Annotated in this window: 54 protein-coding genes; 28 read left to right on the top strand and 26 right to left on the bottom strand. The window is 52.8% G+C overall.

The window, feature by feature from the left end:
• Positions 1–365: 365 nt before the first annotated feature.
• Complete coding sequence (locus B3K89_RS05110) at positions 366–1,469, bottom strand: GGDEF domain-containing protein (protein WP_293896676.1); 1,104 nt, start codon at positions 1,467–1,469, stop codon at positions 366–368.
• A 92-nt stretch (positions 1,470–1,561) separates the two neighbouring features.
• On the opposite strand from B3K89_RS05110, the gene B3K89_RS05105 reads away from it, so the two are divergent.
• From B3K89_RS05105 to B3K89_RS05090, 4 genes are all read left to right on the top strand, one after another.
• Entirely contained in the window at positions 1,562–2,815 is a 1,254-nt protein-coding gene (locus B3K89_RS05105) for an RluA family pseudouridine synthase (RefSeq protein ID WP_293896679.1), read from the top strand.
• 74 nt (positions 2,816–2,889) lie between these two features.
• Entirely contained in the window at positions 2,890–3,690 is an 801-nt protein-coding gene (locus B3K89_RS05100) for an NYN domain-containing protein (protein WP_293896682.1), read from the top strand.
• 9 nt (positions 3,691–3,699) lie between these two features.
• On the top strand, positions 3,700–5,358 hold the full coding sequence (locus B3K89_RS05095; protein ID WP_293896685.1) for a GGDEF domain-containing protein: 1,659 nt from the start codon (positions 3,700–3,702) through the stop codon (positions 5,356–5,358).
• Positions 5,359–5,407: 49 nt separating this feature from the next.
• Positions 5,408–6,151, top strand: a complete 744-nt coding sequence (locus B3K89_RS05090) for a hypothetical protein (RefSeq protein WP_293896688.1) — start codon at positions 5,408–5,410, stop codon at positions 6,149–6,151.
• Between the two features lie 2 nt (positions 6,152–6,153).
• On the opposite strand, the gene pyk is transcribed toward B3K89_RS05090, so the two are convergent.
• On the bottom strand, positions 6,154–7,587 hold the full coding sequence (pyk, locus tag B3K89_RS05085) for a pyruvate kinase (RefSeq protein ID WP_293896691.1): 1,434 nt from the start codon (positions 7,585–7,587) through the stop codon (positions 6,154–6,156).
• 139 nt (positions 7,588–7,726) lie between these two features.
• Here pyk and B3K89_RS05080 point away from each other — a divergent pair, with 139 nt between their 5' ends.
• From B3K89_RS05080 to B3K89_RS05065, 4 genes are read left to right on the top strand one after another with little or no spacing between them, the layout of a single operon-like run.
• Positions 7,727–10,078, top strand: coding sequence for an efflux RND transporter permease subunit (locus B3K89_RS05080; RefSeq protein WP_293896694.1), 2,352 nt, complete (start codon positions 7,727–7,729; stop codon positions 10,076–10,078).
• Positions 10,075–10,836, top strand: a complete 762-nt coding sequence (locus B3K89_RS05075; protein WP_293896697.1) for an outer membrane lipoprotein-sorting protein — start codon at positions 10,075–10,077, stop codon at positions 10,834–10,836. Before B3K89_RS05080 ends, B3K89_RS05075 begins: the two co-directional genes overlap by 4 nt.
• A complete protein-coding gene (locus tag B3K89_RS05070; protein ID WP_293896700.1) occupies positions 10,836–12,065 on the top strand; it encodes a hypothetical protein in 1,230 nt (409 codons plus the stop codon). The genes B3K89_RS05075 and B3K89_RS05070 overlap by 1 nt, the downstream gene beginning before the upstream one ends.
• 37 nt (positions 12,066–12,102) lie before the next feature.
• Entirely contained in the window at positions 12,103–13,020 is a 918-nt protein-coding gene (locus tag B3K89_RS05065) for a helix-turn-helix domain-containing protein (RefSeq protein WP_293896703.1), read from the top strand.
• On the opposite strand, the gene B3K89_RS05060 is transcribed toward B3K89_RS05065, so the two are convergent.
• Genes B3K89_RS05060 through B3K89_RS05045 form a run of 4 tightly spaced genes read right to left on the bottom strand, consistent with a single transcriptional unit; the run spans position 13,001 to position 15,916 of the window.
• The gene (locus B3K89_RS05060) at positions 13,001–13,402 is read right to left on the bottom strand and encodes a Fur family transcriptional regulator (protein ID WP_293896706.1); all 402 of its coding nucleotides are present in this window, start codon (positions 13,400–13,402) and stop codon (positions 13,001–13,003) included. The two genes, B3K89_RS05065 and B3K89_RS05060, sit on opposite strands and share 20 nt — an antisense overlap.
• Positions 13,374–14,261 carry a metal ABC transporter permease gene (locus B3K89_RS05055; protein ID WP_293896709.1) on the bottom strand — a complete coding sequence of 296 codons (888 nt, stop codon included), beginning with the start codon at positions 14,259–14,261 and terminating at the stop codon, positions 13,374–13,376. The genes B3K89_RS05060 and B3K89_RS05055 overlap by 29 nt, the downstream gene beginning before the upstream one ends.
• Complete coding sequence (locus B3K89_RS05050) at positions 14,254–15,021, bottom strand: metal ABC transporter ATP-binding protein (RefSeq protein WP_293896712.1); 768 nt, start codon at positions 15,019–15,021, stop codon at positions 14,254–14,256. Before B3K89_RS05050 ends, B3K89_RS05055 begins: the two co-directional genes overlap by 8 nt.
• 4 nt (positions 15,022–15,025) lie before the next feature.
• Entirely contained in the window at positions 15,026–15,916 is an 891-nt protein-coding gene (locus B3K89_RS05045; protein WP_293896715.1) for a metal ABC transporter solute-binding protein, Zn/Mn family, read from the bottom strand.
• Between the two features lie 124 nt (positions 15,917–16,040).
• On the opposite strand from B3K89_RS05045, the gene B3K89_RS05040 reads away from it, so the two are divergent.
• On the top strand, positions 16,041–16,562 hold the full coding sequence (locus tag B3K89_RS05040) for a gamma carbonic anhydrase family protein (protein WP_293896718.1): 522 nt from the start codon (positions 16,041–16,043) through the stop codon (positions 16,560–16,562).
• Here B3K89_RS05040 and B3K89_RS05035 read toward each other — a convergent pair.
• Together B3K89_RS05035 and B3K89_RS05030 are read right to left on the bottom strand one after the other, a co-directional pair.
• On the bottom strand, positions 16,559–17,230 hold the full coding sequence (locus B3K89_RS05035; protein ID WP_293896721.1) for a potassium channel family protein: 672 nt from the start codon (positions 17,228–17,230) through the stop codon (positions 16,559–16,561). The two genes, B3K89_RS05040 and B3K89_RS05035, sit on opposite strands and share 4 nt — an antisense overlap.
• Positions 17,231–17,248: 18 nt before the next feature.
• On the bottom strand, positions 17,249–18,547 hold the full coding sequence (locus B3K89_RS05030; RefSeq protein WP_293896724.1) for a TrkH family potassium uptake protein: 1,299 nt from the start codon (positions 18,545–18,547) through the stop codon (positions 17,249–17,251).
• Between the two features lie 149 nt (positions 18,548–18,696).
• On the opposite strand from B3K89_RS05030, the gene B3K89_RS05025 reads away from it, so the two are divergent.
• The 9 genes from B3K89_RS05025 (at position 18,697) to B3K89_RS04985 (ending at position 26,769) form a co-directional block, all read left to right on the top strand.
• The gene (locus B3K89_RS05025; protein WP_293896727.1) at positions 18,697–19,209 is read left to right on the top strand and encodes a ferritin; all 513 of its coding nucleotides are present in this window, start codon (positions 18,697–18,699) and stop codon (positions 19,207–19,209) included.
• A 74-nt stretch (positions 19,210–19,283) separates the two neighbouring features.
• Entirely contained in the window at positions 19,284–20,120 is an 837-nt protein-coding gene (locus B3K89_RS05020) for a pirin family protein (RefSeq protein WP_293896730.1), read from the top strand.
• Positions 20,121–20,242: 122 nt separating this feature from the next.
• The gene (locus B3K89_RS05015; RefSeq protein ID WP_293896732.1) at positions 20,243–20,665 is read left to right on the top strand and encodes a GntR family transcriptional regulator; all 423 of its coding nucleotides are present in this window, start codon (positions 20,243–20,245) and stop codon (positions 20,663–20,665) included.
• The gene (locus B3K89_RS05010) at positions 20,662–21,768 is read left to right on the top strand and encodes a slipin family protein (RefSeq protein WP_293896735.1); all 1,107 of its coding nucleotides are present in this window, start codon (positions 20,662–20,664) and stop codon (positions 21,766–21,768) included. The genes B3K89_RS05015 and B3K89_RS05010 overlap by 4 nt, the downstream gene beginning before the upstream one ends.
• The gene (locus B3K89_RS05005; RefSeq protein ID WP_293896737.1) at positions 21,765–22,445 is read left to right on the top strand and encodes an ABC transporter ATP-binding protein; all 681 of its coding nucleotides are present in this window, start codon (positions 21,765–21,767) and stop codon (positions 22,443–22,445) included. Before B3K89_RS05010 ends, B3K89_RS05005 begins: the two co-directional genes overlap by 4 nt.
• Positions 22,445–23,701: an ABC transporter permease gene (locus B3K89_RS05000; RefSeq protein ID WP_293896739.1), complete on the top strand. Its 1,257-nt coding sequence runs from the start codon at positions 22,445–22,447 to the stop codon at positions 23,699–23,701. The genes B3K89_RS05005 and B3K89_RS05000 overlap by 1 nt, the downstream gene beginning before the upstream one ends.
• An 11-nt stretch (positions 23,702–23,712) precedes the next feature.
• The gene (locus B3K89_RS04995) at positions 23,713–24,948 is read left to right on the top strand and encodes an ABC transporter permease (protein WP_293896741.1); all 1,236 of its coding nucleotides are present in this window, start codon (positions 23,713–23,715) and stop codon (positions 24,946–24,948) included.
• Positions 24,941–25,687, top strand: a complete 747-nt coding sequence (locus B3K89_RS04990) for an outer membrane lipoprotein-sorting protein (RefSeq protein WP_293896743.1) — start codon at positions 24,941–24,943, stop codon at positions 25,685–25,687. Before B3K89_RS04995 ends, B3K89_RS04990 begins: the two co-directional genes overlap by 8 nt.
• Positions 25,681–26,769, top strand: coding sequence for a hypothetical protein (locus tag B3K89_RS04985; protein WP_293896744.1), 1,089 nt, complete (start codon positions 25,681–25,683; stop codon positions 26,767–26,769). Before B3K89_RS04990 ends, B3K89_RS04985 begins: the two co-directional genes overlap by 7 nt.
• Here B3K89_RS04985 and B3K89_RS04980 read toward each other — a convergent pair.
• Complete coding sequence (locus tag B3K89_RS04980) at positions 26,766–27,449, bottom strand: ATP-binding protein (RefSeq protein WP_293896745.1); 684 nt, start codon at positions 27,447–27,449, stop codon at positions 26,766–26,768. The two genes, B3K89_RS04985 and B3K89_RS04980, sit on opposite strands and share 4 nt — an antisense overlap.
• Before the next feature lie 87 nt (positions 27,450–27,536).
• Between B3K89_RS04980 and B3K89_RS04975 the strand changes: the two genes are divergently transcribed.
• Both B3K89_RS04975 and B3K89_RS04970 read left to right on the top strand, forming a co-directional pair.
• Entirely contained in the window at positions 27,537–28,199 is a 663-nt protein-coding gene (locus tag B3K89_RS04975) for a Crp/Fnr family transcriptional regulator (protein ID WP_293896746.1), read from the top strand.
• Positions 28,200–28,601 carry a hypothetical protein gene (locus B3K89_RS04970; protein WP_293896747.1) on the top strand — a complete coding sequence of 134 codons (402 nt, stop codon included), beginning with the start codon at positions 28,200–28,202 and terminating at the stop codon, positions 28,599–28,601.
• Here B3K89_RS04970 and B3K89_RS04965 read toward each other — a convergent pair.
• Positions 28,563–29,054 (bottom strand): hypothetical protein, encoded by a 492-nt coding sequence (locus B3K89_RS04965; RefSeq protein ID WP_293896748.1) that lies wholly within the window; start codon positions 29,052–29,054, stop codon positions 28,563–28,565. The genes B3K89_RS04970 and B3K89_RS04965 overlap by 39 nt on opposite strands.
• A 94-nt stretch (positions 29,055–29,148) precedes the next feature.
• On the opposite strand from B3K89_RS04965, the gene B3K89_RS04960 reads away from it, so the two are divergent.
• Positions 29,149–29,952 carry a ZIP family metal transporter gene (locus B3K89_RS04960; protein WP_293896749.1) on the top strand — a complete coding sequence of 268 codons (804 nt, stop codon included), beginning with the start codon at positions 29,149–29,151 and terminating at the stop codon, positions 29,950–29,952.
• Here the strand turns inward: B3K89_RS04960 and B3K89_RS04955 are convergent.
• Both B3K89_RS04955 and B3K89_RS04950 read right to left on the bottom strand, forming a co-directional pair.
• Entirely contained in the window at positions 29,949–31,196 is a 1,248-nt protein-coding gene (locus B3K89_RS04955; RefSeq protein ID WP_293896750.1) for a YihY/virulence factor BrkB family protein, read from the bottom strand. The genes B3K89_RS04960 and B3K89_RS04955 overlap by 4 nt on opposite strands.
• Positions 31,193–32,119 (bottom strand): alpha/beta hydrolase, encoded by a 927-nt coding sequence (locus tag B3K89_RS04950; protein WP_293896751.1) that lies wholly within the window; start codon positions 32,117–32,119, stop codon positions 31,193–31,195. Before B3K89_RS04950 ends, B3K89_RS04955 begins: the two co-directional genes overlap by 4 nt.
• Before the next feature lie 121 nt (positions 32,120–32,240).
• On the opposite strand from B3K89_RS04950, the gene B3K89_RS04945 reads away from it, so the two are divergent.
• On the top strand, positions 32,241–32,771 hold the full coding sequence (locus B3K89_RS04945) for a metallophosphoesterase family protein (protein ID WP_293896752.1): 531 nt from the start codon (positions 32,241–32,243) through the stop codon (positions 32,769–32,771).
• On the opposite strand, the gene B3K89_RS04940 is transcribed toward B3K89_RS04945, so the two are convergent.
• Complete coding sequence (locus B3K89_RS04940; RefSeq protein ID WP_345907147.1) at positions 32,710–34,506, bottom strand: aldehyde ferredoxin oxidoreductase N-terminal domain-containing protein; 1,797 nt, start codon at positions 34,504–34,506, stop codon at positions 32,710–32,712. The two genes, B3K89_RS04945 and B3K89_RS04940, sit on opposite strands and share 62 nt — an antisense overlap.
• Positions 34,507–34,641: 135 nt before the next feature.
• Here B3K89_RS04940 and B3K89_RS04935 point away from each other — a divergent pair, with 135 nt between their 5' ends.
• Positions 34,642–36,327 carry a nucleoside kinase gene (locus B3K89_RS04935; protein ID WP_345907146.1) on the top strand — a complete coding sequence of 562 codons (1,686 nt, stop codon included), beginning with the start codon at positions 34,642–34,644 and terminating at the stop codon, positions 36,325–36,327.
• A 13-nt stretch (positions 36,328–36,340) separates the two neighbouring features.
• Positions 36,341–37,837, top strand: coding sequence for a tagaturonate epimerase family protein (locus tag B3K89_RS04930; RefSeq protein WP_345907145.1), 1,497 nt, complete (start codon positions 36,341–36,343; stop codon positions 37,835–37,837).
• Between the two features lie 33 nt (positions 37,838–37,870).
• On the opposite strand, the gene B3K89_RS04925 is transcribed toward B3K89_RS04930, so the two are convergent.
• The 12 genes from B3K89_RS04925 to B3K89_RS04870 all read right to left on the bottom strand — a co-directional run bounded on the left by B3K89_RS04925 (position 37,871) and on the right by B3K89_RS04870 (position 49,332).
• The gene (locus tag B3K89_RS04925; RefSeq protein WP_293896759.1) at positions 37,871–38,479 is read right to left on the bottom strand and encodes an iron-sulfur cluster assembly scaffold protein; all 609 of its coding nucleotides are present in this window, start codon (positions 38,477–38,479) and stop codon (positions 37,871–37,873) included.
• Positions 38,476–39,636, bottom strand: coding sequence for a cysteine desulfurase family protein (locus tag B3K89_RS04920; RefSeq protein ID WP_293896760.1), 1,161 nt, complete (start codon positions 39,634–39,636; stop codon positions 38,476–38,478). The genes B3K89_RS04925 and B3K89_RS04920 overlap by 4 nt, the downstream gene beginning before the upstream one ends.
• A 59-nt stretch (positions 39,637–39,695) precedes the next feature.
• Positions 39,696–40,049: a hypothetical protein gene (locus B3K89_RS04915; RefSeq protein ID WP_293896762.1), complete on the bottom strand. Its 354-nt coding sequence runs from the start codon at positions 40,047–40,049 to the stop codon at positions 39,696–39,698.
• Positions 40,042–40,842 (bottom strand): 5'/3'-nucleotidase SurE, encoded by an 801-nt coding sequence (gene surE, locus B3K89_RS04910; RefSeq protein ID WP_293896764.1) that lies wholly within the window; start codon positions 40,840–40,842, stop codon positions 40,042–40,044. The genes B3K89_RS04915 and surE overlap by 8 nt, the downstream gene beginning before the upstream one ends.
• Complete coding sequence (locus B3K89_RS04905) at positions 40,839–42,008, bottom strand: galactokinase (RefSeq protein ID WP_293896766.1); 1,170 nt, start codon at positions 42,006–42,008, stop codon at positions 40,839–40,841. The genes surE and B3K89_RS04905 overlap by 4 nt, the downstream gene beginning before the upstream one ends.
• 176 nt (positions 42,009–42,184) lie before the next feature.
• Positions 42,185–42,388: a 50S ribosomal protein L31 gene (gene rpmE / locus B3K89_RS04900; protein WP_293896768.1), complete on the bottom strand. Its 204-nt coding sequence runs from the start codon at positions 42,386–42,388 to the stop codon at positions 42,185–42,187.
• A 70-nt stretch (positions 42,389–42,458) separates the two neighbouring features.
• On the bottom strand, positions 42,459–44,333 hold the full coding sequence (gene rho, locus B3K89_RS04895; protein WP_293896770.1) for a transcription termination factor Rho: 1,875 nt from the start codon (positions 44,331–44,333) through the stop codon (positions 42,459–42,461).
• A 142-nt stretch (positions 44,334–44,475) separates the two neighbouring features.
• Positions 44,476–45,741 carry a nicotinamide-nucleotide amidohydrolase family protein gene (locus B3K89_RS04890; RefSeq protein WP_293896772.1) on the bottom strand — a complete coding sequence of 422 codons (1,266 nt, stop codon included), beginning with the start codon at positions 45,739–45,741 and terminating at the stop codon, positions 44,476–44,478.
• Positions 45,738–47,402 carry an apolipoprotein N-acyltransferase gene (lnt, locus tag B3K89_RS04885; RefSeq protein WP_293896774.1) on the bottom strand — a complete coding sequence of 555 codons (1,665 nt, stop codon included), beginning with the start codon at positions 47,400–47,402 and terminating at the stop codon, positions 45,738–45,740. Before lnt ends, B3K89_RS04890 begins: the two co-directional genes overlap by 4 nt.
• Before the next feature lie 32 nt (positions 47,403–47,434).
• Entirely contained in the window at positions 47,435–47,755 is a 321-nt protein-coding gene (locus B3K89_RS04880; RefSeq protein ID WP_293896776.1) for an HU family DNA-binding protein, read from the bottom strand.
• 74 nt (positions 47,756–47,829) lie between these two features.
• On the bottom strand, positions 47,830–48,111 hold the full coding sequence (gene rpsT / locus B3K89_RS04875; RefSeq protein ID WP_293896778.1) for a 30S ribosomal protein S20: 282 nt from the start codon (positions 48,109–48,111) through the stop codon (positions 47,830–47,832).
• A 126-nt stretch (positions 48,112–48,237) separates the two neighbouring features.
• On the bottom strand, positions 48,238–49,332 hold the full coding sequence (locus B3K89_RS04870) for a PSP1 domain-containing protein (protein ID WP_293896780.1): 1,095 nt from the start codon (positions 49,330–49,332) through the stop codon (positions 48,238–48,240).
• Positions 49,333–49,519: 187 nt separating this feature from the next.
• Here B3K89_RS04870 and B3K89_RS04865 point away from each other — a divergent pair, with 187 nt between their 5' ends.
• From B3K89_RS04865 to B3K89_RS04850, 4 genes are all read left to right on the top strand, one after another.
• On the top strand, positions 49,520–50,305 hold the full coding sequence (locus tag B3K89_RS04865) for a TatD family hydrolase (protein ID WP_293896782.1): 786 nt from the start codon (positions 49,520–49,522) through the stop codon (positions 50,303–50,305).
• Complete coding sequence (gene dusB, locus B3K89_RS04860; protein ID WP_293896784.1) at positions 50,302–51,300, top strand: tRNA dihydrouridine synthase DusB; 999 nt, start codon at positions 50,302–50,304, stop codon at positions 51,298–51,300. The genes B3K89_RS04865 and dusB overlap by 4 nt, the downstream gene beginning before the upstream one ends.
• Before the next feature lie 50 nt (positions 51,301–51,350).
• Positions 51,351–52,607 carry a phosphoribosylamine--glycine ligase gene (purD, locus tag B3K89_RS04855; protein WP_293896786.1) on the top strand — a complete coding sequence of 419 codons (1,257 nt, stop codon included), beginning with the start codon at positions 51,351–51,353 and terminating at the stop codon, positions 52,605–52,607.
• Between the two features lie 122 nt (positions 52,608–52,729).
• Positions 52,730–54,658, top strand: coding sequence for a putative bifunctional diguanylate cyclase/phosphodiesterase (locus B3K89_RS04850; RefSeq protein WP_293896788.1), 1,929 nt, complete (start codon positions 52,730–52,732; stop codon positions 54,656–54,658).
• Between the two features lie 277 nt (positions 54,659–54,935).
• On the opposite strand, the gene B3K89_RS04845 is transcribed toward B3K89_RS04850, so the two are convergent.
• The gene (locus tag B3K89_RS04845) at positions 54,936–56,630 is read right to left on the bottom strand and encodes a hypothetical protein (RefSeq protein ID WP_293896790.1); all 1,695 of its coding nucleotides are present in this window, start codon (positions 56,628–56,630) and stop codon (positions 54,936–54,938) included.
• Positions 56,631–56,778 lie beyond the last annotated feature (148 nt).

The raw sequence follows: 56,778 nt of genomic DNA, 5'->3' as shown, positions 1-56,778 counted from the left end.
GCTTTCGGTGAGGGCCCATGCCTATAAGAGGCAGATGAATCCGGCTAGCTTGGCCGAGATTCGAGCATCATCAGGAACAAGCCGTTGGGGACCCAGTAGCAACTCCCCTCCAGCCTCTGGTGGGGCTTGGTCATAGTAGTGAAGTCCATACCTATCAAGGTATTTCCTTCCGGTCCGAGGGGGAGAGGAGGAAACGCAATTCCCCCCGAACCGTTTCGCCGCACGGGTTAAGATGCCATCAGATTGCAAACCATCGAATCCCATTACATTGTGCAGCCCGTGCCACTCAAGCGTTCCCAAGGGTATGGAGTCTACCGGATGCTCTCCCTGCCTCTTGGTAAATGCGGGGGGCATAGTGCACACACTCATCCATGGGCCGACCTCCGTTTCATCGCCTCCTTGTTGCGGTACATGGCATTGTCCGCAGCTATGTAGGTATTGAACAAGTTGCCGATGCACGACTCACACCACGAAGCACCGGAGGCCAGGGAGAGCTTGATCGTCCTGCCTGAATTTGCCAGTTCTGTTTGTACATCCAAAAGTGCAAGAGCCCGTTCGATTTCCTTTCCCTCGATTTTGGAACTGATGACTGCAAACTCGTCACCGCCGACGCGGTAGGTTTTGCCAAGACCCCTGAAACACTGCTCGATCAAGGAGCCGGCATTCACCAACAACTCGTCGCCGGCTTTATGCCCCCAGGTATCATTGGCTTTCTTCAGATAGTTGACATCAAGGACGACAATCGAAGTACCATCCCGGCTGGTTCGCTGCAAATCCAGAATATCCCGCATGAACATGGTACGGTTTCTGAGACCGGTCAGGGTATCGATCGAATAGCGTTGCTCCAAGAAAAAGAGGTAAAAAAGCAGAAGAGAAAGAGCGATGCCCGGCCAGAGGGTGAGCACCCAAGGGAATAACAATTGAAAAAGAAAGCCGATAATCGGTGTGATAAGAATGCACATGAGCAGCAAACGGTCCGAACTTTCATACCGTCGCAGCGATTGTATCAGGTGGAGAATGCTCAGCCCATAGTAGAAGAACGTGATCACGGTGGTGACAAAAAAGAACGGACCGCGGCGATAGATGTTCTGCCCATCAACGAAAAAGAACCATCCCGTCCAATAGCTTGCAAGGCTGAACATTGAATTGAGAATGAGGGGAACCACCAAAACAGGGCTATACTTGTGAAAGCTTGAGTAGCCGATGAAATGCAATAAGAAGAAGCAGACAACCGGGGAAAGGGAAAACCCCAGCACGTTGGTCGCCCGGTGGTACAAAATCTGGCTGACAACGCCCACATCATCCACCTGATAGGCAAACAGCTCGGTTCCAAGCAAGACAAGCAGGGAGAATGCGGAGAGAATGTACCACCGATTACGGGGATTGATCTGTACGCTTCTGCTGGCCAAGGCTATGGCGAAGAGCATCATGACGACGGATAGCATGTCCAATTCCAACGTTGCTTGCATAGCGTTACCCTTGGTTTGTATGATGACACAGCCATTTCCCTTTGGCTAGGGGAAAGGTTGCAACAGCGGCTGTACTTGCGTACTATAGCCGTATGCATCCACCGCTTCCCCAGTACCCGGCAAAGATTCACGCCCTCTACCTGCAGCACTTGCTTGCAGAAAAACACGCCGTTGATTTTGAAAGTGAGTGCAGCTTCAGCACCGACCGGTTTTTCCAAAAGGGCGGCGGTATTATGTTCGGCGTGTTGACGGCCCGCGACAGGGAAGGGAACGATGTATTGCTCAAAGCATTCTCCGGAAGTCTCGGTGGAAAGCGCAACCTCCCCGGTTGGGCTGCACACCTGGTCGACGACCAGGACTACGCGGCCTACATGCAGCAGTACGACCACAGAATCAAGGAGCTGGCAGGTTCGCCGGAGCAAGCCGCCCTCTCACACGAAGCCCTTTCCCGCTACTACAGCCTGTACAGCCTTTCCACCATCGACGGAGAGCGCATCCCTCTCACTGCATGCTTTCCTCCTGACGGCATTCCTACCGGAAGCGGCGATTGCTGCACGATCAAGTTGCTCCATGCAGCACTCTCCCAAGGACTGCATCCAGTCAGCATGGCTGAATTCTTTTTCGGCTGCAGTGCCAATCGCGAGCATCTGGCCTTTTACGGGCCGTGCGACCAAAAATGCAAACCCATATTGGAGCATATGCTCGGCCTGGATATAGTCTATAGAGACCAACACATCGCCGTGGTCAACAAGCAAGCGGGACTCTTATCGGTTCCCGGACGGACACAAGACAAGATCGACTCGGTGGAGAGCCGGATCCGAGTCCTTTTCCCTGACGCCCCGTTGCAATGTGCAACCCACCGCCTCGACATGGATACATCCGGTCTTCTCGTAATCGCCCTGAACAAGGAAGCCCACCGAAGGATGCACAGCCTGTTCCGTGAACAACAGGTAAAAAAGCGCTATGTCGCCCTCTTGGAAGGTGTACTGAAAGAGGAGAGTGGAACCATCACCCTCCCGTTTCGTGCCGATATCAACAACCGGCCCCACCAGATATACGATGAGATCCATGGCAAATGGGGAACCACGTTGTACAAGCGTCTTTGTGTCGAGCGCACCCGCGAGGGCAGGTTGGTCACCCGCGTACAATTCGAGCCGCTGACAGGCAGGACCCATCAGCTCAGGCTCCACAGTTCCCATCCCAAGGGATTGGGAAGGCCCATTGTAGGAGACCGGCTCTATGGCAGCGGCATGCAGGACCGCCTGTACCTGCATGCCCAAATGATCAGCTTTGTGCATCCGATTACCGCCGAACCGATGACCTTTTGTACGGATATTCCTTTTTAGGCAGCACGTAGTTCTTGCATCGTACTTTCTTGAGCGCCAAAGCTGGTGTATAGTAGGCAGACAGGGGGCGACACATGCGCAGAAAAAACAATGCCATTTACATCGATCTTGAGAACATCCCTTCCGGCCTCGATTTGAAGATGCTCTTCGAGGAGCTCACCCTCAAACATAATGACAGCCCAGAAGAAGAAAATATATTCGTCATCAAGATGGCTTGCGGCAACTCAAAGTCCATCAAGAAATTGGAAAAACAGCTTGCCGAGTATAACTTCACCATCCGCGACACCCCTTCAATCACCACCAATTACAAGAACAGGGCCGATTTGATCATCAGCCTTGAAGCGCTGGAGACCATCATCATCAACACCCCGGTGATCGACCGGTATGTCTTCATTACCAGCGACAGTGATTTCACGGTGATCATGGAAGCATTGCGAAAGTATGGGAAGGAAGTATATCTGGTGACAAAGGAAGCGGTGAGCGACAAGCCGATTTTCAACAACTGCTGTGATGAGATCCTGATCATTGAATCCTTCATGCCGAAGCCCAAGACTGAAGAGCCGAAAGGCACCCAGAAGGAAAAGGTCAAGAAGGTTGAGAAACCCGATTCGGAGCATACCAAGAAAATAGATCTTCAAGTCGAGGATTTGATGAAAAAAGTGATCGATTCCTTCGACCCCGATGCCTGGCAGCTTGTCAGCTATGTGGGCGTCAAATTCCATCAGATGGACAAGAGCCGTATGATCGAGCGCAGCAGTTACCGAAGCCTCGGCAATCTGCTGTCCAAGCTGGAACAGGATAAATTCATTGAGCGCAAGCTCAACGAGAAAGGGCATCCCGAAATCCGAAAGGCATCCCAGGCTGCGCATGCATAGGAGCATATGATGAAGGCTGCCACTGCTGAACGTCACATGCAACGCATCTTGTTGTCTTTGGTCGTAGTCATGTTTTGCATGGCCTGTTACTTTGACTCGTTTTTGTCCATACCCGCTTTGGACAATGAGCCGGTTATCGAATGGGAAGGTCCTTGGACCATCTATGAGAATGACAAGCCTATCGCCAGAAACGTCAAGCTTCCCTACTCCATCGAGGGAAATCTCTTGGGCAAAACCTTCACTGCAACATATCGCCTACCCGCCTCATTTCCCAACCATAACACCGCCATTGCAGTCAATACGAGCATGAGCGGCCTCACCGTATCGGTCGATGGAAGTGTCATTTACCGGTATGAGGGCCCGAAACAAGGGTGGGCCCGCCCGGTATATGGGGGGTCGACACCCCATTTCATCCGTCTTGACGATGCCCATCAGGGGAAAACCCTTTCGTTGACGTTCGAATACACCTCCAACAATGCATTTGCCGGCCATATCCATGAAGTACGTGCCGGCAGCAAGGCCTCTCTCATTCTATCCGAGTTCAAGGAGTGGCCATCCCTCTTCTTCGGTTTCTCTCTGCTGCTGCTGGGGACACTCATCGCCATCTTCTCCTTTGCCGTCCAGTCCATGGAGGAGCGAAAGAGCTTCTTTTACTTGGGGATGGTCCTGCTCGCCCTTGGTGGGTGGGTGTTCAGCCAGACTCCGAGCAAGTTCCTGCTCTGGCGCAACCCTGCCCTTCCCATGAATCTCAGCTTCGCCGCCCTGTACTTGCTTCCGAGCTTCCTGACCAATTACGTCAGCTACTCCTATCCGGTCCACCGGAGGATCAAGCACTTCAGGCGCTTTTCGATGCTCTTTTTGCTCATGTATCTCATCGGAGGCGTGCTTCAAGTTACAGGTATCGCCCAGTACACCGACCTGTTGCTCTTTTCTGGCTTGGCCCTGGTCCTCTTCTTGATCAGCCTGTTTGCCTGCCTCTGCTACGAGTACGCCAAGGGGAACAGACGGCTCAGCTCATTTTTGCTCGCCTTCGTCTGTTTGCTTGCATCAATCTTGGCGGAAGTAGCGCTGCTTGCCATGAACATCCAGCTCGACAGCGCCGTCATCCTTCACTTCGGGATGGCGCTTTCAGCAGTCATCCTGTTCTGGCACAGCGTCACCCTGGTCAGATTGAAAACCCAACAGTTGAGCAAGGAGCAACTGTTGCAGCAGCTTGCATACACCGATACACTGACAGGAGTCGGTAACAGGGCATCCTACGACCGCGAGGTTGAGAGACTATCCAACCAACAACGGGTCGAAGTGCTGGGTATCCTGATGATGGATATCAACAACCTCAAAAAAATCAACGACACCCAAGGCCACAAGGCCGGGGATACTGTACTAAGGGACTTCGGCCAACGGATCACCCGGCTTCTGCCGGCCTCGGCAACCATCTTTCGGTACGGTGGTGATGAGTTCATCGCCCTCATTCCCAAAGTCGATGAGGACCAGGTTTCAAAGTTGGCCGATGCAGTACTTACTTTTTTTACTTCTTCCGGCAAGGTCACGTATGAAGTTGCCGTCGGCTATGATATTTTCATTCCCAAGAAGAAGGAGAAATTTGTGCAGGTCGTAAACCGGGCCGATGCGGCCATGTATCGATGCAAGAGTGCAATGAAGATGTGATTCTTGACCAACGCCGAGTAATTCGGCACCCTTGGCACAGGAGAATTGTATGAAAAGATTCCTTGCTGTTCCCTTGATTCTCATTGCTTTTTCGGCTTCTCTCGCTGCAAACACCACCATTGCAGGAATTTCGGGGTATATTGTCATTCCCAGCGCCGAAGTGACACCCAGCACCATTGCCAGTGCGGTAACCACTTCCTATAGCGCCACACTCGGCAGCAACGGAGCCGTACACATTCCCGCCCTCCAATTGGCGTTCAAAGACACCTTTGAGACTAGCCTTGCCGTTGATATCGCCGATAACACCGACATCCTGCTCAATGCAAAATGGCTGTTCAGCAAGAAAGGCACCACCAATTTTGCCGCAGGGCTCTTGGGCCAATGGAGCAGTGTATCGAAGGATGATGAAGTTGCAGCGCAGATATACTTTGCTTCTACCTTCGACAGCTCCATCATGGACTATCCATCCAAGACCACACTCTTGGTTGGGTACTCGCTGATGAAGGGCATGAACAGCGACATCAACTTCGCCCTCGCCTTCCAGACTCCCCTCCTGGCGAAAACATTCAAGAACAAAGTCGATTTCCTCTTGGATTTCGGCAACGTAAGCTACAGCGCAACCCCATCGGCCGGCAATGCTGAAAACCGGGGACTGGTCAATGTAGGAATACGGCTGCTGCCCATCGAGTTCCTCAAGTCGATCTTCATCGCCGTGGACATTCGCGCCTTGGATCTCTTCGACCACGAGGGAAGGGCTTTGAGTCTGGGAGCTTCCATCTCCTTCAGGCCTTAGGTCTACTCAATCTCCACCACCTTGATCATATTGGTCTTGCCCGAGCTGCCGACCGGAACTCCTGCGGTTATCACCAGGGACTGGCCTTTCTCAACCAAGCCATGCTCCTGAACATACAAAGGAGCATAGGCCAGCAGTTTGTCCACTGAGTCCTGCCCCTCGATGAGGATGGGAGTGACACCCCAGGAAAGAGCAAGGTATTGCACAACCTCCTTAAGCGGGGAGAAGGCGATGATCGGCACCGATGGACGGAACTTTGCTATCAGGCGGGCTGTAGAACCTGATTGGGTGAAGCAGGCGATGTAGGAGGCCCCGATGGAGAGGGCCAGCTCGCGGGTGGCAAGACCCACGGCTTCGGTCGTCGATTGCTTGCGCTGTGGGTCGAGGGTGCTGATCTGGTTGAATACCTGTCTGCGGAAAGCGCTGCTGCGCTCAGCGAGCCTTGCAATTCGGGCCATGGTGGTTACCGCTTGCAGAGGATACTCCCCTGCTGCAGTCTCGCCGCTGAGCATCACGGCACTGGTACCGTCCAGCACTGCATTGGCGACGTCGTTGGTCTCGGCCCGGGTGGGTCGGGGATTGTGCATCATCGACTCCAGCATCTGAGTGGCTGTGATCACCGGTACACCGGCGTCTATGCAGCTTCGGATGATGGATTTCTGAATCAGGGGAACCTCCTCTGCAGGCACCTCCACCCCCAGGTCCCCCCGGGCGATCATGATGGCGCTGGACTCACTGATGATGTCGACAAGGTTTTCCACCGCCTCGGGCTTCTCAATCTTGCTGATGATGGGAATGGTCCTGCCGTACACCGCTTCCATATGAGCCTTCAGGGCACGCACATCATCGCCGCTACGGACAAAGGAGATGGCTACATAGTCGAGATTGTTGGCAAAGGCGAAGGCAAGATCGGTCTCATCCTTCTTGGTGAAGGAGCTGAGATGTTTCAGCGGAACCTGGGGCAGGTTCACTCCCTTGCGGGGCAGCAAGGTTCCATCTTCCAACATCCTGCAATGGATGTCATGCCCGTCTATATGCTCCACCACCAGGCTTACCAGACCATCGTTGATGAGAATCCGCTGGCCGATTAGAATCTCCTCATGCAGGTTCGGATAGTCTATGCTGATGCGCCTTCGATTTCCCACACAAGATTCGGTGGTGATTATCAGCTCTTCCCCCCTCTTGAGGGTATAGGAGGGCTCTTCCAACTGACCCAGTCGGATTTTCGGCCCCTGCAGGTCCATCAGGATGGAGACCGGGAACCCCAGTTCCTCGCTGGCTTTGCGAACAGCATCGTGACGCTTCTGCTGCTCTCCATGCGAGCCATGGCTGAAGTTCAGCCTGATGACACTGCACCCGGCTGCAAGAATTTCCTTTATCATCTCATAGCTCTCACTAGCCGGCCCAAGTGTGGCAACTATCTTGGTATAGTTCATATCGTTCCCCCTGCTGCAATCATCATAGATGCATCAATCTTTGTAAAGCGGTTGCAAATCATCATCTCACCCCAAAAGGTGAGACAAAATGCTCTGTGCAGGTGATTGCGCACATACGTAAATCCAATACAGTGAAGGTATGGAACGCCAACGAAGTCGCGATCTGCTCATTGTCACTGTCTTCATCGTTGCAGCCGCTGTCAGCCTATTGGGTATTGGAAGGCTGAAGGTTGACTCCTCGACCGATGCCTTCATCCCCGCCAAGGCCCCGGTGGTGGAAACAAACAACCGAATCGAGGAACAATTCGGATCCCTCGACGCCCTTGTCGTCAGCCTGTATGACGAGGGGGGCATCATCAACAAAGAAAACCTTGCTGTCATCGACTCCCTTACCCGGAAGATTGAAACGCTGGACGGAGTCAAACAGGCCAGTTCCATCACCAACCTCAAGCACCTCAAGCCCTCGGAGGATGGAGTGGATGTGGTTCCCCTCTTTGAAGAAAGCATAAACGAGCTCGAAGAACATATCACAAGCTGGCCGGGTTTCTATGAAGGGACTTTTCTCAGTGAGGACCGAAGCAGTGCATCGATTCTCATCCAAACCCAACTCGACTACAACCAAGCAGAGCTGCTTGGCTCGCTTCGTGCCATCCTTGCCCCGCTTGACGGCCTGCAAGGGTCCATCCTGGGGCTTCCGGTGGTAACCGAGCAAATACGAATCAGCCTGCTTGCAGACCTCGCCTTCCTGGTACCAATCGTAGCAGCTTTGATCATGTTGGTCCTCTACCTCTTCCTCAGAAGTTTCAAGGCCACCCTTTTATGCCTTGTCCCCCTGATTTTCAGCAGCTCGCTGGCCTTGGGGATCATGAGCATCGCCGGCATTACCTTCACCATGGCGACCATGTTGGTGCCGGTGTTGCTGCTCATCGTCGGCAGCGCCTACACCATTCACATATTCAGCCACTTCTTCGAAGAGTATGAAAAGGTGGGTGTCGATGCCGCCCTTGCAAACGTGGTCAAGAAGAACACCTATCCGATCCTGAGCGCAGCCGCAACGACAGCCTTTGGCTTTCTGGCCCAACTCTCCAGCCCGCTGCTGCCGTTTCGAACCTTCGGCCTGCTCAGCTTCATCGGGGTGGCAATCTGTGCTGCAAGCTCCTTGCTCCTGCTTCCTGCACTGATCCGACTGGTCTATAAGAACCCTGTGCGTAGGCAAGTGCGCAAGCAGGCGACCAGAAGAGGATTGTGGGCAGGAGTGGGAAACACCATCGCAAACCGCTACGGGAAAGCTGTTCTGATCGCCTCCCTGCTGATTCTCGGCATCGTCCTGCCGCTCTCCTACAGCCAACTTGAGGAAGGAACGAACATCCTTGCCTTCTTCAAGGATTCGTCCACCTTGGTGCAGGACACCCGCTCATACAACCAGAGGATGCAGGGGAGCTTCTCCCTTTCTGTCATGCTCAAACCATCCGAAGCCGTCCTGCTTCCCGGCACGCTCCACATTGTTGAAGAAGCGATCACTGTTTTGGAAAAAGAGAACCAGGTGGGAGGGATTCAGTCGATCCTGCCGTTTGTGAAGCGGATGAATCAACTGCTCGGACCGGGTGAAGATGCCAGGGAATCGAATGCAATGGAACCAGAGCCGGTGTTCGATTTTTTCTCAGACACATCGTATGAAATGGCAACAGAGCAGCTGTACGAGCCATCGGTTGAACTGGCAGGAGGTATGGGAAAGTATGAAATTCCTCTGAACCCCGCTGAGTATGGCTTGGAGACCGAAGAGCAGCTTGCATCTCTCATTGCACAATACCTTTTGCTCTACAGTTCATCGCTGGACGCCTTCATCAATGACCCGCTTGAGCCGGATGCCTTGCTCATCACCATCCTGCTCAAGGATTCGGACACCAAGACACTGAGGCACATCACCGCCCTGATCCCCACCCTCTTTCCCCAAAGCTGGTCGGTGGAGATCGGAGGGGGAGAGGCGGTAAGCCTTGCCCTCACCGACTTGGTTACCAAAAGCCAAGTCATCTCCCTCTTCAGCTCGCTGTTGGCAGTATGGCTCTTGGTCCTCTTCACCTTCAAGTCGGCAAAACTGGCCACCCTCAGCCTCATTCCCTGTCTCTTCGCCCTCGCCTCGGTCTTCTCTGTCATGGCAATCTTCCATATCAAGCTGGACATCATTACCAGCCTGCTTGCGGCGCTGTGCATCGGAGTCGGGGTGGACTATGCCATTCACCTGATCGCTGCATTCCAACGAAACGACCAGGATGTGGCGTCTGTCATGCAGACCACCGGCAAAGCCATCCTGGCAAATGCGGCCTCGGTCGCCTTGGGTTTCTCCGGCCTGCTCTTCAGCCGCTTTGTTCCCATCGTCAACATGGGACTGCTCTTTTCAATCGCCATGCTCAGCGCAGCACTCTCCGCCCTGCTGATCCTTGGAGCGATCAAGATTCATTACAGCCCATGCATAACCAGGAGGCCTTCATGAAACGTACGATCACCACCCTGATACTCCTTCTCCTTGCTTCCAGCCTTGTCTGGGCGGCCATGCCGGCCGACCAAGTCATGGCCAAGGTGATGGAAGTCCAAACCTCTGATTCATCCGCCCTCGATTTGAAACTCACCCTCATCGAACCAAACGGCCAGATGCGTGAACGCAGGATCCAGACCCTCAGCCAAACCAAGAATGGACTGACATCCTCGCTGACAGTCTTTCTCTCCCCTGAAAATGTACGGAACACCCGCTTCCTCTCCATCGAGCAGGAAGGAGGGACAAACGAGCAGTGGATCTACCTGCCTGCCTTGAAGCGAAGCCGGCGCATCGGCTCCTCCGAGGAAGGAGGTTCGTTCATGGGCAGCGACTTCTCGTATGCCGACATGGCTTCGACCACCTATGACGAGAAGGAGGCGGAGCATCTGCTCTTGGCTGAGGACCAGACCAGCTGGCGAATACAGTCCACGCCGTTTGAGCAGAAGACGTATGGGAAAACCATTACGGTGGTCCAGAAGGCGACGTACCTGCCTCTGCGTGTCGAGTTCTACGACCTCGATGGAAACACCCTTGTCAAGACACTGGTCACAGAAGAGACCGGGACAGCCAATGGAAAACCCATAACAAAAATCCTGACCATGAAAACAGAGGCCGGCGGACATGCCACCCGCCTTGAGATATTGCAGGCCCGTTTCGATGCACCGCTGAGCAGTGGATACTTCACCTTGAAATTCTTGGAAACCGGGAGGCTCTAATGAAACGCATGCTCCTTGTACTCTTGACCTGTCTTCTCTTGATGCCGCTGTCCGGCTTCGACCTGTTCTTCGAGGAAGAACCAAGCAGAATCACCTCCTTTACCGCCGAGGCTGCCGGAGGGCTCTATCGGGATGAGCAGTTTCTTTCCCGGACTACGCTGTCCTTATCCTTGGAGCAGAACCACCAGCGCTATGGTGCAATAGCCCATCTCGCCTATGATGCATCGACGAACCGCCTGAAGACGGGTGAACTTTCGGTCTCTCTCCTTGTCGGGAACCTGACGGTCAAGGGAGGACTGTTCACCCATCCCTGGGGAAGCGCCTTTACAGCCCATGTTGTCGATGTGCTCTCCTCCCGCGACCTCACAGACGGCTTTGTGGACGACCTTGAGGCGATGAAGCGGCCATCTGCGATGGTGCTGCTCTCCTCCTACGGTAAGAACAGTTCATGGGACCTGGCTTTCAAGCCGGGCTTCCAGAGCTCCCATCTGGTCACAGAGGGACGATACAATCTCACCCCTGCCTCCTTTGCAAGTGCAGTGATAACGCAGCAGGACACGACAAGCCTCTCTTCCTGGGAGGCAGGAGGACGGTATCGCACAGCGCTGGGTAAGCTGGATGTGGGCCTCTTGTACTTCAACGGCCATCACCCGGAGCCTGGATTTTCCATCACTTCATTCGCACCGCTCGCTGTTGACCTGGTCTATACCCGCCACCAACTCTTCGGATTGGAAAGCAGCCTGCTATTCGACCCCTTCACCCTTGCCCTGGAAGGGGGGTTCTTCCTCAGCGAGGATGCAGAGGGGACTGACGGCAGCCTTTACAACAGCAGATTCGCCTACCTGGCCGAACTTTCCTACACCCACCCCGAGAGTTCAGCCTTCCTTGCCCTCGCCTACCAAGGCAGGTATGTCCTGGATTTCAACACCACCAACCCCGTCGATGTAGACTACCTTGCATCCTTTAACGGCAAGGCGTATGAGAACACCCTCTTGCTGGTCGTAGAGTACCCGTTTTTACAACAACGACTCACAACCAGGGCCGCCCTCACCTACCACATCGAGAGCGAAGGCTACGCCCTGCTGGCCGGCCTTTCCTATACACTGCAGGATAATCTGACTGTATTTCTCAAGACTACGATGTATGGGGCGCTCGGCAACAAGAGCAGCATCTATGCAAGCTGGGATGACAATGATTCGGTCGTGGTCGGCATGAAGGCATGGTTCTAGGGCCCTGTGTGTGATAGGATTGCCATAGAGGGCCTCTATGGTAATTCTATCCGATATCCTGCTCTTCCTTACGACAGCCTTGGTAGTCTCGATCACGTGTTTGTGCATATTGCTTCGGGTGCGTATGAGCGATGCATTCACCGGCTCGTTTCTCACCCTGCTCGCCCCCTTGAGCCTTCAGATGTGCCTGACGCTCCTGACTACCTACCTCAGCAGGGTTTTGGACGAAGCAAGGCTCCTTTCACGCTCCTATGAAATCTATGCCTTGGGGGCGACCCTGCTTTCGATAGTGCTTACCACCTTCATCCTTTTCATGCTCAGCCGATACCTGATCAAGCTGATCAGGGCAACCGAGAAGCAGAAGCATCTGGGCAATCGCATCCTCACCTTCCTGATCCTTCTCTTTCTCATCCTCAGTCTGTGGGTGGTTTTTGCAAAGAGCGGAGGCGACTGGGTCAAGGCATTGGATGACACCATGCGGTATCACTTCTTCAGTGCAAGCATGTTCCTGGTCATTCACGGCATATTGGGGTGCATATACGCAAAAAAGGCAACAACTTGGGAGGAAGAGCGGCTTCTCAAGGGCATATGCTACACCTTCCTGCCCCTGTTCTTCCTCTTTCCCCTGGACATGCTGTTCTTCAGGCAGGTGGCTTTCAAGCTGGTCTATCTGAGTTTTGCCGTGCTCTCCGTCTACCTGTACTACTTCATCAGCCGACGCTATTTCCTCACCTATGAGATGACCGGATCCATCACTGCATCGAAAGCAAAACAGTTGGGAGTTTCAGAGCGGGAGGCAGAAATCATCAGCCTCTTGGTGGAGGGCTTGAGCAATCAGGAGATAGCCAAGAAACTCTTCATCTCCCCCAATACCGTAAAAACCCACATCAAGAACATTTATGCGAAACTCGGGGTGAGCAACCGCCTGCAGCTCTTCAATTCGCTGAAGCAGTAGCACTCTTGCAAGCCTTGCACAGACCTGTCAAAAAGAAGGTGTGGTCGCAGATGGTGAAACCATACGCTTGTTCCCAGCGTGAAAGCTGTTCATCATACTGGCAATCCCCCAAATCGATGAACCGATGGCAACTCTGGCAGTGAAACCAGTGATGGTGCTCTCCATTCTCCCTGCTTCGATAACTGTAGTATCGCTCGGTTCCATGATCGGTGCAGTGGAGGATGAATGAGTCGGCCATCCCCTGTTCCTCAAGATAGTGAAGGTTCCGATAGACGGTGGCCTGATCGAATCGAATCGAAGGTTGCTGGATAAGATGGGAAGCCGAGACCGGCTCTTTGGACGTTTTCAATACTTCAAGCAGGGCTTTTCTCGCCTTTGTCATGGCTCTTCCTCCGTTTTGTAATCAAGTTGCCTGCGGCCCTTCCCAAAAAGAAGGCTCCAGCGATGACCACCACCATGGCTCCCACCGGGACATCGACGACCCAACCAAGCACCAATCCTGAAAAGGAGAAGAACCATGCGTAGAGAGTGGCCCCTGCCATCATCGAAGCCAGGTTCTTCGCTGTATAGCCTGCGGTTCCCGCCGGAAGGGTCAGCATGGCGATTACCATGACAATCCCTACAAAGGTCTGCAAAAGGACGACTGCAATTGCGGTAACCGAGAGAATCATCAGGAAAACGGCGCGGGTTGGGATACCCCGGACCTGAGCGAACTCCTCATCGAAAGCCGAGGCCTCAATTTGCGGATAAAAGCGCCAAGCAAGGAAAACCACCACAACGTCCAGCAAAAACAGCAGCACAAGGTCCTGACTGGAGATTAAGAGGATGTTGCCGAACAGGTAGCTTGAAGGGTCGGTGTATCCGGGAGTCTTTGCCATGAAGAGCACCCCGATGCTCATGCCGATCGCCCAAATGGCTTGGATGACGGTGTCCTCGCGCTGTTTTGACTTCAACGAGACGGTTCCGATGATCAGTGCAGAGAGCAGGGCGAACACAATCGCCCCCACCATCGGACTGAGGCCCGGAACCTTGCCGGTTGCACTGAGGTACAAGGCGATGCCGATGCCCCCGAGCACCGCATGGCTGATCGCCCCGGCAAGGCCGGCAATGCGTTTGACAGTGACCACCGAACCGAGCACCCCGAAAAGAACAGAGGAGAGCAATCCTGCAAAAAAGGCGTTCCGGACAAAGGGAAAGTCAGGAGAGGCCAACGCACCAAAGAAGCCGACCAGGTTATCCATTGAGGGCCTCCTTCCGGCACTGGTCGCCCGAAAGCTGGACATCATGACGGACGCGCTTGGTTCCATCCTCATAGTCTTCCAGTGCATGCTGCACCACCGTACGCCCCATCCTGCCCTCCTTGTGGGCGTCAATGCAGAAAACCCGGTCGGTGAGGTCTGAAACCTGGCGCATGTCGTGGGTGACGATGAGAATCGTGGTCTCCCCCTTGAGGTTCGCCAACGTGGCATACAGGCGTCTCTCGCTCTCCTTGTCCATGTTGGCGGCCGGCTCATCCAGAATGAGCATGCTCGGTTTGGCGCACAAAGCCCTGGCAACCAGGACCCTGCGCCGCTGTCCGCCGCTGAGGTCGCTGTAGGGACGCGAAGCCAGATGAGCAAGCTCCACCTGCTGGAGAGCCCATGAGGCTTGCTGCAACTCCTGCTTTCGCTGCCCTCGCTTCACCGATTCAACCAACCCCATCCTGACCACCTCCTCCACCGTGATGGGGAAGGTGGGATCGTAGGAGGCGTGCTGGGGAACGTAGCCGATGAGGCTGCTGCTCTTTTTCGGGCTTTGGCCAAGCAGGCTTATGGTTCCCGACTGCGGCTGCTCCAGACCAAGAATGAGCTTGAGCAACGTCGTCTTGCCTGAACCGTTGGGGCCGACAAGAGCGATGAACTCCCCGGTATGGAAGTGAAAACTCACATCCTCAAGGACTTGTAAAGCAGGATACGAGAAGGAGACCGAAGTAAACTGCAGTGCAATGGATTGCTCTGTCATGGCCCTACCGCACCATCATCAGTGCATCAGCCATTGTCTTGATGCTCTCCATCCAATTGTAAGCCAAAGGGTCAAGGCTTACCACGACGGCACCAACAGCATCAGCCACAGTTTTTGCACTGGCTACGGGAAACTGCTTTTGTACAAAGATGACCTTGGGACGCTCTGCCTTTGCCTTTTCTATCAAGGCGGCGAGGGCTTTGGCGGTAGGTTCCTTCCCTCCGGTTTCCACCGCTTCCTGCTTGATGGAGAAGGCGTCGAAGAAATAGCCGAAGGAGTTGTGGTAGACAAAGACGGTGGTGCCTGCAAGCGGCTTGAGCTGCTCGCTCAGCGATGCAAAAAGCTCATCGATGTCCGAAAGCAGGCTTTGATAGCGGCTCTCGATCAAGGGCTTTGCATCGGAACCCAAAGTTGCAATGAGAGCATCCTTGGTATTGGCCAAGAGCACCTTGCTTTGATCGTACCCCAGCCAGGTATGACGGTCGATGTTCATATCGTGTTCGTCATGGCCTTCCTCCTCGTGCTCGTGTTCCTCAAGCAACCTGAATTGCATGCCCTCTGTACCATCGACGATCCGAAGACCGGGGTAGAGGCCGGTTACCTTGTCACGGAGAGCAAACTCAAAATCGGTACCGCTGAGAATCCAAAGTTCGGCTTCGGCAAGTCGGGCCATCTGTGACGGGGATGGTTCGTAGGAGTGGGGGTTCTGCCCCTCTCCGACCAGGGTGACGACATCGACCAGATCGTGGGCAAGCTGGTCGACAAAATAGGCGTGCGGCAGAATGCTTACCACCACAACCGGCTTGGAACGTATATTGGTTGTCTCTTTGGCTCCGCTGCCGAACACAAGAGCGGATGAAAGAGCCAGGAAAACTACGAGAATGCGAGTACGCATGGCACCTCCTCATACAGTAGGCATACTATAGTGAAATACTCTCATATTTGCAAGTCATTCGCAAATATTTTTCTCTATACAGAATTCCCCGAATATGGTTCAATCGAAATACAGGAGTGCTTGCATGATAGCCGGACACAACAAAATACAGCCAACCATAGGACAGCAGTGCTATATCGCACCTACAGCGGACCTCATCGGGGATGTGCATCTGCAGGATGGAGCATCCGTCTGGTTCCATGCCACCCTCAGAGCCGATGTGAATCGCATCACTGTCGGGGAACAGACAAACATCCAGGACAACTGTGTGTTGCATGTCACCAAGGCCCAAGGCTTGGTGGTGGGAAAGCAGTGCACAGTCGGCCATGGAGCCATACTCCATGCCTGTACGATTGAGGACGAATGCCTGATCGGCATGGGTTCCATCGTGCTGGACGGAAGCCATATCGGCAGACAGAGCCTTGTCGGAGCCGGTTCGGTGGTGCCTCCGAATAAAAGCTATCCACCAGGCAGCCTCATTCTTGGTTCTCCTGCCAAAGTCGTCCGTCAGCTTACCCCCGAAGAGCTGCTGCACATGCGGGAGAATACTCAGGAGTATTGGCGGTTCGGGCTTGACTTGTGTGAGGGCAGGCAGACAATCGGCTAAAGTTCGTTCGCTTGTTCAAATTTCTTGATCGCCTCATTCGAGCCACCCACCACCAATATGTCACCTTGTAAAAGTTTCAAGTCAGGGCCGATGTCACTGATGGCTTTCTTGTTGCGTATGACTACGATGATATTGAGGTGATAGCGCCTCCTCAGGTTCAACTGGGCAACACTTTGGTTGACGAATGAAGAGGCAAGGGAGATATTGGCGATGGAAAAATCCTCACAAAGTTCCAAAAAGTCCAAGGTGCCTGTACTGACCAACGAGTGAGCGAGCCTGGTTCCCATCTCCACCTCGGGAAAGACAGCTTCCGCCCCGATGCGCTCAAGCACCTTTCCATGGTTGGTGCTGGTCGCCTTGGCGATGACTCTGGGGATGCCCAGCTCCACCAAGCTCATGGTGACAAGAATATTGGACTCGATGTCCTTTCCAATGCAGACGATGGCGGTATGGCAGTGGGATATACCCGACTCCTCCAATACTTCGGCGGTGATTGATTTGACAGGATAGATGTTCTCGATTTGGTCCTTGACCGCATCCAGCTTCTCCGCCTCGATCTCCAAGACTATCACATGCTTGCCCGCCTCGGTCAAAGCAAGGGCCAAGGAAAGGCCGAAGCGGCCCAGTCCTATGATTCCAAAGGCATTCGGATCAAACTCTTTTTTCATACACTATTGCTCCTTGCATCAACCGATGAATATTTGTTCCTCAATATATCCGAGATGTGAACTCTTCGCCTTGAGGCTGGTGGCGATGGTTATGGGGCCCACCCTTCCTGCAAACATAATCACCACCAGCACCACTTTCGAGAGCGTGGAGAGTGATGGTGTGATACCGCAGGACAAGCCGACGGTGGCAAAGGCGGAGACTGTCTCAAACAACACCGCCACAAAGTCGAAGGCGTCTTGTTCAATCAACAACAGGGACAGGCTGCCAAGCAGAACCAACAAGAAGGAGAGCAACAATACTTGAAAGGCCTTCAGGATGCTCTCGCCGCTCACCTTGCGCTTGAATGCCGCACTTTCGCGGCGGAACATCAAAGAGCCCAGGCTGAGCAGCAGGGCAAAGGTCGTGGTGGTTTTGATACCTCCGCCGGTTGACCCCGGAGAAGCTCCGATGAACATAAGCAGCATTGCGAAGAGCAAGCCGGCTTGGGAGAAGGAGGAAATATCCACCGTGTTGAAGCCGGCGGTTCTGGTAGTCACACTCTGAAAGAAAGCGGCAAGCGGGGTGAGCTTTTCTACGGCCACGAAGAAGAGAAATCCCAAGGTGATGAGCGTGCCATTCATCAAAAGTACGATTCTGCTGTGCATGCTCAGATTCGACCATTTTCTGTTTCTGGCTATATCGGCCAGCACGAAGAACCCGGTTCCTCCGAGTATGATGAGAACAGCGGTGGTCAGGTTCATTACAACATTGCCCTGATATGCACTCAGACTTTGGTAGCCACCCATCAAGTCGAAGCCTGCATTGTTGAATGCACTGATGGTATTGAAGAGAGCATGCCCGAAAGCGTCCAAGGGGGAGTAGGTTTGCACAAACACGAAGTATTCCACCACCGTCCCCAGTCCCTGAATCAAAAAGGAAGAGATCAAGACTGCACGGACGATACTCAGAGTCCCCTTCATTGAGGAAAGGTTATATGCTTCCTTGATGAACAGTCGCTGGGACAGGTTGACGTTCATGCCCAAAAGAAGACTGAAGGAGATGACGATGGATGCGAAGCCCAAGCCCCCCAGGAGAATCAAAAAGGCAATGACAGTCCTGCCGAACAGGGAAAAGGTAAGGGCGACATCGACGGTCACCAAGCCGGTGACACAAACTGCGCTTGCAGAAATGAACAGGGCATCGACGTAGGCAAGGCTGATACCCCGGTTATGGGCGATAGGCAGACTCAACAGCAGTGAGCCTAAGAGAATTATTGTCAAGAAGCCGATGAGCAGCACATGATTCGGCTCCAAGCGCTTGCCCTTTGATTTTTTCATGGAGAGAAGTTTACCGCATCCCTTTTCCCTCATGCAACTCCCCCTCCTACGATTGTCCAACTCCCCCTCCTACGATTGTCGTTGTCGATACTCAGTCTTACTTGTATACTATTCTTACATCTCAAACCGGGATGCAAGGAGAAACACCCATGCTGGCAAATACCATTGCAAAATTAATCACTGAACAAATCAACAAAGAGTTCTACTCTGCATATCTCTATCTGGATATGGCAAACTACTATGCGGGAAAAGGCCTGCTGGGCTATGAAAACTGGTTCAAGGTCCAGGCCCAGGAGGAGATGAACCATGCCATGCTCATGCGCCAATACCTGCAGAACAACGGCCATGGAGTAACACTCGGTGCGCTTGCAGACCCATCCAAGACCTACCCCGATCTCAAGGCGCCGCTTGTAGAGGCCCTGAAGCATGAGGAGTTCATAACGGAATCGATCAATACCATCTATGAGGAAGCTGTCAAGGTTAAGGATTTCAGGACGCAGCAGTTCCTCGACTGGTTCATCAAGGAGCAGGGTGAAGAGGAGATGAACGCTCAACAGAACATCCAAAAGTTCGAAGTCTTCGGCTCCGACGCCCGCGGTCTGTACCTGCTCAACCAGGAGCTCGCGGCCAGGACCTTTACGCCCCCCTCTCTTGTACTGTAAAGCAGTGTGTACGGACCTACCCGCCCTTACAAGCAGGCGGGTAGTCTGTTCTTGGAGAACATAAAGGAGTGTCCATGCACGTAAAACCCATAAAACGCATCACAGGAGGAGCCGTACAGTATGACGGAGCTGGTGTGAAACTGGTCCGGGTAATCGGCTATCACGATGTCCAGGAGTTCGATCCCTTCCTCATGCTGGACGCTTTCGACTCCGCCGACCCGAAGGACTATCTGGCAGGGTTTCCCTGGCACCCCCACCGTGGCATAGAAACGGTCACCTACCTTATCGAAGGGGAGATCGAGCACGGGGACAGCATGGGCAACAAGGGCTCGATCAACGATGGATGCTGCCAGTGGATGACCGGCGGCAGCGGCATCATCCATCAGGAGATGCCCCAGGCCAGCAAGCTGATGCTCGGCACCCAGCTGTGGATCAATCTTCCCAAGAAGGACAAAATGGCAGACCCTGCCTACCGTGACATCCGTGAACATCAGATTCCCGTCGTTAAGGCACAAGGTTCTGAAGTCAGGATCATCAGCGGTTTTTATGAGAGCACGTCAGGACCACTGCAGGGTGACTATGTAAAGACCCTCTATTTGGATATCAAGCTCGAACCGAATGCGACATGGAATCTTTCGCTCAATCCTGAGAACACCCTTTTCATCTACATCGTTCGTGGTTCGGTACATACCGGCGACCAAGAGGTTCCGTACCATAGGGCGGTACTTTTTGGAGAAGGGGACACCCTCTCGATGAAGGCGGGATCGGAGGGGGCGCGCATCTTCCTCTACAGTGCCAAACCACTTGGAGAGCCGATCGCATGGGCAGGCCCTATTGTCATGAACACCCGTGAGGAGCTCGCCCTCGCCCAGCGCGAACTGCGCGAAGGGACATTCATCAAGCACAAATAAAGTTCAGTCCTTCCTGTATTTCAGCTGCCCTTATGTGGGTGGCTGATTTTTTATAGACACAAAGAAGCTTTTGTTGACATTGTACTAATACACCAGTACAATAGTACAAGAAGGAGCACACGGTGGCTAAGCTGAAAGAAGAACCTAAGTTGGAGTTCAGCCTGGATATGAAGAGCGGAGTCCCGTTCTACAAGCAGATAATCTTCCAGGTGGAGATGGCCATTGCCGACGGCAGGCTGGAACAAGGTGCACAGTTGCCCACTGTCCGAAGCCTTGCCGTTGATTTGAGCATCAATCCGAATACGGTCGCCCGTGCGTATGCTGAAATGGAGATACGGAACATCGTAGTCACCCAGCAGGGGTCGGGAACCTTCATCAGCGACAAGAAAGTCACACTTGATGCAATTGAACGCGAACGCATCCTCTCCCAAATCACCAAGGAGTATCTTACCAAGGCTTCAAGCTACGGCTTCACCCTGGCGGAAATCCAGCAAATTATAGAAGACATAGGCGCCGAAGCACAGAAAAAAGAGGGAACAGTATGAACCTGTATCAGAAAAAAATTGAACGAATCAAAAACATGAAGGGGTTTGTCCTCAAGCGGGACTTCAGCTATGGATCGATCTCGTTTGTATGCTTGGCCGTATTTTTGGCCCTCGGGGCGGTTGTACAGCTGCTCGTCTACCCATACACCCAGCTGGATGCAATCGTGTCGGTAAGCACGGCAACCTTTGTCGCAGCCTTGGTTGTAACCATTTTTCCTCTCTGGGCGGTAGTGATGGCTCTCATTCTCATGCTGTGGGTTGGTGTCGTGGGAGGCCTCTCCCTTTATCTCTATCCCATCACGCTGCTGTCCACCCTTGGACTGCTGCTCTCCGCCTCATTCCAGCTGGTCTATCACTGGGACAAGGTCCTGATCCTGCGGTTGGGCAAGTTCCACAAGGTACACGGTCCCGGTCTGATCTTCCTCATTCCGGTGGTTGACCGTATTGCTGAATTCATCGATATGCGCATTCGGGCAACCGATTTCAGTGCAGAAAAGACCCTTACCAAGGATACGGTGCCGGTGCATGTCGACGCCCTCTCCTTTTGGATGATCTGGGATGCAAAACGGGCGATTCTTGAAGTGGAGGACTACACAGAAGCGGTGATTCTTTCGGCTCAGACGGCCCTTCGTGATTCGATCGGAAAGCATCCGCTCTCCAGTCTGCTCAGTGAACGCGAGGAACTGGGTCGGGAAATCCAGCAAGCCCTCGATGCAAAGACCAATCCTTGGGGTGTCTCGATTCTCTCGGTCGAAATCACCGACATCATCATTCCCAAGGAACTGGAGGACTCGTTGAGCAAGCAGGCTCAGGCAGAACGGGAGAAAGAGTCACGCATCATCCTTGGGGCTGCAGAGGTGGAGATTGCAAAGAAATTCACCGAGGCTTCGGCACAATATGCCAACGACCCGATAGCCTTGCAGCTGCGCTCGATGAATATGGTGTATGAGGGCATCCGGCAGAACAACTCCATGATGCTGATGCCCGCCTCCATTCTCGACCATATGGACTTCGGTGCCGTCATGGGTACGGCCGCCATGCAGAAGGTGGAAGAACTTAAGAACAAACAGGCAAAACCTGTTGAGGAAGATACCAAGAAATGATCAAGGTCGAAAAGGTAAGCCGTAATTATAAAACAGGTGAAAGCATTGTTCGTGCACTGAAGCAGGTCTCGTTGGAAATTCAGGACGGGGAGTTTCTCTCCATTGCAGGCCCATCTGGTTCAGGCAAGACCACCCTGCTTAATCTCATCGGCTGCATCGATGCCATTGATGACGGTGAGATCAGCATCAACGGACAGAAGGTGAGCACCATGAACAAGGAAGAGAAAACCACCTTCAGGAGACAGAACCTCGGCTTCATCTTTCAGACGTATAATCTCATTCCTGTTCTCTCCGCCTATGAGAATGTCTCCTTCGTCCTCTCCCTTCTTGATGTTCCTGAAGCAGAGGTGAAGCAGCGCACCTATGAGATCCTCAAGGATGTAGGGCTGGAAGGAATGGAGAATCGTCGACCAGCGAGGCTCAGCGGGGGCCAACAGCAGAGAATCGCCATCGCCCGCGCCCTGGTAAAGAGACCGCAGATCATCCTGGCCGATGAGCCGACAGCCAATCTCGACTCCAAGACCGGAGAAGAAATTCTCAAGCTGATGAAACGGATGAACGAGAAGTTCGGCACGACCTTCATCTTCTCCACCCATGACAAGATGGTCATGGAGTATGCCCGTCGTCTGGTGCAGCTGCATGACGGCTCCATCGTAAGCGATGAAAGGAGGCAGTGATGAAATTCATCCTGCAGCTGGCGGCAAAGAACCTGATGCGATACAAACGCAGGACGGCCATAACTGCTGTCGCCATCGCTTTTGGGTTGATGATGTATGTATTCGTCGACTCTCTGCTTGTTGGAGCTGAGCTTGAGTCGATGCGCAATCTTCGCTGGTATGAGACCGCATCGCTGAGGGTCTACGATACCGCATATTGGGAAGACCGATACTTCCTCCCTCTCGATGCGTCGATTGAGAAAGCCCAAGAGATTCTCGACCTGCTCAAGGCTGAGGGCATTGCCGCCACCGAGCGCACCCTGTTTGCCGCCGACATGATCCTCTACCAGGAGGACTTCGGAGAGGACGGAAATGTGAGCGTCCAAGTGACCGCCATCAATCCTGATACCGACTTCGAGGTGTATCGCTTTGAGGATACGCTGGTCGAAGGCCGGTTCCTGGAGAGCGGGGAGATGGACGGCATTGTCCTGGGCAGCTGGTTTGCCGAGGATATCGGGGCGAAGGTAGGCTACTGGGTCACCTTGGTCACCCGCGGCAAGGGCGGTTTCTATGAGGCTTTCGATATGGAGGTTGTCGGTATCATCAACTGCCCCAACCCCAATGTGAATCGTTCATTGGTGATGATGGATATCCAGGCCGCCGACCTCTACCTCGCCATGGAAGGTTCGGTCTCGAGCATCGATATCCTTCTGCCTGAAAAAAGCGATCTCAATGCAATAGTCGGCACCTTGCAACCGAAGCTTCAAGCCATCGATGCGAACCTGGCCGTCTACACATGGGAAGACCTTGCCCGCGACTATCTGGCGATCCTGGGGGCCAAGCAAGGCGGCACCGGCATGATCCTCTTCCTCGTCTTCATCATCGCGGCAGTCGGTGTTTCCAATACGATGTTGATGGCCATGTATGAACGGATGCGCGAGCTGGGCATGATGCGCGCCCTGGGCATGCGTGACCGGCACATCCTGTTGGCCTTCCTTTTTGAGGCGGGCGGCATCGGGCTGCTCGGTTCGGTGGTCGGCATTCTGTTGGGTTGCCTTGCCAACCTGTACTTGGTGAATGTAGGGTTCGACTTCGGGTTTATGTTCAGGGATATGGATATCGGATTCAGAATCCAGAACGTCATGCGGGGCGCTTGGAGCATGCCTACCCTCATCAAGGCGTTTGCCAGCGGCATCGTCCTCTCCATGCTGGTTGCATTTTTCCCCATCCGAAGGGCATTGAAGCTGGACATCCCCACCTGCCTGCATCATCAATAGGAGATTTGGCAATGACGACTAAACTCCCTGCTGTGGCATTTCGCAATATCTTTCGCAATCTTCGCCGTTCCTCACTCTCTGCAATCGCCATTGCGGTATCGGCCATGGCCATCATGGCGCTGCTCGCACTGTTTGAATGCATGGAAGCGGATATGGAGACAAACCTGACCTCCTACTATACCGGCGAGGTACGAATCCGGCACGAGTCGTTCGAGAAGTATGAGCGGTACAACCCTCTGCATCTCAGCCTTGATGTGGATGCTGTGCTGCCGCTTGCAAAATCCGTCGAAGGTGTTGAAGCGGCGACCAGCCGAATCAACTTCCCGGCAAATCTTTATCTCGATGGGAAAAACAACGGTGCACTCGGCGTCGGCGTCGATTTTGCAACTGAAGCAGCCTTCATTGACTTTCCTTCCCTGGTGAGTGAAGGAAGGCTTCCCCAAAAGGGGAAAAATGAGCTGCTTATCGGAGCCATCCTGGCTCACGACCTTCAGCTTGAACTGGGTGACAAAATCACCGTGTTGACCTCCACAGCCCTGCGGGGATCGAACGCCATGACGTTTGAGATTGTAGGAATAGCATCGTTTCCTGTCGGCGGCTTGAGCTCGAAAACCCTCTACATCCCCTTGGACAGGGCGCAGTACATGCTGCGCATGGAAGGCCAAACCCAGGAGATCCTCCTGCAGGTAGCCGATGGGTACAAGGAAGCAGACGTCGCCCAAGCAGTGAAGGAGTTGCTTGAGGCAGAGCTTGGGCTGGGAACCGAGACCAAGGCATGGAAGGATTTGAACATGATGTATTCCTTCCTTTCCATCGCCAAGTTCATCTACTACGTCATGGCCGGTGTATTCTTTGTACTTGGCAGCACCGTCATCATCAATACCACCATGATGGTAATTTATGAGCGGATGCGGGAGATAGGAACCCTTGCGGCCTTAGGCATGCAGGGCAAGGAGCTTACCCGGCTCTTTCTGCTGGAAGGGTCGTTCATCAGCATGGCAGGCTCCACGGTTGGAACCATCGCCGGACTCATCATCATCGCAGTCCTGGGTAAAGTCGGACTCAATTTCACCGAGGCAATGAGCGGGGTGGATATGGAAATCTCCTCCATTCTCTACCCGCAGGTCAACTGGTGGATTGCTCTCTTTGTTTGGTTCTATGCCATTCTCACTGCCACGCTTTCAACGCTCATTCCCTCTCGAAGAGCATCAAAAATCCAGATTGTGGAGGCCCTGCGCTATGTCTAACCGTACTCGTGTCATCACAGCCACCCTGCTTTGCCTGCTCTGCATTCCACTCAATCTGAGTGCCATTACGGCAGATGAAATCATCAAAACCATGGATGGGATGCAAACCTTCGACACCTCCTATTCAACCGGGTCCATTACCACAACCGACCGCTTCGGTGCCAAGGTGAGCACCTTCAAGGCATGGACACAGGGCTCCAGCGACTCGCTGATAGAGTTCACCAGTGTTGCCGAACGCGGCCAGAAGATCCTCCGGACCAAGGGCAGCCTCTACCTCTTCTACCCCGATTCCGAGGAATTGATCAGATTGCAGGGAGCAGCGCTGAGGCAGTCGGTACTCGGCTCGGACCTCTCCTATGAGGATATGACCGAAGAGAAGAATACCCTGGACGATTATACCGTCCGCCTCGATGGCAGCCAGATCGTCAACGGACACGACTGCCATGTCCTGACCTTGACTGCCAAAACGCGTCAGGTCGCCTACCCCATCCAAAAAATCTGGGTGGACAAAGAGACATACCTGGTGTGGAAAGCTGCCTATTCCACCGCCCAAGGCAGACTGCTCAAGGAGATGGAGGTCCTGGATACCATCGTAGTCGATGGGCGCACCTTGCCCAAAGAGACCAAGATCGAAGACAAGATGAAGCGTGACAGCTCCACTGTCATGGCCTTGGATACATTGGAGGTAAACATCCCGCTCAACCGAAAAATCTTTACCTTGGAGAACCTGACATGGTAGGAAAACAACTGCTTTTTGCATCCATCCTTATCAGCTGTTCCCTCTTCGTCATCGGGGCGGCCCAGAATCCTGTGGTGGAGATGAATCTTATATCCTTAACAGCCTATCAGCTGGATTCACAAGATCTCATGCAGGGCATGGGAATGGATCTGAAAGTTTCTCTTCCCTCTGAAAACTCAGGCAATGTACGGGGAGAAGTTGCTCTAAGAACCACCTATAATTCCTTGGTGCCGACTCCCATCGCGTCTGTTGACGATATCATTTACAAAGCATATCTGCGCGCCCGATTCCCTTCCTTCCGCCTTACAGCGGGCAAGACCCGCCTCAGTTGGGGCGATGGCATGCTGTTCAATGCAGGAGACATCCTCTACGGCAGCTCTTCGGTTTCGGTGGATCTCACCCAGGCAGAGCTGCGTTCCAAGACCGACTGGATGGTAAGTATCAACTACCCGATGGGCTTCTTCAGCTTTGTCGAGGCGGTTGTGCTTCCCCCCATGACAGAAAAAGCAGAGGATATGGGCATGGGTCTACGCTTCTATACCAATGCAGGGGAGACAAAAATAGAGGGGGGCTACCTTACCAAGGATGAAAGCGGCCGAGTGCACAAGTTCTCTGCAAGTCTGCAGGGAAATATCGGCCCCGACTGGTATTTTGCCTCCTCGATTGCCATCAATCAGGCCAACCCCAACGCCTCCGACATCCAGGAATCATGGATGATCAGCGGCGGGCTGTTTCATATGCAGTATCTCAGCGGAGATAGAAATGTGTCCCTTCGACTTGAAATACTCAGCCGACCGTTCGGCACGTGGAAGTTTGCAAGTCAGAGCGAAGAGTCCTGTGCATTGCTGCTCTACCCCGAGCTCGTCTACAGCCCCACCGGCTCGCTCTCCTACAGCCTCAGGGCGATACTCTCCCCGCTTGATCTCAGCACCCTGGTTACTGCAGGAGCATCCTGGTCGGTGTTTGAAGGCTTCAGCCTGATCGCAAACATAGCCGCCCCCTTTGGAGAGAGCGGCGATTTGTTCAACTGGGATGAATCAAGTGCGGCGGCTTTGACCTTGGGAGCCTCCTGGATCTACTAGCGCAGGATTTCCCCTTCGGTGGAGATGGTCACCACTGCAAGGGGAATGATCTTGCCGCTGGCGTCGATGGCACGCTTGACCGCCCCATCCAGACCTCCACAGCAGGGGACTTCCATCCTCGCCACGGTGATGCTTCGAATATCGTGATTGGAAAATATCTGGGTGAGCTGGCGGGCATAGTCGCCTTCATCGAGCTTGGGACAACCGATGAGTGTGACACGGCTACGGATGAAGGTATTGTGAAAGTCTCCGTGCGCATACGCAGCGCAGTCGGCGGCGATGAGCAGGTCGCAGTTGTTGAAGAACGCTGCATTGGGGGCGGCAAGCTTGATCTGCACCGGCCACTGCCTCAGTTGACTTGCAGCAGGTGCGTGAGCACCATCCCTCCGGCTCTCCTTCATCACCTTGATTTGGCTGCCGGGACAGCTGAATACAGGCTTGTCGGTTTGCATGAACGCTTCAACCGCCTCATGATTGAAGGCAGGAGCCTCGCGTTCTTCAAAACTGATGGCTCCGGTGGGACATACCGGCAGGCAGTTGCCCAATCCATCGCAGTAATCCTCGCGCAGCAAAACCGCCTTGCCGTTGACCAGGCCGATGGCTCCTTCCTGACAGGCGCTGACACACAAGCCGCAACCGTTGCACTTCTCTTCATCTATGGTAATCATTTGTCTGATCATACTATCCTCCATTGTCTCGAATCGAGGGCTATGGTACCATGGGGCTCAGGTTTATTATGTTGTTTTTACAACAGAAAAGGAAATCCTATGGATGTAGTACAGATTCTAGAGCGATCAGTATTGTTTACCCGGATCCAGCCTGGGAACGTCGAGGACCTGCTCTCCTGCCTGAAAGCAAGAACCTCTACGTTTCCCAAGGATTACACCATCATCGACGAGGGAGAGTACACCGACGAGATGGGAATCATCCTATCAGGATCGGCAAACATCGTCCGCCACGATTTCTGGGGCAACCGGACGGTGGTTGCCAACCTCGGCGTTGCAGACAGCTTTGCTGAAACCATAGCGTGCACCCAGCTGCCCAGCGAGGTGGTCGTCATTACTTGTGAACCGACCATCGTTCTCTTTTTGAACATCCACCAGGTCATCACCACCTGCCGAAAAGGCTGTGTCCATCATCAGTCCTTGATTGAGAACATGGTCAAGCTGTTATCGCAGAAGAACCTTGAACTGATGAAGAAGATGAATCACATCACCAAGCGAAGCACCCGGGAAAAGCTGCTGTCGTACCTCTCCGAGGAGGCAAAAAAACGGAAAAGCAGAACCTTCTCGATTCCTTTCGACCGCCAGCAGCTTGCCGACTACCTCTGCGTCGAACGCAGCGCCATGTCCAGCGAACTCTCAAAAATGCGCAGTGAAGGTTTGCTGGAGTATCAGAAGAGTACCTTCACCCTATACGAGGAGGAGTAGATGAAACGGTTCCTATTGCTTGCAACTCTAGTGGCTTTGATGCTGTTTACGTCCTGCACAAGCACATCCCATCGGCCCAAGCCCCTTGCCGTCGAGGTGGCCAAGGAAGTGGATTCCCCACTGCTTGTGCTCTCGATCAATGAGAACGACCTGTACCAGGCTGGCTACAAAAACGGGGACTGGGTGCTTATCGAGCTTGACGGGATGCTGATAAAGGCATTGCTAGCCGGCAGTGCCTCACAACAAACCACCACCTTGGTAGCGGGTCCGACAAGCTCGTTTCTCTACACTCCCACCGCAATCAGGCAGGGAAGCTCAGGCCTTCTGATCCCCTACCGACCGCAGCAAGAGAGAGCACAATCGTCAGTGAGTTTTTCGGGCAGCTTTGTCTTCACCCTGTAGCTGGATCGGCTCGGACAGGATGTCAAACGTATCGCACACGGTTTCCAGCAGGAATATCCTGACACTCTGCATGTCCAGGCCACCCTCATAGGGGCCGAGGTCCTCACGAACGTCGTTGGTGTACACATAGCCGCGCAACTCGGAGAAATACCCTTTGGTGCTGTAATCCTCCTGCAACTCACGCAGTGAACAGCCCAGCTTGTAGGAGAGGGAACGCAGGTCTTCCTGCTCCAAAGAGACGGCAAGAATTACCTGTTTGCCGCGCTTGACGATCAGAGAGTAGGGAATATTCACCAAATCTTCCCCGCTCCTGCAGGCAGGGTTCTTGAGTATGGTACACACAAGCGTACCGCACTTCCATATTTCATCTGCAAGAATGCCATCGGTCTCATCGGGAAACGAATGCCAGATGAGCGGGTCTATTGCAGCTTGGTTGACAGGGTCTAACAACATAGGAACCTCCAAATCCACAGTAGCCTGTCATCTTGCTTCTAGGCAAGAGGTTTCCCATCTTGACCGTTCAACTGAGGCTCCGTATTGTAATGTCATGAGCAACAATCCAATCTTTCTGGCCTTTTTGGCGACGATGGGCACGTGGGCCATGACGGCCCTGGGTTCGGCCTTTGTGTTCTTCTTCAAGACAATCCAAAAGCATGTGATGAACACCCTGCTGGGTTTCGCCAGCGGCATCATGATCGCTGCCTCGTTCTGGTCGCTGCTTGCCCCGGCGATCGAGCTTTCCCAGGGCGGCCCGGTTCCAGCCTACCTGGTAGCGACAATCGGCTTTCTTCTCGGCGGCCTCTTTCTCTACGCAGCCGATCATCTGCTGCCCCATGCCCACATCGGCTCGAAGAGGGGTGAAGAGGAAGGCATCCCGACCCACCTTCGCAGGTCCATCCTGTTGGTCCTCTCCATCACGTTGCACAACTTTCCCGAAGGCTTGGCCGTCGGGGTTGCCATCGGTTCGGCCGCCCTTGGCGGAGGGGACATGAGTGCGGCACTGGCGGTTGCCATCGGCATCGGACTGCAGAACCTGCCCGAAGGGGCTGCTGTTTCCATCCCGCTGCGCAGGGAAGGCCTGAGCAGGACAAAGAGTTTTTTCTACGGCCAAGCATCCGGTATCGTGGAACCCATTGCGGGTGTCTTGGGAGCCCTTCTGGTAACCCGGATGACGCCCGTTCTTCCCTATGCACTCGCCTTTGCAGCAGGAGCGATGATCTATGTAGTGGTCGAGGAGCTGATCCCGGAAGCACAAGCGACCTCGGACGACCACAAAGGAACCCACTACGCCACCTTGGGAACCATGGTTGGCTTTGCGGTCATGATGATTTTGGATGTAGCCTTGGGCTAGATGCGCTGCAAGAGGTTCTCGATGGTCAGCGACCCCAGGCTGGCAATACCCCGGTCCTGAACCTGCAAGGCAACAGCCTCTCCGGCGGTATCGTGCTCCACCTCGTCGATGGTTTCCAGTCCATACAGGCCTACCACCAAATCCTGCAGGCGCAGGCTTTCCAGCGGTTGCTTGGGAATAAAGCTTGTATGACTGTTGTTCGTCGGGGTGATGAAATTCAGCTGGGTCAGCAACGCCAAAAAACCTTGGAGCCTGTTGTAGGGAATGGCAAGACGGTCGAGCATCTCCCTAACCGAGGTTGCACCCCTGCCGTCGCGGAAGTTGCTGCCGATGAGCATCATGATGTTGGTGCCCTCGGAGAGCTGCAGGGCCGGGCTTTGCGGAAGGCCGATGAAGCTGGATGCATCGGGCCTGAACTGGTGCACATAGGCAAGCTCAACGCTGAAGAAGACCGTTGCCCAAAAAACATAACAGAAGAACAAGAATAAAAAGACCGCCGCAAACGAACCGTAGATGACAGAGAAGTTGGTGGCCATCGAGGTAAGGAGGGTGGTGAATTTGCTGAATATGCTGATGAACAGCACCCCTGCAAGACTGCCGAGGAACGCGGCATCGAACCGCACTTTCGTATTGGGTACAAAATAGATGAGAAGAAAGAGGATGAGGGCGACGATGATCGATGGGGCAAGCGTCCTCAGCACACTCGACCAGCGACCGATGGTGACACCCACCAAGTCGAGATACCATGTGGCCAGCACCGACTGCACGCTCACATAGGCAGCCAAAAGCAGGCTCGCTACAATGAGAAAGGTAACATAGCCTGCGAAGCGTTTGAGAGTATTGCGACTGCGCGAGGACCGATAAATCTGGTTGATCACCGACCACACCTTGTTGATGAGCAGGACCATGGTGATCAGAAAGGAGACCAGCCCCACCACGCCCAGGCTCGTCGCATTGCGGGTGTAACGGTCCAAGAGAACCATTAAATCCCCTCCTGCCTGTGGTCCGACAAGGTCGGAAATCCACTGGGACAGGACGGCTGTCAGCGGTTCAAGCACCCCCAGGGTCTTGAAAAACGTAAATATGAAGGTTAGGGCGGGAATGATGGCAAGGAGGGTTGAATACACCAAACCGGAGGCTGAATTGAGAATATTGTCTTTCATCGCCTGCCTGAAGACGATGGCGATGAACTTGCCCAATCGTTTGAGGTTCTGTTGCATCACGCTCCAATGCGTTGTTTTCATAGCCTTTGCTTCATCCAATTGTAGAGATACTCCTTGGTCGATTGGCGGTTTGTCTCTTGAAGCAACTCATGTCGTGCCTCAGGAATCAGGGTAAGCGTGATGTCTGAGATGTTGCAGTCACGATACAGCTCATATACCTTGCGAACTCCCTTGCCATACCCTCCTACCGGGTCTTCCGTTCCACTGATGATGAGCAAAGGCAAATCGACGGGTAGTTTCCTGGCTAAAACCCGGTTATTGGCCATCTCTATTCCATCAAGCAGGTCCTCAAAGAACTTGGAAGTGCAGACAAAACCGCACAAGGGATCCTCTATATAGGCTGCAACCTGTTCCTTATCCCGGGAAAGCCAATCGAAGGGTGTTTGGGCATTGGGTATTTTTTTGTTGTAGGAGCCGAAACTCATTTTATCAAGCAGGGCATCAGGATGCTTGGAGCCATGCTTGGAAACATGGGAGCGGGCGATCAGTTTTCCCACCTTGCCCAACAAGCCTTGCGAGGAACCGGTACCCATGATGATCACCCCGTCGAAGAGGTCGGAGTGTTCAACCATCAAAGAGCGTGCAAGAAAGGAGCCCATGCTGTGACCAAGCAAAAAGAGGGGTTTCTTGGGGAACTCTGAAAGAATGACATTGCACAGCTCGTAGGCGTCCTCCACCACGCGCCTCCACCCTTCCCGTTCTGCAAAATATCCCAGTGTTTCCCCATCGCGCTGACCGGTCAAGCCATGACCACGGTGATCGGGAGCATAAACGGCAATACCCTTGGAGTTGAGAAACAGCGCAAAGCGCTGATACCGAAGACTGTGTTCGGCCATTCCATGCAAAATCAGGAGCACTCCCTCGATCTGCCTCTCCTCAGGAATCCATACACGGTACTGTATCGTCTTGCCGTCGCTGCAAACCAACCCCCTGATTGTAGTCATAGGCCCCTCCCCGTCTTGTTTATTTTTATATAATTCTCGTATCATGATAACAATATTGTGTACACACCACAAGGACCAAATTTACTCTGTTTGGGAAAATATTGCAGGAGAAAGCGAACTCATGCTTCCGACTTTGATTGTAGCCAGTGATGTTCATGGATCGACGGTTGCGCTGCACCGACTCTTGCAACACGCCAAGGTCCATCGAGCACAGCAAATTCTCATAGCCGGAGACATCTGTCCTCCCTCATCACCTGCTTTCAAGCAGCTGCTGAGTCAACCTGTCGAGTTCATATTGGTCCGGGGAAATTGTGACAGTTCGTATGACTTCAGCTCTGCCGGCATCAACCTCCCTCCCTTGGTGCAACGGCTGCAATGGGGGAAGTACCCGGTGGTAATGACGCATGGAGACAGGTTCCCCTCACCCTATGGATTGGATATGGAACGGGGCGACATCTTCATTTCAGGACATACCCACGCCCCCCGCCTGATGCTGGGCGAAGACGGAATCCTGCACATAAACCCAGGCTCCACCACCTTTCCAAGAACGGCGTCGGGCCCCACCTATGCCTTGTTCTTTGAAGAAGGAATCAGCATCCGCAGCTTTGACGACGATCGTCCGCTGCCTTCGTTGCAATACTACTTCTTGTGACGGAGGAGGCTCTCATAAGCGTCCAAAAGCCGGGCGAGCGGAACAACCTGCGCCCTTCGGTAATTGCTCTTTCCATTAAGNNATTAACCAGAAGCTGGTCCGGCAGTCGTCCCTTCTGCTTGTGCCCGTCAAGCAACAGAGTGTTGATCTCCTGCTGCAACGCTTCAGCTTTCTTCCCGAAAGCCGCCATCTGCTCGGTATGGATCTCATACCCCTCCCCCAGCGAAGCAAAAGCAGCCAAGGTTGAGAAATTCTTGTGCCTGAACTTCCAGTAGGGAAAGTGGAAAATTGGATGTGCAAACGTGGGCAGCAGCATCAAGGGAGAGAGCCCGACACATTCCAAGGCGGAGGATACTTGCTGGACATAGAGAGCCCAAGAGGCAAGGGCCCGTTCATTTCCCCTGCGATACCGGTTTCCCCAAAGCAGCTCACCAAGTACCAACCGCTCATCGCCAAGCGATGCAAGCAAAGCCTGTACGGGAAGTGCACGATAATCGAAAGGAGGAAGCGGCAGGTTGTCGACCATGAAAGCATGTTCGGCTCCGCCATGGATGGTGACCAGTTCCTCCATGCTCCTTCCAAGCTGTTCGCCGGTCCCCCGCTGATACGCCATTGCATCCAGAAGCCTGAGATAGAGCATTGCCGATGAACGTTGCATATCGGGCAAGAAACCCAAAAGACCATCCATGCGGCTCTTTCTCGCCCACGAGAGAACCGCTCCGGCGCTTATCGGATCGAGTCCGTTCTCCAGACAGCGGGTAGCCAGCTGCTGCACACTGCGACTGTCAAAAAGCTCGAGATTCGATCCCAAGGCCATGGCGCTATGCAGGTCCATCGAGGACTTCTCCTCACAGACAGGACCAGAGAGAACCTCGGGACGCCCCTCTTTTTCAGCCGAGCGCGGGCAGAGTCCCCACAGCCGGCCATCGATGCGCATCGAATAGTTGTCAATGGCGGCCCAACCATGATGGTTCGCCTTTGCAAGGAGTGCCAAAGACCCTTGTTTTGCTACCGTTCGGCAGATTCGTCTCTTGCTCATCGCCTTCAGCGAGGATTGGACCAGCAGTCCGAACCGATGAGGATCATAGGACTCCCTTCCCGCTGTGGTCGTATCGAGAGAAAAAAACTTGATGTTCTTCAAACCGAACACCAAGGCAGCGCCGCCGCATCGAATGTTCTGGTTGTCTACGACAAGAGAGGCATGGGCAACCTGGTGCTCGCCTGCCGGACCGATACAGACCACATGCTTGGAGGCAGCCCGCTTGGCAACCTCAACGGTGGTCAGGTTGTGGAATTCCTCGGCTGCAGCAAAGCTCACCCCTCCATCATGGATCCTGAAGCTCATGAGTCTGCGAGCACGACCGGTGATGACCAGTGCACAATAGCCGGCACCCGCGATTGCACCCGCAAGCTGAGAAGAAGCACTTGCGACGGCAATTTTTCCTGTCAGCGGACTTTTCGTGACAATGGTGCAGGAGGTTGGACAGGGCATGGACAGGTCGGCAGCCGCTCCGGGTGCAAAGACAACCGGATTGCCGCTCTCATAGTATTTATCCCCTAGTTCTGCAACGACTGCAAATCGTTTCCATAGCTGAAGGGCAAGCAATCTTCCCCCAAGGTATGCCTTGGCATCAGCTTCAGACAACGGAATAACTTCACATGATTCCGATGCGATATCTATATGCAATACCGAGCGTTGCCGATACGGGAACGCCAATGTACGCTTCTTTTTCATATACAAAGGGTACCTACCTCACACGTTGCTGTCAATCAAAATCCGGGTGTTTTTACTGGAGTGACAAGTATAGCATGAATTTACAAAAATTGCTTTCCCCTTGCCGCTGGTATCTCAAGCCTGTATTATTTACCCATGAAACAGATTCAAGTGACGATCCATGGCCAAACCCTCTCCTTGCCGATCGGCTCTACCGTTGAGGATGTATTGCTCAAAGCCCAAGTCAAGGAAACCTGCAGGCATCCGGTCTACGAAGACAATCCCTTTGTAGGAGCGCTGGTCAACCACGAGTTGCACTCCTGTTCCCGGTCATTGGTTGCCGACTGCACGGTGGAACCGGTTCGCTTGTTCGGTGATATGGGCAAGCGTATCTACCGCCACTCGATTTGCTATCTTTTGTGTGCCGCTGTTTCCATGCTCTATCCGGCACGCCGCCTGGTGATCGGGCATTCACTGGGTGACGGCTACTATTTCAGCTTCGATGACGAGTTGACACTCAGCCGAAACGACATCCTTGCCATCGAACAGGCGATGCGTACATTGGTTGAGCAGAATCTGGACATCGAGGAGATCACACTGACGTATGAGAACGCCCTCACCTATTTCGAGCAGAATCATTTCGACCAGACTGCAGCGCTCCTTTCGACCCGCAATGAGCCGAAGGTGAACCTCTACCGCCTCAGCGGGTACCTGGACATCTCCTATGAACCCCTGCTCAGCAAGACGGGGTTGATGAGGGTCTGGGAACTCAAGCCGTATCAGGAGCGCGGCATGCTGCTGCGCTATCCCAGGTCGCACAACATCAAGGCCCTTGATCCGTTTGTAGACAACCCCCTGCTCTTCTCGGTCTTCAAGGAGTACAAGGCGTGGGGGAGCATTTTGGGCGTCCAGTCGCTGGGCCAGCTGAACCAGATGGGCAACCAGAACACCGTGGAATCGTTCATCAGGCTGGCGGAAGCCCTGCAGCAAAAGAAAATCGCCAGCATTGCCGACCAGATCAATCTGCACAGCAGTGTCAAAGCGGTTCTTATAGCAGGTCCTTCCTCTTCTGGAAAAACCACCTTTGCCCACAAGCTGGGAATCCAGTTGCAGGTATTGGGTAAAAAAACCATAAAGATTTCACTGGACAGTTACTATCTTCCACCCAGCCAGGCCCCTAAGGACGAATTCAACAAGCCCGACCTGGAGGCTCTCGAGGCCCTCGATGTTGCAAAATTCCAAGCGGACATTGCAAGCCTGTTCAGAGGCGAGGCGGTACATTTGTGCAAGTTCGATTTCAAAACCGCAACCCGCAGTTATGAAGCAGAACCGGTACAGATGGACAAGCGGACAATCCTGATCATTGAAGGCATCCATGGGATGAATCCCCAACTCACTGCGTCACTTGAGAGCGATTTGCTCTTCAGGGTATACATCTCAGCCCTTACCCAGCTGAACCTCGACGACCACAATCGAATCAGTACAACCGACAATCGAATCATTCGACGCCTGATCAGGGACAACCGCACCCGGGGGACGAATGCTGAGACCACCCTCAACATGTGGCCGTCGGTGCAGCGAGGCGAAGACCGCTACATTTTCCCGTATCAGAACAATGCAGATGTACTGATCAACAGTGCCCTCGATTATGAGTTGGGGGTGCTGACCACCTATGCCCAACCATTGCTGAAAATGGTCAAGCCTTCGGCAGGTGCAGCCTATGAGACGGCTCGCAGGCTGCTCAGGTTCCTGGAGCATGTAAATCCCATCCCCGACACGTTAGTGCCACCGGACTCCCTGCTCAGGGAGTTCATCGGCGGCAGCGAGTTTGACGTCATTTGACGAAGGAGCATGTATGGAACTCTACGATTCCAGACAAATTGATACCCACGCGTTGGAGACGAGACTGGGAAAGCCGGTCAAGCTGTATGAAAAGTCGGTTACCAGCCTCGGTGAGTGCATCATTGCAATGATCCGCTGTGATACAACCAAATACATAGTCGCCCATGGCAGTGGGCCGGTCTTCGATGAGTTGGCAGGCGAAGCTGGACAAATGATCAAGATTTGTCCTGCCGACCATGCAAACCGCCTTGTCCTGAACAAATACCTGCCGTACACCGCCCCGGTGGCCAATACAACCAAGCGGCCGTCGCTGGGCTTGGGCGACCGGCTCGGCCAAGCGACAGCCGGTCATATCCAAGCCTTGCAGGGCACGAATGTGTTCCCCTTCTTCGCACAGCAGTCGATCAGGGAGCTCAACTTCACCGGCCGCAGCTTTGATGATGTCATCGATGCCGCCGCCTACGCAGTTTTCCAAGAGGGCTATACGACCGGTTACGGTGCCGACGGCGATCACCTGAAGAGGTGTGAGGATATTGAGAAATCACTTTCCCAAGGTGCTACGATGATCACCCTCGACTCCTCCGAACAAATAGACAACTTGATCCAATCCTTGGACGAAGAGGCACTTCTCGGACGTTATCAACAGCTGGACCATGAGATACGGGAACGGTTCGAGAAGCTGTATCAGGAGCAGTTGTTCACCATAGGAGAAGAGGTGATCAAACTCGACCGCATGCATCTGATGCAGGACGTACTGACCTATCACAAGGCCTTGGATTTCATTCAGATGGTCTATGAGAACTATATCCGCACCTCATCCAAGCCGATTGATTTCGAGATCTCCATCGACGAAACCGATACCCCGACCAATCCCAAAAGCCACTTGTTCATCGCCTTGGAGCTGAAGAGAAGGCAGGTCGCTGTCTCCACCCTGGCACCCCGTTTCATCGGAGAGTTCCAGAAAGGAATCGACTATATCGGGGACTTGGAAGAGTTTAGCGCAGACCTTGCCCAGCATGCAGCCATCGCCAACCACTTCGGCTACCGGCTGAGCATCCACTCCGGCAGTGACAAGTTCAGCATTTTCCCCATACTGGCGAAGACCATCAAGGGGAGCTTCCATGTCAAGACCGCCGGGACAAACTGGCTCGAGGCGGTCAGGCTGGTCGCCTTGAAGGACCCCGGCCTGTACCGCAGGATGCACGCCCATGCCCTGAAGCGGTTTGCCGATGCAAAAAAATTCTACCATGTAACCACCAAGCTCGACCGCATCAATGCTTTAGAGGAGGTGCAAGACAGCGAGCTTTGGCGCTATCTGGAGGATGACAATGCACGTCAGCTTCTCCATATCACCTACGGCTACCTGCTAAAGGACACAAACGAGCAGGGTGGCAGACTGCTTGGTGATGAGCTGTTCAATTTGCTTGCACGGGAGGAACAGGAATATCAGTCGCTGCTGGCCAAACATATAGGCAAGCATCTTTCCTTGTTGGGATTCTCCAAGCAATGACAGGTGAGGCGGCCTTTCGGCCGCCTCATCTCCTTACACGTTGTAGATGTGCTTGTACTCGTCGAAGAGTTCGCTCACCGCCTGCTTGCATTTCCCGCAGACCGTACCATACTCGGTGATTTCCTGCAGTTGCTCCAGGGTCTTTGCCTGCTTGGTTTTCACCAGGTCCTCTATCTGGACATCAGTGACATTCTTGCATTCACAGATAGTCTTGGCTACATGCTTCTTGAAGGGGTTCTCCCTCCCCTGTTTTGCCAGATAATCATCAATGGCGGCACGCAAGGCTTTATCACCAAGCACCGAGCAGTGGAACTTGTGTTCCGGCAACCCTCCCAAGGCTTCGGTGATCGCGGCAGGAGTGAGGTGGTAGGCTTGCTCAAGGGTGAGGCCGATGGCCATTTCACTCATCATGGAGGTACTTGCAATGGCAGAGGCACAGCCATAGGTGAGCCATCTGAGGTCTGCAATCTTGTCATCCTTGACCTTGATCAAGACTTCCATCTGGTCCCCGCACGCCAGCGATCCGACATTCCCGATACCATCAGCATCAAACTGCTCGTCCTCCCTGAGGGTATTCCTGGGATTCATAAAATGGTCCTTCACCACCGGGGTGTAGACCCATTGGCTCATAAAATTGGTCATCGTGTTGACATCTCCCTTAAACGCTTGATAATCGGCGGCAGCTTCTCCAGGACATAGGCAACGTCCTGTTCGGTGTTATAACGGCCGAAACTGAACCGGATGGAGCCGTGGGCAAGCTCGATATCCACCCCGGAGGCCAAAAGTACATAACTGGGTTCAAGCGACCCGCTTGCACACGCACTCCCGGTGGAAACCATAATTCCTTCCATATCGAGATAGAGCAGGATGGACTCCCCTTCTGCATGAGGGAAGGAGACGTCAAGGGTGCCGGGCAGGCAGTGTTCCTGATTCCCGTTGACCACCACGTTGCTGATACGCTGCAGAATCCCGAGTCTCAGCATCTCCCTGAGCTTCCAGAGCTTCTCCTGCTCTTCTTTCTGATCACGCTGGGCGATGGAGGCAGCCACTCCCATGCCGACGATGGACGGGGTGTTATACGTCCCCGCCCGCTTTCCACCTTCCTGGTGTCCGCCATGCACCAAAGGCGTATAGGGAGCCTTGGCCTTGACGGCCAATGCACCCACACCTTTGGGTCCATAGAATTTATGGGAGGAGAGGCTGAGGTAATCGACTCCCAGTTCCCGCATCGAAACAGGTATTTTCCCGATGGCCTGGGTGGCATCGGTATGTACATATGCTCCAACTTGGTGGGCGAGCCCGGCAATTTCCGCAACCGGTTGGATGGTCCCGATCTCATTGTTCCCCAGCATCACCGAAACCAAGGCGACATCCTCGCCAAGAAGGCTCTTCATAGCATCCATGTTCACCATTCCCGTATGGTCGACCGGACATTCATCAACTTTGTAGCCGTGTTGTTTCAGGTATTTGACCGTCTCGATGATCGATGGGTGCTCGATGGTGGTGGTTACCATTCGATTGCGCTTCGAACCGATGTCGATGCGCTCCTTAAAGATATTGAATACGGTATTGTTTGCTTCGCTTGCCCCGCTGGTGAAGACGATCCAGGAAGGCTCGGCATCGATGAGGGAAGCAAGCGATTGCCTGCTCTGTTCGATGGCTAGAGCTGCCTGACGTCCTGCCATGTGCATGCTGGAAGCATTCCCGTAAAGCATATTTGCCTGATGTACTGCTTCGATGACATCTTCATGCATCGCAGTAGTCGCATTATTATCCAAATAGATCATGTGCTGTTCCATAATAAAACCTCATATACAACATAGTGAAGCATGACCCAAAGGGTCAATGTGCACCCATTTCACACGTGAAATGTATTGTACAGAGGTTCGTCGGAGTCTTCGGAGGGGCAAGTCTTGCTATGAATGAAGCGGATGAAGCGCCGCTTGGCAAATCGCAGATGATTCTTTCGGGCCCACGCCACATAGCCGCAGCTTTCGGGCAGGTAGGAAGCGAACATCGCCTTGAGCCGGGTCATCTTCCGACAGCGGGTGCAACGGACAAACCGCTGGGCATATACCTTGCACTGCTTGGTCGCCGGGTCGAAAAATTCACACCAAGAATCCAGGTCTATGACAAGGTTGCGGCCGTATACAGCCTTCTCATGGCAACAGAGCCCGCACTTGGTGCATTTCTCCTCCCAACACTTACCCACAATCGACCTCCCGGCTCATCTCATCGAGGACCAGTTGCACCTTCTGGTGCACCGGAGGAAGAATGGAAAGGGCGGTTACGCTGATATATCCATCGCGTACAGCCTGAAAGTCCGTAAATTGGGTGTCGCACCGTTGTATCGGCTGCACTCCCCCCTTGAGGGAGAGCACCACCGAAGTTCCGAAGCGAACGGATGCAGAGTCAAAATACCGATGCTCCTGTTCACGCTTGGTCTCAACCGCATCATGGTATTCCAGGTAGCTGAGCACGCCGCTCTTCCACTTGCCGTTCCCGTCACCGGGAACATTGATATTGATGATGCACTCGCTGCTGGTAAGCGGATGGAACTGCTGTAGGTGTTCCACCACAAAGGCGGCGGTTCGGGTGAAGGGGAATGAGCCGTCTTTGCTCCTACTGCAACTGACGGCCATCGAACGCAGCCCTGTCAAGGCTGCTTCGCGTGCAGCACCCACTGTCCCGGAATAGAGAATGTCGGTGGAGATATTGTAGCCATGATTGATGCCGCTGATCACCAAGTCGGGTGTCATGGGGAAAATCCTGCCTTTGGAGGCGTAGAGGATGCAATCGGCGGGGGTCCCGCTGCAGTGATATCGGTTCTCTGCATACTCGGTGATGACAATCTCACCGCGAAGCGTCATGGAATGGCTGCTGGCACTACGCTCCGTTGAGGGTGCACATATCCAGACATCGTGTCCTGCCTGCACCAAAGCGTCGGACAGCGCAGCCAGTCCTTCACTCTGATACCCATCATCATTTGTCAGCAGTATTTTCATCTATGCTCAGGCAGCACAACTTTTGCAGCTTCATGCCCGCCATAGATATACCAACGGGGATGAAAACCAAAGATATGCTCGTAGTCCTCCAGACGGCTAATATAGCTTGGAAGTGCCTGTTTACTCAAGAGGACCATGATGTTGCCGGAAAAACCATTGGATATCTGGACCGATCCGAGGCATCCATTGAGTTCTGAAGCACGTTTTGTAAGCCAGTCGACCTCAGGACAGGTAACCTCGAGCAGGTCTCTCAATCCCGCCTGAACCCGGTTCATCAGCTTGCCGTACTGGGGGGCGTCCTTGGAGGTCAACAGGGAGGCTGCATCATTTGCCAGATGAGACTCCATCAGTACATATTCGCAGATATGGCGGGCTTCCTCGTCAAGGGGAACGATGCGTGCAGAGAGCTCGCTTTCAGGAAAGTCCCGCAAGAAACCACCGCTCTTCAGTTCCTTGAGCTTGGCGAAGGCACGCTCGATGGCGCGTCTTTTACTGTTGATTTCCTCACGCATCGCGTTCGGAGAAATCTTGCTGTCCACCACGATGGCGACATACTCGTCATTCTCCTCGGTAAAGGGAAAGGGAATTTCCTTATACGTTACATGCTGCAAGTCGTAGAAGAGCACCTTGGAAGGCTTTCCGTTGAGCATCGTCAAGAGATCGCTGATCTTGCAAGCTTCATTATTGAAAGCGGTACAGGCTTGGTAGGCGATTCTGATCATGGATGTCATTCCGAGATTCAGGCCCAGCAAGGCATCCAGGGCGATGACGGTTCCCAATGAGCAAGCGGTGCTGACCATTTGGTTGTCACTGTACAATAGGCTTCCTTCCACGGTGATGTTCAAGCCGGTAAAGGAGACCCCCTCATTGCCAAGAACTGCGACGACACCCTTCAGATAGTTGCCCCACCGATCCTCCTTGCGGTACTTTATGGTACCCAAGGAGAAGCGTTTTCGGTCATTGAGGGTTGCATTGGTAAGTCTCACCAGCTGGTCGTCGCGAAGTGAGACCGATACAAACAGTGTCGAGGCATCGGTACCGACGAGCGACCACCCCTTGCATGCATCCGCATAGCTACCCAGCAGGGTACAAGTACCCGGCACTTGAGCTATTACGAGAGGAGTCTCTCCGTACTCTTTGTTATGTTGCTTGATGACGTTATCCATGCCCCAACCTAATTTTTATGCGTCAATTTTAGGATACTTGTCAGCATAATGCAACAAAAAACCTATTTTAGTATAACCTGCCGACTCAGCATTTCTCAATCCCTTCGATAGATGCACGAATTGTGTTGCTAATACCTTAAAAAAGCCACCATTGCTGGTGGCTTTCTGGTACATGCTTATTTTTCCAAACCGTAGCGCTTCTTGAAACGCTCGATGCGTCCAGCGGTGTCAACCATTTTCTGGGTACCGGTGAAGAAGGGGTGGCAAGCAGAGCAAATTTCCAGCTCCAAGCTCTTGGAAGTCGTCTTTGTCTTGATCACGTTGCCGCAGGAGCAACGAATCTCAGTCAATTCGTAGCGGGGGTGAATTCCGTCTTTCATGTTCAAATTCCTCCAGGAATATATAATCTGCTGGCTGTACGCAGCAGACTGGTGTCACATTTTCTTGGTCCTAATAGCCTGCGGAGTTCGTAGGAATCCCGGTGTTAATAGAGCGTAAGAACGCCTCATTATCCTTTGTCTTCCGTATTTTGTCAATGAGGAACGGAGTCATCTCCTGGTCGTCCATATCATTGACTGCATTGCGGGTGAGCCAGATTCTGGCAGCCTCATCAGGAGGCAGCAAAAGGTCTTCACGCCTGGTTCCGCTTTTCTTGATGTTGATGGCAGGCCAGAGCCGCTTGTCGGCAAGCCGGCGGTCGAGAATGATCTCATTGTTGCCGGTACCCTTGAACTCCTCGAAAATGACTTCGTCCATCCTTGAGCCGGTTTCGATCAAACCGGTTGCAATAATGGTAAGGCTCCCGCCGAACTCGATGTTTCGAGCTGCACCAAAGAAGCGCTTGGGTTTGTGCAGGGCATTGGAGTCGACACCACCGCTGAGGATTTTTCCACTCGCAGGTACCGTCTGGTTGTATGCACGGGCGAGACGGGTGATGGAGTCGAGAAGAATCACGACATCCTTCTTGTGCTCGACAAGCCGCTTGGCTTTCTCTATGACCATCTCGGCAACCTGGACGTGGCGGCTTGCCTGCTCGTCGAAGGTGGAGGCGATAACCTCACCGTTGACGTGACGCCGCATGTCGGTCACTTCTTCAGGCCGTTCATCAACCAAAAGGACCATCAGAACGACTTCCGGATGATTGGTACTGATGGAGTTGGCGATTTTCTGAAGCAGGACGGTCTTGCCTGTTCTCGGGGGGGCGACGATCAAGGAGCGCTGGCCTTTACCGATGGGACAGAACATATCGATGATGCGAACCGACATATCCTCTTCAGCTGTCTCCAGTTTCAATCTCTGATCAGGGAAAAGCGGAGTCAGACTATCAAAAGGAACACGCATTTTTGCCACAATCGGCTCATCGCCGTTGACTTTGAGAATCTTGAGAATTGCAAAGAAGCGTTCATTCTCACGCGGGGTGCGCACCTGTCCATACACTACATCACCGGTTTTCAAATACAGGCTCTTGATCTGGGCGGGAGAGACATATACGTCCTCCTGTCCTGAGAGGTAGCTGTTGGCGGGGGAACGAAGGAATCCGAATCCGTCGGGAAGAATCTCAAGGGTACCGGTACCCACGATCACCCCACCGCTGGAACTGTGAATCCTAAGAATCTCGGCAACAATCTCCTGCTTGCGCAAATCAAGAATGGTATCCGGATTCAATCCCTTCTCGATGCCTACTTTGCGCAGTTCATCAATGGACATATTGGTATAGTGTTCAAGCTGGAGGACCGGCGCCTCGGGGTGTTCCTCGATATTCAAGTCAAAAGAAGGTTCTTCATTTTGATTCTGGCGCATGGGACGGTTGGGGCCGAAGCTCTGGCTCTTTTGGAAAGAGCTCTTGGGATGGCGGCTTTGCTGGTTGCGGTTACTGCTTTTGTTGTATTGAGGATTCTTTCGGTATTGATTCTGGTTCTGGTTTTGAGGCTTCTGCTCACTCTGGCTCGGTTTCTGGGACGGCTGAGCCTCTTGCTGGACTTCACCCTGGGGTTGCTGCACTACAGATGAAGCTTCCTCATTCACCGGCTGTTTCGTCTGTTCAACGTCAAAGTCGAGCTGGGGTTGCTGGTCGTCCTGCACCTGAGGATTGTCATCCTTCAGCTTGACGCCGGCCTTCTTGGGTCTGCCCCTTCGATTTTTCTGCTCCGGTGACCCACTCGTTTCTTCTTGTTGTTCGGCACTCTGATCAGCAGCATATTCTGATGCTTTTGCAGCCACAGGGCTTTTTTTACGGGTGATACGTCGTACCGGTTTCTTGCCCTTTTCGGGCTCGGAAGGTACAGACAACGCTGCTTCAGTTTGCACTAATTCTTCGGAAGACATAGGATAAACTCCAACGGAACAGGGATTTACACGTACCTAAAAGGTACATCGACAACCCAACTCCTAAACTGTGATACAGGATGTAAGAATATGCGGGATTATAATTAACGATATATACGGATAACTTCCCGCGATTGGTACTCTAAATATATTGCCACTTCTTCACAGTGTCAAGCAAGCAAGCTCCTTTGATGTACTGACTTGCAAGAATCAAGGCAACCACGGAGGCCTTTCTTCTGATAGAATCACGACCATAGGAAGTGAGTTGCACCTTCACTGCTGCACTCGAGCGATGTTTGGAGGCAAAACCAAACCATACGGTTCCCACCGGTTTCTCGTTGCTGCCGCCATCGGGGCCGGCTATGCCGCTGACAGACAACGCCCAGTCAGTATGTGAACGGTTGAGCATACCCTGTGCCATCTCCAACACACAGGCCTCACTGACGGCCCCATGAGCCTGCAATGTTTCGCTACGCACCCCGAGCATGGCGATTTTCGCCTCATTTGCGTACGTGACCGCCCCACCATAGAACCAGGCTGAGCTTCCACTCTGGTCGGTGAGCAACTTTGCGACAAACCCCGATGTACAACTTTCAGCACAGCTGATCGTCTCACCCCTGGCTACAAGCAAATCCGTCAAGAGCTGGGCGGGCATGACATCGCCGTCCACCAACAATGACGGCCCGACCAAGGCCTGGAGGCGTTTGGCCATCTCAAGACGCTCCTCCTCATCGCCTCCCACCAGATACAGGCTGATTTTGAGGTCCTGGAACCGGGTGCCCCACTGCAGGCCGTTGAAGGTAACCTGTCTGCACAATTCCTCCAGTTTTGCTTCAGGAATCAGGAAGGTGGAGTATTCAGTACGTGAAAAGTCATCATGGCCGATCAGCTGGGCCAGGTAGGGCAATACCTGGTCGAAAAACATGGGATCCATCTCCCTGGGAGGCCCGGGCATGGCAATACAGACAATCTCGCGCTCCCCATCTGGGATGATACCCCTGAAGCCGGCTGCCGTTCCATACGGATTGGGTATGGCGGTGAACCCCTGGGGAATCATGGTCTGCTGTTCGTTGGCCCCCCAAATCCTCTCACCGATGCGTGCATACAATGCATCAAAGGTTGCTTGGTCACGTACCAAGGGCACCTGTGCCATGTGGGCGACAATGCTGCGCGTAAGATCGTCGCTGGTGGGACCGAGCCCGCCGGTGAGAATGACAATGTCACAGGTGTCGATGCACTCCTTGAGCACTTCCTCGATGGTTCCATCGTCGGGAACCAGGACCATGCGGTCGACCCGGTAGCCGAGCTGTGTCAGCTGGCTGGCAAGGACCTGGCAGTGTTTGTCCGCAATGACACCGCGGGTCAACTCAGTCCCGATGATAAAGAGTGCTGCACTGATATAGGTCATGTTCTGTTCTGCCTTCTCTCTCGTATGAAGTGTATGAGGTGATACAGGGCTCCCAAGCCAAGCAACAAGAACGACAGGTAGATGGCCAAAAAGGCGAACCAGTCGATATGCCGGGTGTAGAAGGTGAGACCATGACTTTCACCGGTGAATACCGGAACATCATAGATATGCCAACCTACCTTGAAGGGCTCCATTGGGTCGATGATTTTTCCGGTTACATCGATGACGCAGGTCATGCCGCTGTTCGTACCACGAACGGTGGTGCGTCGATTCTCGATGGAACGGAACACAGCAAGCCCAAGATGCTGCATCTCGGCCGAGACGGCCTTCGACCAGCCATCGTTGGTCATGTTGACGATGACATCGGCCCCATTTGCCACAAATTCGGCATTCAGATAGCCGAAGACGTCCTCGAAGCAGATCGGGGTGGAGAATTTTATCCCTTCCTCGGTTTCGAACACCACGCTTTCATACCCCTTTTCCCACCAGTTGTAGTCATTGGCCAACAACAGGTTGTAGAGCAATGGCAGCTGTTTCTCATAGGGGAAGTGTTCGGTGAACGGAACAAGGTGTTGTTTTCGATAGGTATTCTTGATCTTGCCATCCTCAAAGAAAATGACCGTGTTGTAATCCTTGCGGTTCCAACTGCCGTCTGCAAGCAGGGCGGGCTGGGAAGGGTCGTCGATGACGCCCTCGGGGTTGCCGGTCACCAGAGGCACGGGCAGGGATTTGCCGAAGGCGACGAACTCCTCGACCAAGGCCGAGGTCGCAGGGTCGGAGGGGTAATTCTCATGCCATGCAACCGAAGGGACGAATGCGGTCTCAGACCACAGGATGATGTCGGGATCGGCCTGCAGGGCCTCAAGGCTCATGCGACGCAGATTGTTGAAGTTGTTCTTATAGGTTGTGTACCCGCCCTTCCAGGTATCGGCGCTGTGTTGGATGGTTGCAACCCTCCAGGTCTTTTCAGGCTCCTGGGATCTCCAATAGGAGATGCTGGCAAAGCCATAGGCAAGGATTGCAATCAGAACAACTGCATAGCCAATCAAAAAAACCAGATGCTGCTTCAGATACGAAGCGAAACCATCCAACCGATTGCGATGCTTCTCGAACAGGATGAATGCCAAAAAGGTTTGAGGAAGAACCATCATGAACGTGACACCCCAGACACCGGTGAACTCGGCAATCTGGATGAAGGGAAGGTATTGGTAAGCTGCACTACCAAGGGTCCCGTAGGGGTAGCCTGCAAACCAATCCTGGCTGATGTATGAGTAGGCTACCCAAATGATGCCTTCCACGATATAGCCATACTTCTTGAACAGCTTCTGGGCAGCCTTCAATGCAGGAAACAAGACAGCCATCTCACCGCCCTTGATGATGGGAACGATCAGGATGGCGAGCGGATGGAAGGTCTTCAGCCAGTAATTGAAGAAGAGATAGAACATGAAGCCATACAAGAACCCATACACAGGCGTAAGTTTCCAGCTTGTGTTGCGAATCACCGCAAACACAGGAATCAAGGCGAAGAACCCAATAAAACCGAACCCGTTGACCGATATGAGGCCGGGAAAGGCCAATGAGTAAAGAAACGCCGCTGCCAATAACACAAGAACCTCAGAACATACCGTTCCGAGGTTCCGTCTGGGATGCAAATCAACCAAGAGATGTTCTCCTATTGCAAAACACGTGAAACTCAGTCGTTCTCCGGCTTGTTGTCACGCAATTCCCATACATAATCCTTGAGTTCTTTGCCAGGACGGAAAATTGCGACCCCGTGTGTCTCGACGGCAACTATGGCACCAGTCTTGGGGTTGCGAGCTTTCTCTCTGCCTTTGCGGGTACGAACTTCAAAGGTTCCAAATCCACGGAGCTCGATGACTTGATCGTTCTTCAAGCCTTCTTTCACTTCTTCGAAGAACTCATCGATAATCTTATGGATATCGGCTCTATTCAGTCCATGCTTCTCATAGAGACTCTCAATAATGGCTGCTTTTGTCAATTTTGGTCCTGCCATAGTAACTCCTTAACTCACAATATTTGCAAAAGAACATAAGCCGATTCCACAATCGACCTGATTTCATGAGACGGTTATGCCTGGGCGGCAGCCTGGTTGTTAAACTTGTTGTACTTGGCCTGCAATCTGGATTTCTTGCGGCTGGCGGTGTTCTGATGGATAATTCCCTTGCTTGCAGTTGTATCAAGCAGTTTGAGACTCAAGGCCAGGGCAGAAGCAGCAGTATCCTTGTCATCGGAGGCCACAGCGGCTTCAAACTTTTTGATTGCAGTGCGCATAGTGCTCTTGGCTGCACGATTCCTCATTCTCCTGACGCTGTTCTGTCGCTCTCTTTTCTCAGCAGACCTGTTAATCACGTAATACCTCCAAACATATTACCTTGAATACGTAGTTATTTGTATGAAATATGAAGTCGGCAACACAGGGCCGACGGTGTAAAAACATATCACAGTCTATAAAATCGGTCAATACAATGCTTTACTTCAGTTTGACAAAAATTCATCTGTATACTCCTTGGTTATCTCCCAACGACTGGCTTCCTCGTTGAAAAATACCGCTGAATGAGGGATTGTCAGCATCCGGCTCTCACTGCCACTGAGCTGGATCCTTTTTGAAAGTATGTTGACTTCTGATACTTTCATCAACTCGAACCCAACTTTCAATTTACTTCCTTCTGGAGGATACTTGCGTTTTTCCTCCACATAGAAGTCGAATTCGTAGGAGAGACAGCAAAGAAGCCTGCCGCAAGGACCGGAAATTTTCATTGAATTGAGTGACAAATTCTGTTCCTTGGCCATTTTGATCGAAACCGGATTGAGTTTATCCGTTACGCTATGGCAGCAGAAATCCCTTCCGCACACAGCCAGACCGCCGAGCACCCGACTTTCATCGCGCACCCCGATTTGGCGCAATTCGATACGAATACGGAACACAGAAACCAAATCCTTGACCAAATCCCTGAAGTCCACCCGGACATCTGCAGTAAAAAAGAAAATGATTTTCGGCTCCCCGAGCAAAAAGTGGGCGGTCACCAACTTCATGTCCAGTTTGTGATAGGCAATCTTCTCACGACAGATCCGCATTGCCTCATCCTCTTTTTCCATCAGCTCCTGATATCGGTCCAGGTCAGAGGGCGTCGCCAGGCGGTCGATCCACAGGATTTCTCCTGTCAGGTCCACTTCCTGAGGGTCCGGCTGAGGATTGCAGCCTGCGCAGGAGTCACAGGGATCTTCGTCAGGCTCAGAACTGAACAAGATCTCCATTTCCTCTGCAGGTTCTGCACGTTCAGCTTCACTCTCATCCTTGGGCATGCACTCACCATGCAGGCAGGCACCCCGGCACTGGTCGCAACCGGGAGTATACTCCTTGCCCAACCTGTCCGCACTCGTCATGATCACTCCCAAATCCAACCCATACCGGGTAGGCGCCACTACCGAAGTGCCGGGGTACAATACTGAATCCCAAGCACAGATGCTGGTCTCGTTGGATGAAGGGTTCTTTACCAAATATATATAACCTCTTGAAGGTCTGGTTCGCTGACTTTGACCTTCGGGGGCACGCATTCGTTCTTTTTTCATGCAAATCCTTTGCCAAAAGGGCTCTAACGTTGTAAAGCTACCACGTGGACAAGAAATTGTCAAACTGTATATCAAGAGATCTAAGTGATTTACTGTATACGAGTTACAACATTGACGGCTGGATTTGGGCATGGTATAGTCTAGTCACATCTCCCCTTATGTTGAGAATGCATCTCAAGGAGTCGGTATGCAACTGTTTGATACGCACGCCCATATAGGATTGTTGCAGGATGACAAGATGGAGCAATTGCTTGCAGTCCAACTTGCGAAAGTCAAGTCGGTCAAGCACGTTGTGAGCATCTGCAATAGTCTGTCTGATTTTGAGCGCACCTATGCAAACCTTGAGAGTTCTGATTCTGTCTATCATGCGGTGGGAGTCTCCCCCACCGAGGTCACCAATCCAGGCAAGGACTGGGAGGAACGGGTAATCACCCATGCCCAGCAAAAGAAACGCATCGTCGCCATCGGAGAGACCGGTCTGGACTACTATCATATGTTCGGCGGTGACAAGACACTGCAGATCGAGCTGCTCCTCAAGCATCTGGAGATTGCCCGTCAGCTCAATCTTCCGGTCATCATCCACAATCGCAATGCGGCCGAGGACCTGTTGCCCATCCTTGCTGAAAAACTCCCTCCAAAGGGTGGAATCCTCCATTGTTTCGGCGAGGATTGGACGTTTGCCAAACAAGCTCTCTCGCTCAACTTGATGTTCTCTTTCGCAGGAAACCTGACATTCAAGAACAGCAGAAGCCTGCAAGAGGTTGCAATGAAGCTTCCTGGTGACAGAATTGTCATAGAGAGCGAGGCGCCGTTCATGACGCCATACCCCTACAAGGGAGAACGGAACAAGATCCACTATCTGGTTGAAACAGCCAAAGTCCTTGCCTCTCTCAGGCAGACCTCCCTTGAAGAGCTTTCTGAAAGCCTTTATGCTAACAGCCTGAAGGCATTTTCCCTTCCAAAGGACGTATGAACGAACAGCAATTATTTCACCCGGTCAACATAGGAAATGTCAAGATTGAGGGGAATCTCTTTCTTGCACCGTTGGCCGGATATACGGATATTCCATTCAGGACCCTCTGCATTGAGGAGGGGGCAAATTTCACCTTCACCGAGATGGTAAGCGCTGAAGGACTTTCCCGTGAGGGAGAGAAAACCTTGGAATTGATGCACCGCGCCCCGAATGAAAAGCAGTATGCCATCCAGCTTTTCATGAGCAATACGGATTCGCTGAAACAGGCGCTCGAGCAACTGATGCCCTTCAAGCCAGAGGTCATCGACATCAATTGCGGCTGTCCGGTTCCCAAGGTTACCAAGACCGGCGCAGGATCGGCCATGATGAAAACACCTTCCTTGATCACCGAGGTGGTACGAACCATAACCGATGAAGTCGATATTCCCGTTTCGGTCAAGTTCCGTACCGGCTGGGATGCCCAGAGTGAAAACTTCCTTGCATTCGCCCAAGCCGCACTGGACGGGGGTGCATCCGCACTCACCCTGCACGCCCGTACCCGCAGCCAAGGGTATGCACCCTTTGCCGACTGGACCAAGCTGACCGAGCTCAAGCACTACTGCACCAGCCATGCATACCAGGTTCCGGTGTTCGGTTCAGGCGATCTCTTCGCAGCCGAGGATGCAAAACGGATGTTGCTGCAGACGGGAGTGGATGGCGTCATGTTTGCCCGCGGAGCCATCGGCAATCCCTTTATCTTCTCCCAGGCAAAGGCACACCTTGAAGGCAGGCCGATGAAAGAAATAACCAAGGCGATGCGCGTACAAGCAATACTCCGACATTTGGACATAATGATCGAGACGTACGGAGAAAAGACAGCGTGCACCTTGATGCGCAAGCATACCTGTTCCTATCTCAAGGGAGTTCCCAATACGTCGACTGTAAAACAAGCCGTTGTACAGGCTGTCAAGCGTGAACATTACACAGAGGCTCTCAGCCCACTTGTTGACCTATGAAGCCGTAAAATGGTACGTTTATTAGAGTAATCTGAGATTGAGGAAGTGCAATGAGAGTATTAGTGTTAGGTTCAGGAGCCAAGGACCATGCCATTGCATGGTGGTTCTCACAAAGCCGTCTGATCAACGGGTTATTCGTTGCTCCGGGCAATGTGGGGACAGAGTCCATCGCCACCAATCTTGCCATCGATCCTTCAGACCCCAAGCAGGTTCACGAGGCCTGCACAACCAACGATATTGACTTTGTGTTCGTCGGTACCGAGGCGCCTTTGTTCACCGGAGTCATCGACTATCTCAACGAGAGAGGGATCGATACATTCGGTGCTCCAAACAGGGCGCTGAAGCTTGAAGGCGATCGAAACTTCAGCCGCATGTTCACCGACAGGCACAACATTCCCACTCCCACCCACGTTCTGTTCGACGATGAACACACACTTTCCGAATACCTCAAGCGTCACGAAGGCGAGCGTTTTGTCGTCAAGAGCAATGCCATTGCTCCCAGCCGCGTCATGATTGATTCCTCAGACTACAACTCCTTGATGGAGTTCTCAAAAAGCATTCTGGCTACCAGCCCGATTATTTTGGAAGAACACCTGAAAGGACTTCCCATCACTGTCACCCTCTTTTTGGACAACAAGGGATATCTTTCCCTGCCGACCTGCAGCGACTACATGAAGTCCGAGGAGGGAGGCCTTCCCACCGGCGGCATGGGTTCGATTTGCCCGGTCCCCCTTCAGGAAGAGGTGAGCCAGGCGTTGGTCGACACCATCATCGAACCCACTTTGTTCGGCCTGAAAGCCGAGCGGATGGCCTACAAGGGTGTACTGACGATTAGTGTCATCATCACCAATCGCGGTCCGATCCTGGTCGATTACCACGTTCGTTTCAATGATCCGGCAGCCCAAGCCTTTGTTCCTCTGATCAAGACCGATATCGTCGACATTCTCAATGCAATGAAGCACGACACCCTTTCATCCATCTCCTTGGAAGTATCAACCAAGTCCGCTGTCGCCTTGGTTGTAGCCTCGGAGGGATATCCTGGAAAACCAATCATCGGCAAAGTCCTCGATCCTATGCCTGCTTCCTTGATGCTCAACACCTTTGAGGGAGCACCCCGCTACTACTTTGGCGGAGTACAGGAGAAGGACGGAAAACTTGTCACCACCGGTGGACGTTGCGTAACGGTTGTCGGTGTTGGATACAATATCATGAATGCAAACAAAAACGCTTATAAAGGTGTCAAGCACGTGAATTTTGAAGGGGCTTGGTACCGTAAGGATATCGGAGATAGGTTCTTCGAGAACTGAATCACATATACAGGTTTGCAACAGTTCTATTCAGCCCGGCATATTCCTGATGCAGGGCTGTTTTTGTTTGCAAGTTTGTCATAGTTGAGGATAGAATTGCGGTACGTGAAGTTGAGGACACCATGGAGTTGATTGCAGCTGAGATTGTATCCTTTTTTATTGTTGCAGGCATCCTCTTCGAGCATCGCCGTTCCCAAAAAGGTTTCATCCAATCGAGAGAAGACCCCATCAACCCGGTTGGATTCTCCTATCTGTTTTATCTGGTGGTATCGATCATCACACACCTTTCCATGCGGGGGTACCTGTATCTGGTTCCTTGGTTTTCAATGGGGATAACCCTCACTCATATGCTGGCCATCCCCACGTACATCCTGTTCTGGATGCGCGCCATCGAACGGCGCCTCCTGCCTAAACAGAGATTTCGCATCCTCGAACGTGTGCAGTTCGGCATGCTCGGTCTTGCAGCGATTGCCACTTTCTCCGACCTTGCATTCCACAGGCTGTTTATCTTCTCTGAAGCCGGACGGTACATTGAGGGTTCGGGCTTGCTGTATCTGAACTACTTAAGCGGGTTGTTCATTCTCATTCAAGTAATTGCCCTGTTCTATCGGTGGCGCCGAATCCCCAGTTACATCCGCATGCTTTTTCTTTTCTCATCCCTCTTTTTACTTCTCTCCCTCGTCTTCTTTGAATGGTTCCGCCAACCGTATCTCTTAGGATTGAGCAGTACCTTCATGCTGCTGCTGAGTTACCTGGTATGGCAAAGGCGAGAGCTCAGTCTGGATTTATTGACCAGAATCCCCAATTACACAGCATATATTGAACATCTCAAGCATGTGGTGCTCACACACCAGAAAACCACCATCCTGATGCTGGACATCGAGAATTTCCGCTTGATCAACAGCCGTTATGGGAATTCCCATGGTGATATCTTTTTGCAGCGTTTCGCTGCAAAGCTCAGTGCATTCAATACGCAGGGGCCGGCCTATCGGTTGTTCGGCAATCGGTTCGCCCTCATTCTTCGCCGGCAAAGCCATAACGGTGTTGTTCGAATTGTCCAAGCCATCAGGGCCATTACAAGCGAGGGCTTTGTCATCGATGGTGCACATATCACCTGTCATGTAAATATCGCCATTGTAGAAACACCGCTGAAAACCAATACCCTTGAGGAAATTGTCGATTCACTGGATTTTACCATGGCGGAAATCAAGGAAAGACGCAGGCTCCCGGTTATTATCTTCAACCAAAAATTAGTTCCCCTGCGACAAAGAAAGCTCGATATCCTCTCAGTTCTCAGGAGGGCTGTGGTTCAGGAATCGATGGTCAAGGTATTCTACCAACCGATCATTGCAACGAAGGACAACCGTATTGTTGCCGCTGAAGCGTTGATGCGCATTGAGGATGAAAGGCTGGGCATGATTTCACCCGGAGAGTTCATCCCAGCAGCAGAGATGGCAGGCCTTATCTCACCATTGACGGAGATAATGGTACGCAAGGTTTGTTCCCTGTTGACAAGATATGCAAAGCAGGTCGCGCTCATTTCCCACATTTCCATCAACATCTCGGCAGAGGACTTGCATTCCACCGATTTCTCCCGTCGCATTTTGGATGTCATTGAGCACAGCGGTGCAGATGCCCGGAAAATCAGCTTCGAGGTGACTGAGTCAATATTGCTTACCCCATCTGATTCTGTGGAAAAGAATTGGAAAGCTATCACCGATAAAGGAATCCGCTTCCTGCTTGATGATTTCGGTACTGGTTACTCCAATTTGGAGACTCTGGTCAGCAAGCCGTTCGATATCGTCAAGCTTGACAGGAGCGTTGTATCGAACGCAACCAACAGATATGAGCTGCTTGCTCTCATTACGGGCATGCTTACACATCTTAAAAAGGGAATGGTTGCAGAAGGGGTCGAGACAGCTGAACAGCTTGAGGTGGTAAAGCAGGTGGGAATCCAATTTGTACAGGGCTATTATTTTTCCAGGCCGGTACCCGAGGAGCAGTTCTTGTCATGGCTGTCGGGAACCATGTTCATCATACCACAAGCCTAAAGAAATGAGGCCTCGTACCCCAACGAAGCCTCATCACCGACCATTCCCCCCTCTCAAGACTGGCGGCCACCTCCCCAGGCAGCCGCCATCTGTTCGCTTCCCCCACGCAAAGGGAACGATCTGAAGAAATCGTCTCAGAACTCTCTCAGAAAGAACAATGCCTAGAAGGAAACACAAAACATATTCTCTCTGTATCTCCATCCTACTCTCAGTTACCCTCTGCCGTCAATGAATACCGTATCAGGGCACCCTTAATTCTAGCAGTGTACTATGCTCGCTAGAATGAAAAGGTAGTCCCCATGACAAACTGCACATCCCATGCATGAGGATTAAAAGCTTGCTGAATCTGCAGATATGAGCCTTTCGCCAACACTGAAACCTGTGCATACACCTGCCAGGCTGTGCTAAACCCCACATCCAGCGCTCCTGCAAGCGTGGCGATGAACGAGGTATGTATCACATCGTCGCTGAACATCGTGGTGCCATACTCACTGGAGCTGTCGTCAAGAACCGTAAACATGTCAACACCTCCCTTCAGCACCCCGGTCACAGCCAATGACAAGCTACCCTCGTCTGTAACCTTGTAGAGCGTCCGGGCATGGAGCACAAGGGCATCGCCACCGTAGGGAGAGCCGATGTAATCCAGCTTGACTGCATTCCACGCATTGGTATTCAATCCTGCATATCTGCGAGCCATCAAGAAATCTACAATGTCGCGACGGTACATATGCGGCAGCGTCATGGAAGCTTCAATAGACGACTGCAACACCCCTTGGGCAAATGCTGCCGCATAATCCGCACCCAAAGACATTCCCCACGCCGGCAGTTCAGGATTGTCTCCTTCGTTGGGTGCAACTGCTTGGTCGAGAGCAAATTGCCCATACAGCCTGAAGCCTGCAAACGGCACATAGGCAAGCTCAATATGGGCGATTGCATTGAATTTATTGCGCTCGTTCAGATTGTGGAAAATAAACGACGGATTGAGAAACCGCAAGTCCAGCTTATCATCTTGGTACATGACATTTTCACTGACTGCAAAACTGACTTTGCTCCAAGGACGGAACTCCAACCGATGGGCCAGCAACATTCTCAGTATGGACGTGGATGCATGGTAGGTATCGAAGAAGACGACCAACGCTTCATACTTGAAATATTCCGAGTAGGTTGTGAAGCGAAGATACTCATGAAAATCAACATGGTCATCGAGAATGAAGTTCCCGATCTTGGAATTGCCCCAGGAAATTCTATCCCTGCTGAATGTGGCATTCCATCGCTCAGAGCCCAAGGAGATGACCGATCGCTTCGGGGTCTGGAAATCAATATGCGTAGTGGAGGTGATGATGTTGTTCGCATACCACTTTTCGTATTGCACCAGTTTGGTATTCTCGTCAACGTAATAGAGACCTGAATTCGCAGGGATAAGGGCCCCTACACTATCATTGGCGTCGAGATAATCGAGAGTATCGTCCTTCGTATGCAAGCCGTAACCATACTGCAAGTCGGAATAGGTGTAGAAGAAATCCGAGACAGCCATGTCCAAGCGTAGGCGCACCAACGGTTTTCTATCGACATAGGAGTAATCCCAAGCTCCGTAGGAGGAGAACTCCGAATTCGAATGTATGTAGTTCTCCACTGAGACATCGGCATAAGCGGAAAGTGAGAATCCGTCGGAGAAGTTCCAACGCAGAGGAGCCTCCACCTTCTTTTGAATGGACGTATACAGCGAATGAGCAACAGCCTGCAGGCTTTCTTTCCGCACGCTGCCCAAGATTGCTTGGGCCTCAGCTTTGGTCCAAGGCCGGGAACCGGAGGGAGTCCCCTTTCCTGCAAGCAGGTAAAGCAGATCCATGTCTTCATATACCGAGCTTGCAAGAGGGATTACCTGCGCCCCTACAGACGCAGGAAGGGGAAGAACAAAGGCAATAAACACTCCAAGACAGAGAACAATCCGCTTCAAAAAGGCTGTTCTCATAGTGAGTACGTTGCACCGAAGGTCAGCTGGATGTCTTTTGCACTATCACCGCTCTTGTTCTTGTAGTTCTTGATGGTGATGTAGTCAACCTGGCCGAAGACAGAGAGGCAATCGGAGAGCTGATACGAACCGTTGATACCGGCTATGA

Origin of the sequence: Sphaerochaeta sp. UBA5849, assembly GCA_002432715.1 — a bacterium.
Lineage (GTDB): Bacteria > Spirochaetota > Spirochaetia > Sphaerochaetales > Sphaerochaetaceae > Sphaerochaeta.
This window is presented reverse-complemented; position numbering and strand designations above follow the sequence as displayed.

Excerpts from the sequence above, each read along its gene's own strand:
- B3K89_RS04950 (WP_293896751.1), bottom strand. The coding sequence starts at position 32,119 with ATGACTACAATCAGGGGGTTGGTTTGCAGCGACGGCAAGACGATACAG.
- dusB (WP_293896784.1), top strand. The coding sequence starts at position 50,302 with ATGAACGAACAGCAATTATTTCACCCGGTCAACATAGGAAATGTCAAG.
- B3K89_RS05070 (WP_293896700.1), top strand. The coding sequence starts at position 10,836 with ATGAAACGCATGCTCCTTGTACTCTTGACCTGTCTTCTCTTGATGCCG.
- B3K89_RS04995 (WP_293896741.1), top strand. The coding sequence starts at position 23,713 with ATGACGACTAAACTCCCTGCTGTGGCATTTCGCAATATCTTTCGCAAT.
- B3K89_RS04890 (WP_293896772.1), bottom strand. The coding sequence starts at position 45,741 with ATGACCTATATCAGTGCAGCACTCTTTATCATCGGGACTGAGTTGACC.
- B3K89_RS05060 (WP_293896706.1), bottom strand. The coding sequence starts at position 13,402 with ATGACAAAGGCGAGAAAAGCCCTGCTTGAAGTATTGAAAACGTCCAAA.
- B3K89_RS05055 (WP_293896709.1), bottom strand. The coding sequence starts at position 14,261 with ATGGATAACCTGGTCGGCTTCTTTGGTGCGTTGGCCTCTCCTGACTTT.
- B3K89_RS05110 (WP_293896676.1), bottom strand. The coding sequence starts at position 1,469 with ATGCAAGCAACGTTGGAATTGGACATGCTATCCGTCGTCATGATGCTC.
- B3K89_RS05100 (WP_293896682.1), top strand. The coding sequence starts at position 2,890 with ATGCGCAGAAAAAACAATGCCATTTACATCGATCTTGAGAACATCCCT.
- B3K89_RS05095 (WP_293896685.1), top strand. The coding sequence starts at position 3,700 with ATGAAGGCTGCCACTGCTGAACGTCACATGCAACGCATCTTGTTGTCT.
- B3K89_RS05080 (WP_293896694.1), top strand. The coding sequence starts at position 7,727 with ATGGAACGCCAACGAAGTCGCGATCTGCTCATTGTCACTGTCTTCATC.
- B3K89_RS04960 (WP_293896749.1), top strand. The coding sequence starts at position 29,149 with ATGAGCAACAATCCAATCTTTCTGGCCTTTTTGGCGACGATGGGCACG.
- pyk (WP_293896691.1), bottom strand. The coding sequence starts at position 7,587 with ATGAACTATACCAAGATAGTTGCCACACTTGGGCCGGCTAGTGAGAGC.
- B3K89_RS05000 (WP_293896739.1), top strand. The coding sequence starts at position 22,445 with ATGAAATTCATCCTGCAGCTGGCGGCAAAGAACCTGATGCGATACAAA.
- B3K89_RS05030 (WP_293896724.1), bottom strand. The coding sequence starts at position 18,547 with ATGAAAAAATCAAAGGGCAAGCGCTTGGAGCCGAATCATGTGCTGCTC.
- B3K89_RS04870 (WP_293896780.1), bottom strand. The coding sequence starts at position 49,332 with ATGAAAAAAGAACGAATGCGTGCCCCCGAAGGTCAAAGTCAGCGAACC.
- B3K89_RS04905 (WP_293896766.1), bottom strand. The coding sequence starts at position 42,008 with ATGGATAACGTCATCAAGCAACATAACAAAGAGTACGGAGAGACTCCT.
- B3K89_RS04955 (WP_293896750.1), bottom strand. The coding sequence starts at position 31,196 with ATGAAAACAACGCATTGGAGCGTGATGCAACAGAACCTCAAACGATTG.
- B3K89_RS04925 (WP_293896759.1), bottom strand. The coding sequence starts at position 38,479 with ATGACCAATTTTATGAGCCAATGGGTCTACACCCCGGTGGTGAAGGAC.
- B3K89_RS04930 (WP_345907145.1), top strand. The coding sequence starts at position 36,341 with ATGGAACTCTACGATTCCAGACAAATTGATACCCACGCGTTGGAGACG.
- B3K89_RS05025 (WP_293896727.1), top strand. The coding sequence starts at position 18,697 with ATGCTGGCAAATACCATTGCAAAATTAATCACTGAACAAATCAACAAA.
- B3K89_RS05105 (WP_293896679.1), top strand. The coding sequence starts at position 1,562 with ATGCATCCACCGCTTCCCCAGTACCCGGCAAAGATTCACGCCCTCTAC.
- rpmE (WP_293896768.1), bottom strand. The coding sequence starts at position 42,388 with ATGAAAGACGGAATTCACCCCCGCTACGAATTGACTGAGATTCGTTGC.
- B3K89_RS05050 (WP_293896712.1), bottom strand. The coding sequence starts at position 15,021 with ATGACAGAGCAATCCATTGCACTGCAGTTTACTTCGGTCTCCTTCTCG.
- B3K89_RS04845 (WP_293896790.1), bottom strand. The coding sequence starts at position 56,630 with ATGAGAACAGCCTTTTTGAAGCGGATTGTTCTCTGTCTTGGAGTGTTT.
- surE (WP_293896764.1), bottom strand. The coding sequence starts at position 40,842 with ATGAAAATACTGCTGACAAATGATGATGGGTATCAGAGTGAAGGACTG.
- B3K89_RS05045 (WP_293896715.1), bottom strand. The coding sequence starts at position 15,916 with ATGCGTACTCGCATTCTCGTAGTTTTCCTGGCTCTTTCATCCGCTCTT.
- B3K89_RS05005 (WP_293896737.1), top strand. The coding sequence starts at position 21,765 with ATGATCAAGGTCGAAAAGGTAAGCCGTAATTATAAAACAGGTGAAAGC.
- B3K89_RS04865 (WP_293896782.1), top strand. The coding sequence starts at position 49,520 with ATGCAACTGTTTGATACGCACGCCCATATAGGATTGTTGCAGGATGAC.
- B3K89_RS04850 (WP_293896788.1), top strand. The coding sequence starts at position 52,730 with ATGGAGTTGATTGCAGCTGAGATTGTATCCTTTTTTATTGTTGCAGGC.
- B3K89_RS05090 (WP_293896688.1), top strand. The coding sequence starts at position 5,408 with ATGAAAAGATTCCTTGCTGTTCCCTTGATTCTCATTGCTTTTTCGGCT.
- B3K89_RS05075 (WP_293896697.1), top strand. The coding sequence starts at position 10,075 with ATGAAACGTACGATCACCACCCTGATACTCCTTCTCCTTGCTTCCAGC.
- B3K89_RS04880 (WP_293896776.1), bottom strand. The coding sequence starts at position 47,755 with ATGGCAGGACCAAAATTGACAAAAGCAGCCATTATTGAGAGTCTCTAT.
- B3K89_RS05065 (WP_293896703.1), top strand. The coding sequence starts at position 12,103 with ATGGTAATTCTATCCGATATCCTGCTCTTCCTTACGACAGCCTTGGTA.
- B3K89_RS04975 (WP_293896746.1), top strand. The coding sequence starts at position 27,537 with ATGGATGTAGTACAGATTCTAGAGCGATCAGTATTGTTTACCCGGATC.
- B3K89_RS04920 (WP_293896760.1), bottom strand. The coding sequence starts at position 39,636 with ATGGAACAGCACATGATCTATTTGGATAATAATGCGACTACTGCGATG.
- rho (WP_293896770.1), bottom strand. The coding sequence starts at position 44,333 with ATGTCTTCCGAAGAATTAGTGCAAACTGAAGCAGCGTTGTCTGTACCT.
- B3K89_RS04985 (WP_293896744.1), top strand. The coding sequence starts at position 25,681 with ATGGTAGGAAAACAACTGCTTTTTGCATCCATCCTTATCAGCTGTTCC.
- purD (WP_293896786.1), top strand. The coding sequence starts at position 51,351 with ATGAGAGTATTAGTGTTAGGTTCAGGAGCCAAGGACCATGCCATTGCA.
- B3K89_RS04935 (WP_345907146.1), top strand. The coding sequence starts at position 34,642 with ATGAAACAGATTCAAGTGACGATCCATGGCCAAACCCTCTCCTTGCCG.
- B3K89_RS05010 (WP_293896735.1), top strand. The coding sequence starts at position 20,662 with ATGAACCTGTATCAGAAAAAAATTGAACGAATCAAAAACATGAAGGGG.
- B3K89_RS04965 (WP_293896748.1), bottom strand. The coding sequence starts at position 29,054 with ATGTTGTTAGACCCTGTCAACCAAGCTGCAATAGACCCGCTCATCTGG.
- B3K89_RS04990 (WP_293896743.1), top strand. The coding sequence starts at position 24,941 with ATGTCTAACCGTACTCGTGTCATCACAGCCACCCTGCTTTGCCTGCTC.
- B3K89_RS04980 (WP_293896745.1), bottom strand. The coding sequence starts at position 27,449 with ATGATCAGACAAATGATTACCATAGATGAAGAGAAGTGCAACGGTTGC.
- B3K89_RS04945 (WP_293896752.1), top strand. The coding sequence starts at position 32,241 with ATGCTTCCGACTTTGATTGTAGCCAGTGATGTTCATGGATCGACGGTT.
- B3K89_RS05020 (WP_293896730.1), top strand. The coding sequence starts at position 19,284 with ATGCACGTAAAACCCATAAAACGCATCACAGGAGGAGCCGTACAGTAT.
- B3K89_RS05035 (WP_293896721.1), bottom strand. The coding sequence starts at position 17,230 with ATGAAAAAAGAGTTTGATCCGAATGCCTTTGGAATCATAGGACTGGGC.
- B3K89_RS04970 (WP_293896747.1), top strand. The coding sequence starts at position 28,200 with ATGAAACGGTTCCTATTGCTTGCAACTCTAGTGGCTTTGATGCTGTTT.
- B3K89_RS05040 (WP_293896718.1), top strand. The coding sequence starts at position 16,041 with ATGATAGCCGGACACAACAAAATACAGCCAACCATAGGACAGCAGTGC.